This window comes from Rhizobium sp. 10PS4 (assembly GCF_032464805.1).
GTDB classification, from domain to species: Bacteria; Pseudomonadota; Alphaproteobacteria; order Rhizobiales; family Rhizobiaceae; genus Rhizobium; species Rhizobium laguerreae.
On record NZ_JAWDIW010000003.1, the window covers coordinates 284,070 to 341,740 of the forward strand.

Annotated in this window: 50 protein-coding genes and 1 pseudogene (2 of these 51 cut by a window edge); 31 read left to right on the forward strand and 20 right to left on the reverse strand. The window is 62.5% G+C overall.

All coding sequences use genetic code 11. The features are described 5' to 3' along the window. On the forward strand, window positions 1-514 hold the 3' portion of the coding sequence (locus RWJ89_RS07110) for a dihydrodipicolinate synthase family protein (RefSeq protein ID WP_131662436.1). 377 nt of this gene lie to the left of the window's left edge; only the last 514 of its 891 coding nucleotides appear in the window; the start codon falls outside the window, past its left edge; its stop codon occupies window positions 512-514. Window positions 515-527: 13 nt separating this feature from the next. On the opposite strand, the gene RWJ89_RS07115 is transcribed toward RWJ89_RS07110, so the two are convergent. The 10 genes from RWJ89_RS07115 to RWJ89_RS07160 form a co-directional block, all read right to left on the reverse strand. Continuing rightward, window positions 528-1,916, reverse strand: a complete 1,389-nt coding sequence (locus tag RWJ89_RS07115; RefSeq protein ID WP_316030758.1) for an amidohydrolase family protein — start codon at window positions 1,914-1,916, stop codon at window positions 528-530. Between the two features lie 5 nt (window positions 1,917-1,921). After that, the gene (locus RWJ89_RS07120) at window positions 1,922-2,845 is read right to left on the reverse strand and encodes a LysR family transcriptional regulator (protein WP_020052902.1); all 924 of its coding nucleotides are present in this window, start codon (window positions 2,843-2,845) and stop codon (window positions 1,922-1,924) included. 35 nt (window positions 2,846-2,880) lie between these two features. Beyond that, window positions 2,881-3,657, reverse strand: coding sequence for an enoyl-CoA hydratase-related protein (locus RWJ89_RS07125; protein WP_131662439.1), 777 nt, complete (start codon window positions 3,655-3,657; stop codon window positions 2,881-2,883). Then, window positions 3,654-4,811: a CaiB/BaiF CoA transferase family protein gene (locus RWJ89_RS07130; protein ID WP_020052900.1), complete on the reverse strand. Its 1,158-nt coding sequence runs from the start codon at window positions 4,809-4,811 to the stop codon at window positions 3,654-3,656. Before RWJ89_RS07130 ends, RWJ89_RS07125 begins: the two co-directional genes overlap by 4 nt. Beyond that, a complete protein-coding gene (locus tag RWJ89_RS07135) occupies window positions 4,808-6,166 on the reverse strand; it encodes an FAD-dependent oxidoreductase (RefSeq protein WP_032999633.1) in 1,359 nt (452 codons plus the stop codon). The genes RWJ89_RS07130 and RWJ89_RS07135 overlap by 4 nt, the downstream gene beginning before the upstream one ends. A 26-nt stretch (window positions 6,167-6,192) precedes the next feature. Further along, window positions 6,193-7,017 carry an ABC transporter permease gene (locus RWJ89_RS07140; RefSeq protein ID WP_131662440.1) on the reverse strand — a complete coding sequence of 275 codons (825 nt, stop codon included), beginning with the start codon at window positions 7,015-7,017 and terminating at the stop codon, window positions 6,193-6,195. Beyond that, window positions 7,014-7,826, reverse strand: coding sequence for an ABC transporter ATP-binding protein (locus RWJ89_RS07145; protein WP_221947084.1), 813 nt, complete (start codon window positions 7,824-7,826; stop codon window positions 7,014-7,016). The genes RWJ89_RS07140 and RWJ89_RS07145 overlap by 4 nt, the downstream gene beginning before the upstream one ends. Window positions 7,827-7,832: 6 nt before the next feature. Beyond that, window positions 7,833-8,867, reverse strand: a complete 1,035-nt coding sequence (locus RWJ89_RS07150) for an ABC transporter substrate-binding protein (RefSeq protein WP_316030759.1) — start codon at window positions 8,865-8,867, stop codon at window positions 7,833-7,835. 430 nt (window positions 8,868-9,297) lie between these two features. After that, window positions 9,298-10,590: an MFS transporter gene (locus tag RWJ89_RS07155; protein WP_316030760.1), complete on the reverse strand. Its 1,293-nt coding sequence runs from the start codon at window positions 10,588-10,590 to the stop codon at window positions 9,298-9,300. A 137-nt stretch (window positions 10,591-10,727) separates the two neighbouring features. After that, window positions 10,728-11,927, reverse strand: coding sequence for a multidrug effflux MFS transporter (locus RWJ89_RS07160; protein WP_221956013.1), 1,200 nt, complete (start codon window positions 11,925-11,927; stop codon window positions 10,728-10,730). A 271-nt stretch (window positions 11,928-12,198) separates the two neighbouring features. On the opposite strand from RWJ89_RS07160, the gene RWJ89_RS07165 reads away from it, so the two are divergent. Next, window positions 12,199-12,939, forward strand: a complete 741-nt coding sequence (locus RWJ89_RS07165) for a TetR/AcrR family transcriptional regulator (protein WP_168281984.1) — start codon at window positions 12,199-12,201, stop codon at window positions 12,937-12,939. 14 nt (window positions 12,940-12,953) lie between these two features. Here RWJ89_RS07165 and RWJ89_RS07170 read toward each other — a convergent pair whose 3' ends face one another. Continuing rightward, window positions 12,954-13,394 (reverse strand): response regulator, encoded by a 441-nt coding sequence (locus RWJ89_RS07170; protein WP_026265589.1) that lies wholly within the window; start codon window positions 13,392-13,394, stop codon window positions 12,954-12,956. Between the two features lie 229 nt (window positions 13,395-13,623). Further along, window positions 13,624-14,328, reverse strand: a complete 705-nt coding sequence (gene msrA, locus RWJ89_RS07175; RefSeq protein WP_131662446.1) for a peptide-methionine (S)-S-oxide reductase MsrA — start codon at window positions 14,326-14,328, stop codon at window positions 13,624-13,626. Between the two features lie 198 nt (window positions 14,329-14,526). Between msrA and RWJ89_RS07180 the strand changes: the two genes are divergently transcribed. From RWJ89_RS07180 to cueR, 5 genes are all read left to right on the forward strand, one after another. Continuing rightward, entirely contained in the window at window positions 14,527-19,992 is a 5,466-nt protein-coding gene (locus tag RWJ89_RS07180; RefSeq protein WP_316030761.1) for an alpha-2-macroglobulin family protein, read from the forward strand. Next, window positions 19,992-22,070 (forward strand): penicillin-binding protein 1C, encoded by a 2,079-nt coding sequence (pbpC, locus tag RWJ89_RS07185; protein ID WP_316030762.1) that lies wholly within the window; start codon window positions 19,992-19,994, stop codon window positions 22,068-22,070. The genes RWJ89_RS07180 and pbpC overlap by 1 nt, the downstream gene beginning before the upstream one ends. 103 nt (window positions 22,071-22,173) lie before the next feature. Beyond that, the gene (gene treY, locus RWJ89_RS07190) at window positions 22,174-24,783 is read left to right on the forward strand and encodes a malto-oligosyltrehalose synthase (RefSeq protein WP_316030763.1); all 2,610 of its coding nucleotides are present in this window, start codon (window positions 22,174-22,176) and stop codon (window positions 24,781-24,783) included. A 107-nt stretch (window positions 24,784-24,890) separates the two neighbouring features. Beyond that, a complete protein-coding gene (locus tag RWJ89_RS07195) occupies window positions 24,891-27,416 on the forward strand; it encodes a heavy metal translocating P-type ATPase (protein ID WP_316030764.1) in 2,526 nt (841 codons plus the stop codon). 9 nt (window positions 27,417-27,425) lie between these two features. Next, a complete protein-coding gene (cueR, locus tag RWJ89_RS07200; protein ID WP_168327423.1) occupies window positions 27,426-27,815 on the forward strand; it encodes a Cu(I)-responsive transcriptional regulator in 390 nt (129 codons plus the stop codon). A gap of 41 nt (window positions 27,816-27,856) precedes the next feature. Here the strand turns inward: cueR and RWJ89_RS07205 are convergent, their stop codons facing one another. After that, window positions 27,857-28,165, reverse strand: coding sequence for a hypothetical protein (locus RWJ89_RS07205; RefSeq protein WP_316030765.1), 309 nt, complete (start codon window positions 28,163-28,165; stop codon window positions 27,857-27,859). Between the two features lie 176 nt (window positions 28,166-28,341). Here RWJ89_RS07205 and RWJ89_RS07210 point away from each other — a divergent pair, with 176 nt between their 5' ends. The 3 genes from RWJ89_RS07210 to RWJ89_RS07220 are packed head-to-tail and all read left to right on the forward strand — an operon-like array spanning window position 28,342 to window position 30,366. Beyond that, window positions 28,342-28,881: a sigma-70 family RNA polymerase sigma factor gene (locus tag RWJ89_RS07210; RefSeq protein WP_020052884.1), complete on the forward strand. Its 540-nt coding sequence runs from the start codon at window positions 28,342-28,344 to the stop codon at window positions 28,879-28,881. Further along, window positions 28,868-29,635, forward strand: coding sequence for an anti-sigma factor family protein (locus tag RWJ89_RS07215; protein ID WP_221947090.1), 768 nt, complete (start codon window positions 28,868-28,870; stop codon window positions 29,633-29,635). Before RWJ89_RS07210 ends, RWJ89_RS07215 begins: the two co-directional genes overlap by 14 nt. A 20-nt stretch (window positions 29,636-29,655) precedes the next feature. Further along, window positions 29,656-30,366: a Bax inhibitor-1/YccA family protein gene (locus tag RWJ89_RS07220; RefSeq protein ID WP_065283950.1), complete on the forward strand. Its 711-nt coding sequence runs from the start codon at window positions 29,656-29,658 to the stop codon at window positions 30,364-30,366. Between the two features lie 119 nt (window positions 30,367-30,485). On the opposite strand, the gene RWJ89_RS07225 is transcribed toward RWJ89_RS07220, so the two are convergent. The 4 genes from RWJ89_RS07225 to repA form a co-directional block, all read right to left on the reverse strand. Then, window positions 30,486-31,619, reverse strand: coding sequence for an RHE_PE00001 family protein (locus RWJ89_RS07225; RefSeq protein WP_316030766.1), 1,134 nt, complete (start codon window positions 31,617-31,619; stop codon window positions 30,486-30,488). Between the two features lie 180 nt (window positions 31,620-31,799). Next, on the reverse strand, window positions 31,800-33,014 hold the full coding sequence (gene repC / locus RWJ89_RS07230; RefSeq protein WP_221947092.1) for a plasmid replication protein RepC: 1,215 nt from the start codon (window positions 33,012-33,014) through the stop codon (window positions 31,800-31,802). Between the two features lie 154 nt (window positions 33,015-33,168). Beyond that, window positions 33,169-34,164 carry a plasmid partitioning protein RepB gene (gene repB / locus RWJ89_RS07235; protein ID WP_131662454.1) on the reverse strand — a complete coding sequence of 332 codons (996 nt, stop codon included), beginning with the start codon at window positions 34,162-34,164 and terminating at the stop codon, window positions 33,169-33,171. Beyond that, entirely contained in the window at window positions 34,161-35,357 is a 1,197-nt protein-coding gene (gene repA, locus RWJ89_RS07240; protein ID WP_221947093.1) for a plasmid partitioning protein RepA, read from the reverse strand. Before repA ends, repB begins: the two co-directional genes overlap by 4 nt. Window positions 35,358-35,559: 202 nt before the next feature. Here repA and cobF point away from each other — a divergent pair, with 202 nt between their 5' ends. The 5 genes from cobF (at window position 35,560) to RWJ89_RS07265 (ending at window position 39,902) form a co-directional block, all read left to right on the forward strand. After that, window positions 35,560-36,324 (forward strand): precorrin-6A synthase (deacetylating), encoded by a 765-nt coding sequence (gene cobF / locus RWJ89_RS07245; RefSeq protein ID WP_316030767.1) that lies wholly within the window; start codon window positions 35,560-35,562, stop codon window positions 36,322-36,324. Between the two features lie 71 nt (window positions 36,325-36,395). Then, window positions 36,396-37,778 (forward strand): precorrin-3B synthase, encoded by a 1,383-nt coding sequence (gene cobG / locus RWJ89_RS07250; RefSeq protein WP_316030768.1) that lies wholly within the window; start codon window positions 36,396-36,398, stop codon window positions 37,776-37,778. A gap of 2 nt (window positions 37,779-37,780) precedes the next feature. After that, complete coding sequence (locus RWJ89_RS07255; protein WP_316030769.1) at window positions 37,781-38,413, forward strand: precorrin-8X methylmutase; 633 nt, start codon at window positions 37,781-37,783, stop codon at window positions 38,411-38,413. Next, on the forward strand, window positions 38,410-39,141 hold the full coding sequence (locus RWJ89_RS07260; protein WP_131661582.1) for a precorrin-2 C(20)-methyltransferase: 732 nt from the start codon (window positions 38,410-38,412) through the stop codon (window positions 39,139-39,141). The genes RWJ89_RS07255 and RWJ89_RS07260 overlap by 4 nt, the downstream gene beginning before the upstream one ends. Further along, window positions 39,138-39,902 (forward strand): precorrin-3B C(17)-methyltransferase, encoded by a 765-nt coding sequence (locus RWJ89_RS07265; RefSeq protein WP_316030770.1) that lies wholly within the window; start codon window positions 39,138-39,140, stop codon window positions 39,900-39,902. The genes RWJ89_RS07260 and RWJ89_RS07265 overlap by 4 nt, the downstream gene beginning before the upstream one ends. Here the strand turns inward: RWJ89_RS07265 and RWJ89_RS07270 are convergent. Beyond that, window positions 39,866-40,636, reverse strand: a complete 771-nt coding sequence (locus RWJ89_RS07270) for a cobalt-precorrin-6A reductase (protein ID WP_316030771.1) — start codon at window positions 40,634-40,636, stop codon at window positions 39,866-39,868. The genes RWJ89_RS07265 and RWJ89_RS07270 overlap by 37 nt on opposite strands. Between RWJ89_RS07270 and cbiE the strand changes: the two genes are divergently transcribed. Beyond that, window positions 40,635-41,867, forward strand: coding sequence for a precorrin-6y C5,15-methyltransferase (decarboxylating) subunit CbiE (cbiE, locus tag RWJ89_RS07275; protein WP_316030772.1), 1,233 nt, complete (start codon window positions 40,635-40,637; stop codon window positions 41,865-41,867). The genes RWJ89_RS07270 and cbiE overlap by 2 nt on opposite strands. Before the next feature lie 4 nt (window positions 41,868-41,871). Continuing rightward, window positions 41,872-42,630 carry a precorrin-4 C(11)-methyltransferase gene (gene cobM, locus RWJ89_RS07280; RefSeq protein ID WP_222043445.1) on the forward strand — a complete coding sequence of 253 codons (759 nt, stop codon included), beginning with the start codon at window positions 41,872-41,874 and terminating at the stop codon, window positions 42,628-42,630. A gap of 21 nt (window positions 42,631-42,651) precedes the next feature. Here cobM and RWJ89_RS07285 read toward each other — a convergent pair whose 3' ends face one another. Beyond that, entirely contained in the window at window positions 42,652-43,464 is an 813-nt protein-coding gene (locus tag RWJ89_RS07285; protein WP_222043443.1) for a TIM barrel protein, read from the reverse strand. A gap of 161 nt (window positions 43,465-43,625) precedes the next feature. Beyond that, entirely contained in the window at window positions 43,626-44,654 is a 1,029-nt protein-coding gene (locus RWJ89_RS07290) for a LacI family DNA-binding transcriptional regulator (RefSeq protein ID WP_131662465.1), read from the reverse strand. Window positions 44,655-44,786: 132 nt separating this feature from the next. On the opposite strand from RWJ89_RS07290, the gene RWJ89_RS07295 reads away from it, so the two are divergent. From RWJ89_RS07295 to RWJ89_RS07360, 14 genes and pseudogenes are all read left to right on the forward strand, one after another. Beyond that, window positions 44,787-45,875, forward strand: a complete 1,089-nt coding sequence (locus RWJ89_RS07295; RefSeq protein WP_316030773.1) for a fatty acid desaturase family protein — start codon at window positions 44,787-44,789, stop codon at window positions 45,873-45,875. A 21-nt stretch (window positions 45,876-45,896) separates the two neighbouring features. Next, window positions 45,897-46,211: a MocE family 2Fe-2S type ferredoxin gene (locus RWJ89_RS07300; RefSeq protein WP_168283496.1), complete on the forward strand. Its 315-nt coding sequence runs from the start codon at window positions 45,897-45,899 to the stop codon at window positions 46,209-46,211. An 11-nt stretch (window positions 46,212-46,222) separates the two neighbouring features. Continuing rightward, the gene (locus RWJ89_RS07305) at window positions 46,223-47,449 is read left to right on the forward strand and encodes an NAD(P)/FAD-dependent oxidoreductase (protein ID WP_316030774.1); all 1,227 of its coding nucleotides are present in this window, start codon (window positions 46,223-46,225) and stop codon (window positions 47,447-47,449) included. A gap of 26 nt (window positions 47,450-47,475) precedes the next feature. Continuing rightward, window positions 47,476-48,288: pseudogene (locus RWJ89_RS07310) on the forward strand (3-methyl-2-oxobutanoate hydroxymethyltransferase); the annotation flags it as partial. A 259-nt stretch (window positions 48,289-48,547) separates the two neighbouring features. Continuing rightward, window positions 48,548-49,444, forward strand: a complete 897-nt coding sequence (locus RWJ89_RS07315) for an NUDIX hydrolase (protein WP_312889200.1) — start codon at window positions 48,548-48,550, stop codon at window positions 49,442-49,444. A gap of 69 nt (window positions 49,445-49,513) precedes the next feature. After that, on the forward strand, window positions 49,514-50,485 hold the full coding sequence (gene nadA / locus RWJ89_RS07320) for a quinolinate synthase NadA (protein ID WP_316030775.1): 972 nt from the start codon (window positions 49,514-49,516) through the stop codon (window positions 50,483-50,485). Further along, complete coding sequence (locus tag RWJ89_RS07325; protein WP_168283493.1) at window positions 50,482-52,023, forward strand: L-aspartate oxidase; 1,542 nt, start codon at window positions 50,482-50,484, stop codon at window positions 52,021-52,023. The genes nadA and RWJ89_RS07325 overlap by 4 nt, the downstream gene beginning before the upstream one ends. Then, entirely contained in the window at window positions 52,001-52,924 is a 924-nt protein-coding gene (gene nadC / locus RWJ89_RS07330; RefSeq protein WP_316030776.1) for a carboxylating nicotinate-nucleotide diphosphorylase, read from the forward strand. Before RWJ89_RS07325 ends, nadC begins: the two co-directional genes overlap by 23 nt. Before the next feature lie 690 nt (window positions 52,925-53,614). After that, window positions 53,615-53,809: a hypothetical protein gene (locus RWJ89_RS07335; protein WP_165504388.1), complete on the forward strand. Its 195-nt coding sequence runs from the start codon at window positions 53,615-53,617 to the stop codon at window positions 53,807-53,809. A 17-nt stretch (window positions 53,810-53,826) separates the two neighbouring features. Then, window positions 53,827-54,816 carry an ABC transporter substrate-binding protein gene (locus RWJ89_RS07340; protein WP_131662472.1) on the forward strand — a complete coding sequence of 330 codons (990 nt, stop codon included), beginning with the start codon at window positions 53,827-53,829 and terminating at the stop codon, window positions 54,814-54,816. Window positions 54,817-54,821: 5 nt separating this feature from the next. Beyond that, window positions 54,822-55,595 carry an ABC transporter ATP-binding protein gene (locus tag RWJ89_RS07345; RefSeq protein ID WP_168283491.1) on the forward strand — a complete coding sequence of 258 codons (774 nt, stop codon included), beginning with the start codon at window positions 54,822-54,824 and terminating at the stop codon, window positions 55,593-55,595. A gap of 4 nt (window positions 55,596-55,599) precedes the next feature. Continuing rightward, window positions 55,600-56,394 carry an ABC transporter permease gene (locus tag RWJ89_RS07350; protein ID WP_020052856.1) on the forward strand — a complete coding sequence of 265 codons (795 nt, stop codon included), beginning with the start codon at window positions 55,600-55,602 and terminating at the stop codon, window positions 56,392-56,394. 86 nt (window positions 56,395-56,480) lie between these two features. Then, window positions 56,481-57,476 (forward strand): isopenicillin N synthase family dioxygenase, encoded by a 996-nt coding sequence (locus RWJ89_RS07355; RefSeq protein ID WP_168283490.1) that lies wholly within the window; start codon window positions 56,481-56,483, stop codon window positions 57,474-57,476. A gap of 2 nt (window positions 57,477-57,478) precedes the next feature. Next, on the forward strand, window positions 57,479-57,671 hold the 5' portion of the coding sequence (locus tag RWJ89_RS07360; RefSeq protein ID WP_168283489.1) for a LysR family transcriptional regulator. The gene runs 779 nt beyond the window's last position; 193 of the gene's 972 nt are visible here — the first part of the coding sequence; it begins with the start codon at window positions 57,479-57,481; the stop codon falls past the right edge of the window.

Below are 57,671 nucleotides of genomic sequence, written 5' to 3' on the forward strand. Positions count from 1 at the left end.
CATTCGAGAGACAGCCGAAACGCCTATCAGCCTGTACCTCTACAACTTCCCGCAGTTGACAGGCATCGAGTTCTCACTTGCCCTGGCAGCAAAACTCATCCAAATGTTTCCCGAGCGCATCCGCGGCGCAAAGGATAGTTCAGGCAATCTGGACTATGCCCGTAAGCTCGCACGAATTCCCGGCTTTGCCGTCTTCCCGAGCAACGAGGCAGTTCTTGCCGAGGCGGAAAAGCATAATTTCGCCGGCTGTATTTCGGCAACGGTCAATATCGACCCGCAATCCTCGGCACGGCTTTGGAAGAACCAGAGCGATCAGGCGACCCTCGATAGGGTCAGAAACCTCAGGCAGGCGATCGCCGCTCACCCGCTCATTCCGGCGGTCAAATGTCTCGTCGGCAAGCGGACGGGGCATGCGGTATGGGGCAATGTATTGCCACCGAACCTGAAAATCGCTGAAGCGGCAAGCCTGGACGCGCTGGACACGATCGCCGCCGAGTTGACGAGCGCAGGCTAGATACCCGACCTTCTCACCACCGCGAGTAGTAGCTGCGGATTGCAGCCGACAGACTTGCGGCAAGCTGCCGTTCGCGCCGGAGGCGGGGCAAATCGGCCCTTGCCTGCTCGCGCAGTTCCCGCCGCGCTCCATCAAAATCGACGGTGGTCAAGCGACCGCCCCTCATGATCTCGCGCCCGCCGACGAATAGCCCCTTGGCCTGGTCTGATGTCATGCGGGTCAACAGCATCTCGGCCTCATCGATATCGTCAAACAGGCTATCAGCCGTCAGGGCATCATAATCGATCACCACGAAATCCTGGCCGGCTGGTGCGTTGAGCACCTTGGCGCCAATGTGAATGGCGGCATCGAAAATCTGGTCGACGGTGAACCGGCGATTGAGCTCGCGTCCGCCATGCAGGAGGTGGATAAGTCGCATTTCGCGCCAGAGATCCTGATCGTCGTCGAAGCCTGACCCGTCGAGGCCAATGGCAAGAGCCGGCCCTTTCTCTGCCACGAGCGAAATCGGCGCAATGCCGGAGCGCAGACGCAGATTGGCCGAGGGATTGCTGACGAGCTGCACACCCCTTTCCGCCAGAAGCTCGCATTCCGCCGGCTGCAATTGCACGCCATGGGCAACCGCCAGCCGCGACGATAGGAAACCGATTTCATCGAGGAAGCGGACGACACCTTGCGGGAAGCGGCGATCCAGCCATTGCCGCTGCCGGGGGCTTTCCAGAAGATGCATGTGGATGCGCCGGCCGTTGACTGCAGATGCTTCGGCGATCGCCTCCAGCATGGCGTTGGAACACCATTGTGGACCGACCAGCCCGTATTGAACATCGACCATCGGATTCGAATTTACGGCCGCCACCGCGTCGACGGCGGCGATCTGTTCCGCGACCGGCGCATAGGCCGGGATGCTCGGCGACAGAGCCTGCCAGTCGTCCTCGCTCAGCAATGGCTTCAATTTCTCCGGCCCGCCGCCATAGGCCCAAGGGTCGAAATCGAGCAGCGGGCAGGACAATCCCAGGCGAATGCCGACATCCCCCGCGGCGCGGATGACGGCGGCAGCTTCATCGCCGAGCCGATTGATATTCAGCGAGTTGTGGCAATGCATCGTCGCGCCCACACCGGTTTGCGCCAGGCGCGCGAACGCCACCAACGCTTCCAGATAGGCATCGGTTCGCGGTCGCAGGCGCATGCCCGGTATCCAGACCTCGAGAGCATCGTCGACGGCGCCGAAATCGAGCGTGCGGATACCATATCCGTGGTCATGGGCGTTGACGGGCGACGGCATCACCAGATCGCCCGGGCCGAGCGCGGCGAGCACGCTTTGAGCGACCGGAAACCCTGCGGCGCCATCAAAACGCTCCGCAGGCTGATGGCCGGGGCGAAGCAGCAACCGGGCTGATGGGGTCATCTTCTCTACCTCTGGATCACAGTCTGGATTTTGTCGCTGAACTTCTTCAGCTCGACGCTCATCGACTCGATGACCACCTCGGTTGCGTGGGTAAGCTGGCGATGACGCGGCACGACGATGCCGACCTGCAGATCGTGCAATCGCGAAGCGGCAATCGGCAAAGCGACGACTTCTCCGGCCTCAAGCTCTTCCAGAAGGCCAAGCGGCGTGAAGAAGGCGACCCCCTCACCAGACAGGATCAGCGGCTTCAGCATCATCTGATTGTTGGTCGCCACCACCGTACGGCCGACACGGTTGAGCGCACCGAGCTCGACGGCGATCATTGAGCTCATGACCTCATTGTCGAGCTGCAGCAGCAGCTTGAACTGCGCGCATTCCTGCAGCGTGACGGATTTCTGCCGCGCCAGTGGATGATTACGCGATACCATCGCCATCAGCGGCATCGGAACGCCATAGACCAGCTTGATGTCATGCGGCCGGGCAAGATCGAAGGTGACGCCGATATCGGCGTCACCTTCGGCTAGGAAATGGAAAATGCTGGTGTAATTGTCATAGCGGATGCGAAAATCGACCGCCGGATGCCGCCGGTGGAAGCCCATGACGAATTCCGGCAGGAACTGGATGGCGAGACTATCGAGGGAGGCGATATGGACCCGGCCGGCGCATTTGCCCTGGAGGTCGCCGAGATCGGATTTCATGATCTCGTATTTCAGCAGCGTGTCCTTGGCATGCTTCAGCACGATCTCGCCAGCCGCCGTCAATCGCAGGCCGTCGGAGAAACGTTCAAACAGCGGTGCTCCAAGCTCGTCCTCCAGCTTCTTGATCTGCCGGCTGACGGCCGAGGTCGCCACATGCAGTTCGTCCGATGCCTTGCGGATCGACCCTGAACGCGCGACTTCAGCGAAATATTTCAAGATACTGGCGTGCATGAGGGCCCCTCGATATGCCGGAAGCTATACCATGCTCATCGTCCCCGCCAAACGGGCGCCCGTTTCTGCTGGAAGGCGGCAACGCCCTCCAGCGCATCCTCGCTTTGCAGCGCCTTGATAAGCGCCGGCGTCCGCAAGGCCTGCGCCTCCGCGGGGCTCAGATGGCCGGTCCGGTTCACCGTCTGCTTGATCGCGCGCAGCGACAGCGGCGCGCAGGCAACGATATCGGCAACCCAGCGATCGACTGCCGCATCCAGCTCAGCCGCAGGAACCACCTCGTTGACAACCCCGAACCCCGCCATCTCGGCGGCGCTGAACTGCCGGCCGGTCAGCATGACGGCCATCGCCCGGTTGAAGGCGATCTTTCGTTGCAAAAGCACCATGCCGCCATCCAGCGGCATGCGCCCGACGCGGGCTTCGGGCAGGCCGAAGCGCGCCGTTTCCGCGGCAATGACGATGTCGCAACCGAGCACCATCTCGAAGCCGCCACCGAGTGCAAAGCCATTGACGCGGGCGACGACGGGCACATCGAGAGACCGGCGAAACGCCAGCCCGCCGAAGCCGTTGACCCGGCTCGCCGCCCAATAATCGAGGCTGGAGCTACCGCTCCCGCCCTTCAGATCGGCGCCGGCGCAAAAGGCTCTTTCCCCGGCTCCGGTCAGGACAACGCAGCTGATGTCGTCCCGCGCTTCGATCTCGCGCCAGATCGTCTCCAGCTCCTGCTCCGTCGCGGCATCCACCGCATTCATGCGGTCGGGACGGTTCAGGGTGACGCGGGCGACACGATCTCCGACGGAAAACCCGACACTCATGCCGCATTTCCTTGCAACCTGCCGAGAGAGCCGAGGATCTCGTCATTGTGCTGGCCGAGTTGCGGTGGCGAAATGCGCACCGCGACCTCAGCCGCCGACATGTCGATCGGTGAGCCGATGAGGCGGATCGGGCCGGCTGCCGTCTCGCCGGCCTCCAGTATCATCTTATTGATGATCGTCTGCTCGTCCTTCAGCGCTTCCGGCAGGGAGCGGACAGGCGCGCAGAGGATGTCGACATCCTCCAGGCGCTGCAGCCAATGCGCCATGGTGTTTTTCGCGAAATTGTCGCGGAAGATCGTTTGCAGCTCCGGCCGCCGCGCCATCTGCGCGTCGAAATCCTTGTAATGCGGGTACTGCGACAGATCCTCGATCTCAAGCGCGTTGCAGATATCCTGAAGCGGGTTCTGCTTGAACGCGCCGACCATGACGATAGCACCGTCAGTGGTCTCGAACACGCCGGTCAGCGGGAAGGCGCCCCAGTTGAGGTCTCTGTCTCGCATCAGATGCGTCGTCCCCTCCTGCATCTGCATGGCGAGCATGGAATTATACAGGCTGACGGCGACTTGCTGGCCTTCGCCGGTCTTGTCGCGCTGCAGGAGCGCCAGGAGAATGCCCTGAACTAGGTGCATACCGGCGGAATAGTCCGCAAGCGGCGTGGCATAAATCGAAGTCGGGTGGCTGCTGTCCGACTTGCGGCGCATGACGCCCGATACCGCCTGCGCCAGCACGTCCTGTCCACCCTTGTGCTGGTAAGGGCCGGTCAGGCCGAAGCCCGTGCCGACAGCATAAATCAGCTTCTTGTTGATCTTCTTCAGGTCCTCGAAGCCGAAGCCCATGCGCTCCATGACGCCAGGACGGAAGTTGTTGACGACGACATCGGCCGTCTCGAGCAATGTGAGCACGGTTTCGCGCGCCTCGGGCTGCTTCAGGTCGAGTGCAAGGCTCTTCTTGTTGCGGTTCAACGAGCAGAAGACCGGGTTGTTCAGGCCATCCGGATCGGAGCCGAGCGACCAACGGGAGAGATCGCCGATACGGACCTTTTCGATCTTGATGACTTCGGCGCCATAATCGGCCAGCACCTGGGTGCAGGAGGGGCCGAGCATGACTTGCGTGAAATCGATGACGCGAATGCCGTCGAGGGGGAGAATGGTCATTCCGCGGCCTCCAGATAGGTAGCGTTTTCGGATGGAGCGTCGCCGGGATCGGCCCCCTGCGCCCGCATCTGCTTCTGAATTGCCTTGATGTCGGCCTTGCGCACGGTCGTACCGGCATTGAGCGCAACGACGGCTGCAACACCCGCAGCTTCGCCCATGGCCATGCAGGGCGGAATTTCGCGGCTGGATTTCTGCGCTTGCGGCGTTGCCGAATAATGGCGGCCAGCGACGATCAACTGGTCGATCTCCTTCGGCAGCATTGCCCGATACGGCGTGTAATAATCACGGCCACGGCAGACCGTATCGGCGAAATGTCTCCTGGTCATCACATCGTCTTTGGTTACGACATAGTCGCCTTCCAGGAGCCGGGTCTGGCGGACGCCGGTCTGCGGGGCGAAATCGACGACATAGGCATTTTCAAAGCCCGGCATTTTTTCACGCGCGAAATCCAGCAAACGGGCGATGCGAGCGCGGCCTTCCAGCTCCGCCTGGGTCAGATCCTCCACCTTGAGGCCACTCAGTTTCGGCATATGCGGGCAGTTGAGCCAGACAACGCCAGGCAGCGGCGTCTTCAACCACCAGAAGGACCAGCACCCGCCGATCAGGCGCTTGGCCTCATGATCGAGCAACTTGAAGGCCTCCGGATCCTCACGCTCGAACCGCTCGGCTGCATCGGTATCGACGCCGCCCCAGCGGGAAACCGTCGTCAGGATAAAGTTGGATTCGACATGCGAAGCGCCGGCGCTGGCGGCAACATCGAGATCACCCGTCGTATCGATGACGACATCACCAAGGATTGCCTCCATGCCCGCCTTGGTCTGGCAGATCACGCCCCTGATCGTCTTGCCTTCAACGATCGCGGAGGAGAACCAGCTATGGGTTCTGAGCTTGACGCCAGCAAGAGCCAGAATGTCGTAGGAGGCACGCTTGAAGGCGTCGGGGTCGAAGGCTGCGGAAAAGCAGATCGGATGCGGCATGGACGGCGTGTGAAAGTCGAACAGTCCCCAGCGCGCCCAGCGCTGCCAGGCTTCCGGCGTATCGCGGAATTCGATCAGGCGGTCGCGGTCCGTCGGCGTGACGCACAGACCCCAGAGCTTCATGCGCTCGATCATTTCCATGCAGATGCCGCGCACGGTAATCTCGAGCTCGTTGATCATATCGTCGAGCACCAGCACCATGCCGCCGGCGGCGAGGCCGCCGACATAAGGATAGCGCTCCAACAAGGTCACGCTCGCGCCGTTGCGGGCCGCCGACACTGCCGCCGAGATCCCGGCTGGGCCGCCACCGACCACGACGACGTCGGAGCGATCGACCACTTTGATGTCGCGCGCAGGCTGATGGATTGTCTCAATCATTGTCGTTTTCTCCTGGTTGCGCGTGCTCAATGCGATCCGGCCGGCTTCCAGCGCACGACCTTTGCCTCGACGACCGAGACCAGGGCGAAGAGGACCACCGCCAGAAGGGCCGCAATCACAACGGTCGCGTAGAGAAGTGGCGAGCGGAAATTATAGGTGGCCTCGATGATCAGGGCGCCGAGACCGAAACTCGAACCGATCCATTCTGCGACGATCGCCCCCATGACGCTGCTGGTTGCGGCGATCTTCAAGGCGGCGAACAGGAAAGGCAGCGAGCTCGGAAACCGCACTTTCCAGAGGATCTCCGAATTGGTGGCGGACAGAACGCGCATCAGGTCGAGCATGGCGGGACTTGCCGCCCGCAACCCCTGGACCATGTTGACCAACGTCGGAAAGAAGCAGATCAGACCGGCAATGATGATCTTTGGCGCCAGTCCGTTGCCGAAAATCAACACGAGGATCGGCGCAAGCGCGATGATCGGGATCGCCTTGATGAAGACGGCGATCGGGTAAAATGCCTTTTCCGCCGTCGTGCTATGCACGAACCAGACCGCCAGCAGGATGGCGACGAGGTTACCGAACAGGAAGCCGAGGGCGGCTTCGAGCAGCGTCGGCAGGAAATTCCGCCACAGCGTTGCGGCATTGTCGCGAAAGGCGAGCACGACGTCGGCCGGGCTCGGCGCCATGAAGGTCGGGATCTTGAAGATCCAGATCACCACTTGCCAGAGCACGACGAGGCCGAGTCCAGCCAGGATCGCGGGCAGATTTCTCGACAGGGTGCCAACGGTGGCGTCGAGGATCGCAATCTTGCGCGGCGTGGAACGCGCTTCGGAAGAGACCACGTTGCTCATAGGCATTCCTCCAGCAGAGCGCGCAGATGCGCCGTCACCTGAATGAATTCCACCGTGTCTCTCATGGCGAGCGAACGCGGATAGGGAAGGTCGACCTTCATGAACTCCTTCACACGGCCCGGATGCGCCTGAAGCATCAGCACATGCTGGCCAAGGAAGGCCGCTTCGGGGATGGAGTGAGTGACAAACAGGATCGTCGTGCCCGTCTCCTGCCAGAGCCGCAGCAATTCCTCGTTGAGCTTGTCGCGGGTGATCTCGTCGAGTGCGCCGAAGGGCTCGTCCATCAGCAGGATGCGCGGGCGTGTGACCAACGCCCGGGCGATGGCGACCCGCTGGCGCATGCCGCCGGAGAGCTCATGCGGCAAGGCGTTTTCACGCCCCTTGAGACCGACCATCGCCAGCAGCTCCACCGGGTCGGCAAAGGAACCTGCTGCATGCTTGCCGACCTCGATCGGCAGGCGGACATTGTCGATGACGCTGCGCCAGGGCAACAGCGTGGCATCCTGGAAAACGAAGGCGAAATCGCGGCCCTCTCGTGCCTCGCGCGGCGAGCGCCCGAGCACCGAGATCGAACCGCCGTTGATATGCACGAGATCGGCGATACAGCGCAGCAGGGTCGATTTTCCGCAACCCGAAGGGCCGAGCATCGTCACGAACGCCCCCTCGGGAATATTCACCGACACGTTGGAAAGAGCGGTGATCTCGTTGTCCTTATCGCCAAAGCGGATGTCCAGATTAGCGATGGAGACTGCGAGCGGCGATCCGGCTGGCAGCGGATCTGGCAGTTTAACGGTGGCGGCGGCAGTCATGGCCGTTCACCCGACCTGCTTGCGGATATCGGCTGTCGCATCGAGTATGGCGAAGCTCGCGACGTCATCGACGGTCGGAACCGTCCCGGTGAACTGCTTGAGGTCGCCATAGGCCTTGATCTGGGCTGCCCAGTTTTCCCTGTTCATCGCACCCCAGCCGAATTGCTTGGTGGTGTCGCCGAAGGAGAATTTCGCAATCGGACCGACGGCTTTGAGTTCGCTCGCCTTATCGAGATTGGGATAGGTCTCGACCAGCATGTCGACCGCCTCTTCCGGATGGTCGCGGACATAGCCCCAGCCCGTTGCGGCTGCCGTGGTGAAGCGCACCAGCACGTTGGCATGTTTGTCGAGCTGTTCGTCGGTGGTGTAGTAGACATTGGCATAGAGCTGCAGCCCAGCATCCCAGAGCATCATGTCGACGCGGTCGTCACCCAGGACCGAAAGGGCATTGGTGTTGGTGATCCAGCCGGTGACGGCGTCGGCCTGACCGGTCAAAAGCTGGTTCATGTCCGACCCCATATTGACCATCGTCACCTGATCCTCGGCGATGCCGTTCTTGGCGAGCAAGGCGCGAAGCAGGATAAAAGCCGTCGGCTGCGTGGCGATCGTCTTGCCGACCATGTCCTTCGGCTCGCGGATCGGCGCTTTCTTCAGCGAAAAATAGGTGAAGGGATGTTTCTGATAGCCGGCCAGGAAAGCTTTGACGGGGATGCCGGCGGAGCGCGCCAGCATCACCGACGGGCTGGAAGAGATTTGGCCAAGCGTCGATTGCCCCGCCGCGACACCGGCGACGCCATCGACATTCGGGCCGCCGGGAACGATCTCCAGCTCGACGCCCTGCTCCTTGAAGAAACCCTTCTTCTGCGCAACGACTTCACCGATCACGCCGTTCGAGACCAGCCAGCCCAGCTGCATTTTCACCTGGGCGACGTCTTGGGCAAGGCCCGCACGCACGCCGATCAGGGTCTGTGCTGCGGCTAAACCGCCCACCGTTGCGACATTGGACATGAAGCGACGGCGGTTCATCATGAAATGAGACATAATAGTTCCCCTATTTGTTCCCCCGGTCCGACTTTTATCGTCGTGTACCGAAGCTCATTTGCCGAGTGCCCGGGGAGGATGGGGAATTTTGGCGTTCTAATAAAGAACAATTATTCGCTAATTGAATTGCCAAAAAGGCAACACCACCGGATAGAACCTGCGGGGACGCTGCCCCATCGAAGCTGAGAACGCCGTCCGGACTGGAGGTATCGGACGTCACGGTTGTACTGGGTTGTGCCAATGAATCCGATAATTGAACGACAAGCTATTGATGTTGCATCAAGACATTTGTTTCGCGGGCGGCGATGCGCAACCACGGGATCAAATGTTGGTGGACTGCTTGCGCTTTCCAGGACGAAATCATTGAATAGTTCACTGACGAATCCGGGCAGCTGAGCGAGAGAGTATCCCATGAAGGAACATTGTCGGTCTAAACCCGGCTTGGAGCCGCCGGATGCCCCCTCTGTGACAGCTGACGCGTGACGACGAAGACCAGCAGGGCGCCGACCGCAAGACAGGCCGAGAGAAAGAACATCGGCGCGATCGTGCTACCGCTCTCATCCTTGATCCAGGGCACGACGTTCTGGGCGACGAAGCCGCCAAGATTTCCGACCGAATTGATGGCGGCAAGGCCCGCCGCAGCCCCCGCGCCCTTGAGGAAACGGGAGGGCAGGCTCCAGAACACCGGCTGGGGCGCGAAGATCCCGGCAGCGGCGACGCAGAGGAAGGCGAATTGCAAAGTGTGGTTCGGGATCAGCGCCGAGAGCAGCAGGCAGGCGGCACCGATGAAAGCCGGAATGACGATATAGGGCGTCTTCGATTGCGCCTTGTCGGCCATGGCGGGAACGGCATAGAGCGCGATCGCGACCAGCACCCAGGGAATGATATTGAGGAAGCCGTTCACCGTGTTGCTGACGCCGAAAGCCTTGACGATGGTCGGCAGCCAATAGCTGAGGCCATAGGCCGAAAGCGGAAAGGCGATATAGCAGAGCGCCATCAGCAGGACACGCGGGTCGATGAGCGCCTTGAAGCCGTTTCCGGCATTCTCGCCCATGCCGGCATTTTCGGAAGTGAGTCTTCGTTCGAGCCACTGCTTCTCCTCGCCGCTCAGGAAGCTTGCATTTTCAGGCCGGCCGGGAAGATAGAAGAAGGTGACGATGCCAGCGATCACGGCCGGAACGCCCGTCGCCAGAAAGACCCACTCCCAGCCGGCAAAGCCGTAGAGACCGTCGAGATCGAGCAACACGCCGCCGAGCGGCGCACCGACGGCATTGGCGACGGCGCTGAAGATCATGAACAGCCCGACCATCCTGCCGCGATAGGTCGAGGGAAACCACAGCGTCAGCAAATAGAGGACGCCGGGAAAGAAGCCGGCTTCGCAGACACCGAGCAGAAAGCGCAGGATATAGAACATCGTCGCGTTCTGCGTGAAGGCGAGCGCGACGGTGACGATGCCCCAGGAGACCAGGATTCGTGCGAACCAGAGACGGGCGCCGAGCCTGTCGAGGAAAAGGTTGCTCGGCACCTCGAAGAGAAAGTAGCCAATGAAGAAGAGCGATGCGCCGAGACCATAGGCATATTCGCTCATTCCGAGAGCATCGACCATCTGCAGCTTGGCGAAGCTGACGTTCTGCCGGTCGATATAGGCGATGAGATAAAGGATGCCGAGAAACGGCATCAGCTTCCAGGTGATTTTCGAGATCAGCCGCTTCTCGTCGACCATAAGTATTCTCCGGTATGACCATGCTTCGGGATCGGATAAATAGCGCGGCCGGCAGATATTCAATTGTGCGCGGCATTTTCTCGCAGCCGCAACCCTGACGATGTGACCGTATCCGAAGCCGGGTACGGTCACTTTGATCATTCAGCGGCGGCGACGGCGGCGCGGCGGCCGATCGTTGCCTGGGTCAGCACGAAGGCCGAGAAGGCGCAGAGCGCGATGCCGGCGGCCATCGGAACGGCTGTGCCGTCGAAGAAGACGCTCGATATGACCATGGCGACGGCGGCGATCACGAAATGCAACGTGCCCATCAGCGACGAGGCGGTGCCGGCGATCTCGCCGTGATCCTCGAGCGCAAGCACCGCGCTCGTCGGGATGACGAGGCCGAGGAAGCCGTAGCCGATGAACAGGAAGGTCGCCAAGACAGGCAGCTGGTTGAAGCCCGTGGCCATCACCACCGCCATGACGACCATGGCAAGGGCAAAAGCGCTGACCGCAATCCGCATGACGCGCACGAGGCCGAAACGCTCGCCGAGCCAGCCCGTCGCCTGCGATACCGCGAAGAAGGACACGGCATTGATCGAGAAGGCGAAACTGTATTGCGTCGGCGTCAGCCCGTAATGCTGGATCAGCACGAAGGGCGAGTTGGCGAGATAGACCAGGAAGCTCGAAATGCCGAGGCCGCCGATGAAGGTCAGCGTCAGGAAGTTGCGGTCGGCAAGCAGCAGGCGGTAGGCCGCCATGGCGCTCTTCAGACCGCTGCCGCTGCGTTCGGCCGGTGAACGGGTTTCGTCAAGCTGGGTGGCGAGCAGGACGAGGCCGATGAAGGCTGCGATCGTCACGGCCCAGAATACGCCGCGCCAGCCGTAGAACTCGATGACGGCGCTGCCCGTCAGCGGCGCCAGGATCGGCGAGATCGAAAAGACAAGCATCAACAGCGACATCAGGCGGGCGGCCTGCACGCCGGTATGCATGTCGCGGACGATGGCGCGCGGAATGACCATGCCGGCGGCACCGCCGATACCCTGAACGAAACGGAAGCCGATCAGCGTTTCGATATCGGTCGCCAGCGCGCAGCCGATCGAGGCGACGGAAAAGAGGCCGATGCCGAGATAGAGCGGCAGCTTGCGGCCCCACATATCCGACAGCGGACCATAGACCAGCTGGGCGAGCGCAAAGGAGATGAAGAACGCGAGAAGGGTGAGCTGGGTGACGTTGTTATCGGCATGCAGGTCCTGTCCGATGGACGGCAGCGCAGGCAGATACATGTCGATGGCAAAGGGCCCGATGGCCGACAGAAGGCCGAGAATGAGGGCAATGCGAAAGAAGGGAGCCGTCATAATGGTGATCTTTCATGAAAGCGCAGCGGAAATACCGTATCGTCGCTCCGCGGCATTGCTCTGAGAGCGCCGTGCGTCCTTTCGGACGCAAAAGGACGCTCCAACACTTTAAATCTACGCATCGTGCTTTCCGAAAATCGGTTCCGATTCTCGGGCCGATGCGCGGGTTCAATGATGATCGTTCGCGCGAAGACGAAGTTGGGAGCTCATATCTCAGCGGCGAAACCAGGAGTGTCAACAAATTTGGACACGGATGTAAAGTTAGACGCCATTGTCTAAAACGTCAAGACGTCTTATCTTCGCTCTCATGAAAGATCGCATGACACCGGCAGTCCGGATGACGGGGCATACGCAGCGTGGACAATGCGCCAAGCGCATGTCGATCCTTGATGCCGCGGCCGACGTATTCTGCCGCGAGGGTTTTGCCGGCGCCAGCATCGACGAGATCGCCGCCGTCGCCTGTGTCTCGCGCCAGACGATCTACAATCACTATCGCGAGAAGGAAACGCTGTTCGTCGCCGTCGTCGAGGACGTCATGAACCGCGCCAATGCCATGCTCTTCTCCGTGCTGTCCACCTTTCCGGCTAACGCCGACAATCTGGAAGACGAACTGACGGCGTTTGCCGTGCGCCTCAACAAGAACTGCATCTGCAACCACGACGGAAAATTCCTGCGCAAGCTGGTGCAGACCGAGGGCGAGCGATATCCGCACCTCTTCGAAAGCTGGCGCCAGCAGGGGCCGGGCAAGCTGACCACGGCACTTTCCGCACTTTTCGCCAGGCTTGCTCACAAGGGCACGCTCGTCATCGACGATTTCGACGTCGCCGCGAGACAGTTCGTGGCGCTCGGCAATGCCGATCTGCAGATGATGATCCTTCTCGGCGGCACGCCCACCGACGAAGAACTGGAAAAGGCGGCGCGCAACGCCGTCCACACCTTTCTCAAGGCCTATGGCAGGCCGGACGCAGAAAAGGCTGGCCATCCGCGGCAGCTCGCAGCCATATCCGGCTGATCAGGCCCTTACGATCAGGCAAAGACCGTCATTTGTGAGGGTACGACCGCGAACATGCCGACACGGCGCGCGGCAAGATATTTCACCAGCTGTTCGACAACCGAAGGCATGACCGGCTTCTGAACCACACCGACCGCGCCCTTCACGCCGTCAGCCACCACTTCGGGATTGCCGGTCATGAAGACGACGGCAATGCCATGCTCCTGCGCCAGCCGCCGGCCGATCTCAGGCCCGGTCGGTCCGTCGGCGAGATTGACGTCGACAAAAGCAATGTCGGCAAGCGGCGCCAGCCGCAGCGCCTGTTCGCGATCATTCGCAAGGCCGGCAACCTGCATGCCCATGCCTTCCACCGTCGCCTCGAGATCGAGCGCGATCAGGAATTCATCTTCGACGATCAACACTCTCTGTTTCATGAGATCATCTCGTTGCCAGCGCCGCACGACATTGGTGGCCATGATACGTCCCCTTGGTTACGCATAACTCGAAAGAGGTATCCGCTCCGGCAGTCTATCCGACGCGAAACTCATGGCAGTAACGGGCAAGTCGACGATATGTTCCGCGGTGGAACGCCGAATTTTATATTTAAGATATTGTTAACGTTGATAAATCCTTAATTGCATAAAGCTGATACGAAAAAAGGCGACACCATCGCCGTCCCGCTAAAACCAGCACCGACAGGGTTAATCAGCCCTTGACCTTCATCACCAGGACCGGTTTGCCGCGGTAGTCGGCGGGAAACAGCGACTTCAGGTTCTCGATTTTCGGCAGGTCGTTGTAGACGATATAGGGATAGGTCGGATTGAGCGTCAGGAAATCCTGGTGATAGGCTTCGGCCGGATAGAAGCCCGTGGTTTCAGACACTTTGGTGACGATCGGCTGCGGGAAGACATGCGTGTTGTCGAGCTGGCTGATATAATTCTCGGCGACCTTGCGCTGCTCTGGATCGGTAACGAACAGCGCCGAACGGTACTGCGTTCCCCGATCCGGACCCTGAAAATTCAGCTGGGTCGGGTTGTGCGCCACCGAGAAGAAGATCTGCAGCAATTTGCCGTAGGTGACCTGTTTCGGGTCGAATTTCACCTGGACGGCTTCGGCATGGCCCGTCGAGCCGGTGCTGACGGTTTCGTATTGCGCCGTTTTAGCGTCGCCGCCCGCATAACCGGAGACGGCGCTCTCGACACCCTTCACATGCTGGAAGACGCCCTGGACACCCCAGAAACAGCCGCCGGCGAAAATGGCAGTCTCAGTGCCTGAGCCGGCCGCCTCGTCGACGGCTGGTGGCGGGATGACGACGGCGTCCTCGGCCGCGCCTGCGCCACTCGCACCGAGCGAGAAAACAACGGCGGCAAAGAGCGCGGCAAGGCTCCTGCGGTGGAACGACGTGGACATCACGTTACCTCCTGTGATCGCCCAAATCCTTGCTCATCCTTGCAAAACTCGCAAATCACAAGCCGGTCACTCACGCCGATGTGACCGCCAGACGAAAGCGCCTGTGTGAAGATGAAACAGCGCTCAACTTGAGTTGACAATCTCGTGAGGAGTGAGGACAGTGCCCGCCGGTCAGAGCCAGCATTCCGGGGGGAACCTATGTCCGTGCGCTCGTTCTTTGCTTTCGCCACAATCGCATTTTCCATGATCGCCGTCAGTTTTCCCGCAGCCGCTGCGGATACCAAGCGCGACATCCAGACGATCAAGGACGCCGATTTCTTCGGCTTTGATCTTCGCACCGAACAGAACGTCTCGCTCGATCAGTGCAAGACCTCCTGCATCGGCGACAGGAGCTGCAAGGCCTTCACCTACAATCCCAAGGTGAAATGGTGCTTCCTCAAATCCGATTTCAAGACGATGAACGCCTTCCCCGGCGCTATCGCCGGCAAGATCGTCGAAACGGCCGGCCAGCAGGAGCGGGATATAGGTGCTGCGCCGCGCCTGACCTTCCTGAGCAACGATCTCATCCAGCAGGCCCATGACTTCAAGGACAACCTCGCGCTCGCCGACGACCAGCAGGGCCAGGGCGTCGACAGCCTGACGGCCAATGCCCGCCTCGACCTTACCGCCAACAACCTCGCCGACGCGCTGAAGTCCTTCCATGGCGCGCTGTCGATCACACCTGACGACGCCGATCTCTGGCTTGAAACCGCCCGCGCCGCCGCATCGCTCGGCAGCGCCGAGAGCAACACGAGCGGCCAGGCCGTGCTCGACGCGCTGAACGGCTACGAGCTGACTCGCACCAAGCCCAAGCGCGCCGAGGCGCTCGCCGTCCTCGCCGACGCCCTGGACCGAAACGCCAATTACCGTCCGGCGCTCGACGCCTACAAGGCGAGCCTGGCGCTGGTTGCCTCCGAAGATGTGCAGACCGCCTACCTGCAGCTGAAATCGACGCAGGGCTTCCGCATCACCGAACACACGGTCGATGCCGACAGCGCCACGCCGCGGGCCTGCGTCACCTTCTCGGAAGCGCTCGTCAAGACCACCGACTACACGCCCTTCGTGACGCTGAACGGCGAAGCGCCGAAGGCGCTGGAAACCAAGAACAAGCAGATCTGCGTCGAGGGGCTGACGCATGGCCAGACCTACAAGATCGGCTTCCGTACCGGCCTGCCATCCGCCGTCGACGAGGTGCTGGAAGCACCTGTCAGCATCGACGTCTATATCAAGGACCGCAGCCAGATGGTGCGCTTCACCGGCGACAGCTTCGTGCTGCCGTCGACGGCGCGCCGCGGCATTCCGATCGTTTCGGTCAACATGACCTCGGCAAACCTCAAACTCTACCGCCTCGGCGATCGCGCCATCGCGCCGCTGCTGACCAATTCGCAATTCCTGTCCCAGCTCGACGGCTACAGCGCCCAGAACATTCAGGACCAGAGCGGCGAACTCGTCTGGCAGGGCTCGATCGACATCGCCAACGAACTCAACAAGGACATCGTCACCAGTTTTCCGGTCAACGAGGCGCTGCCCGAGCGCAAGCCCGGCATTTACGTGATGACCGCAACGGCGGCGAACGGCCCCGCGCAGGAGTGGAATTCGCAGGCGACGCAATGGTTCCTGGTCTCCGATATCGGCGTCACCACCTATGCCGGCACGGACGGGCTCAACGTCTTCACCCGCTCGCTCGCTTCGGCCAAGCCGATCGCAGGCGTCGAGCTGCAGCTGCTCGCCAAGAACAATGAAGTGCTCGGCACCGCGACGACCGACGAAAACGGCCGCGCCACCTTCACCGCCGGCCTGATCCGCGGCACGGCGGCGCTGACGCCGGCCGTCATTGCCGCCAGGAACGGGACCTCGGACTACGTCTTCCTCGACATGACGCGCGCCGGCTTCGACCTTTCCGACCGCGGCGTGACGGGTCGCGCGGCACCCGGCGCGATCGACGTGCTGACGTTTACCGAACGCGGCATCTACCGCGCCGGCGAGACGGTGCATGCGCAGTCGCTCGCCCGCGACACCGATGGCAACGCCATCGAGAACCTGCCGCTCACCTTCATCTTCAGCCGCCCCGACGGTGTCGAGGACCGGCGGATCGTCAGCCAGACCAGCAATCTCGGCGGCTATACCGTCGATTTCCCGACCCAGGAAAACGCCATGCGCGGCACCTGGACGATGAACATCTATACCGATCCCAAGGGCAGCGCGATCGCCACCAAGAGTTTCCTCGTCGACGATTTCGTGCCCGATCGCACCGACATGGAGATCAAGACCGAGGCCAAGGAAGTCGGTCCGGACACGCCGGCGACGATCACCGTCTCGGGCAAGTATCTCTATGGCGCCCCGGCCGCCGGCCTGACGCTTGAAGGCGACGTCGTCGTCAAGCCGACGCGCGAGAGTGCGGCCTATAAGGGCTTCTTCTTCGGGCTTGCCGACGAAGAGGCGAGCGAGGATTCGCGCCAGCCGATCGACGGCCTGCCGGAACTCGACGAGAATGGCGAAGCCTCGACGGATCTCACCATCAGCGAACTGCCGGCAACGACGCAACTGCTGAACGCCACCGTCTATATGCGCATGCAGGAGGCGGGCGGGCGCGCCATCGAGCGGTCCCTGACCATTCCGGTGAAGAACGAGCGCGCGTCGATCGGCATCAAGCCGGAATTTTCCGACGACCTGCCGGAGAACGCGATCGCCAATTTCACGGTGATCGGCGTCAATGCCGACGGGCAGAAGCAGGAGGCGAAGGGCCTGCGCTGGAAATTCTACAGCCTCAACCGACAATACCAGTGGTATCGCGAGGGAACGGCCTGGAAATACGAGCCGGTCTATACCGCCGAGCAGGTCTCCAACGGCAGCGTCGATGCGACGATGGACGGCGGCAAGATCTCCGTGCCGGTGGGCTGGGGCCGCTATCGCCTCGAAGTGGAAAGCCCCGATGCCGACGGTCCGACCTCCAGTGTCGAATTCGACGCCGGCTGGTTCGTGAGCTCGACCTCGACCGAAACACCCGACGGGCTGGAAATCGCCCTCGACAAGGACAGCTACAAGATCGGCGACACCGCCAAGCTGAAAGTCACCTCGCGCCATGGCGGCGAGCTGATGGTGACGGCGGGAACCGAAAAGCTGGTTGCCGTACAGAACGCCACGATCGGCGAGACCGGCGGCGAGATCGACATCCCCGTCACGGCTGATTGGGGTGCCGGTGCCTATGTGACCGCCACGCTCTTCCGTCCCGGCGACGCCCAGGACAGCCACATGCCGATGCGCTCGATCGGCATCAAATGGCTGAAAGTCGACCCCGAACAGCGCGCGCTCCAGGTAACGCTCGACACACCCGAAAAGATGTTGCCGCGCGGGCCACTAAACATTGGCCTGCAGGTGGCGGGTGCCGGCGCCAACGAGGATGCCTATGTGACGGTTGCCGCGGTCGATGTCGGCATTCTCAACCTGACGCGCTACGAACCGCCGAACCCGGAGGACTGGTATTTCGGCCAGCGCCAGCTCGGCCTTGAAATCCGCGACCTCTATGGCCGCCTGATCGACGGCTCGTTGGGTGCGACCGGCAAGCTCCGGACCGGCGGCGATGGCGGTGCCATCGCGCTGCAGGCAAGCCCGCCGACGCAGAAGCTCGTCGCCTTCTTCTCCGGGCCGGTGAAGCTCGACGCCGAAGGCAAGGCCAATGTCTCCTTCGACATCCCGCAGTTCAACGGCACGGCGCGGGTCATGGCGGTCGCCTGGTCGAAATCAGGCGTTGGCCACGGCGTCAAGGATGTCATCATCCGCGATCCCGTCGTGGTGACCGCAAGCCTGCCGAAGTTCCTCTCGCCTGGCGACAAGGCCAATCTGCGCCTCGACATCGCCAACACCGATGCACCGGCCGGCGACTATAAACTGCAGCTGACCGGCAATGACGCGGTCGGCATCGAGCAGGCATCCGCCTCGCAGACGATCCGCCTCGAGGCCGGCGCGAAATCCGAGCTGACGCTTTCGCTCATCGGCAAACAGCCGGGCGCCGGCAGCGTCTCGATCAACCTCTCCGACGCCTCCGGCCTTTCGCTCGACCAGACGGTCGACGTGCCGGTGCGCCCGGCCTCCTTGCCGATCACCGAACGGCGGGTGCTGGCGCTGAAGCCAGGGGCAAAGCTCACCGTCGACAAGAACCTGCTTGCCGACAGCGTGCTGCCCGGCGCTTCGATCAGCGTCAACGTCACCCGTTCGGCCGCCTTCGACATCCCGGCACTCCTGATGACGCTCGACCGCTATCCCCTCGGCTGCGCCGAGCAGACCACCAGTCGGGCGCTGCCGCTCCTCTACCTCGTCGAGGTGGCGAAGCAGGCCGGCATGGCAAACGATGATGATGTGAAGAAGCGCGTGCAGGATGCGATCTACCGAGTGCTCTCCTATCAGGCCTCGGCCGGCAGCTTCGGCCTCTGGGGACCGGATTCGGGCGATGTCTGGCTCGATTCCTACGTCACCGATTTCCTGACGCGGGCCCGCGAAATGAAATATGACGTGCCGGAAAGGGCTTTCGTGCAGGCGCTCGAAAACCTTCAGAACACGCTGTCCTACACCACCGACATCAAGGGCCAGGGCGACCAGATCGCCTATGCCGTCTACGTCCTTGCCCGCAACAAGAAGGCGGCGATCAGCGATCTGCGCTATTATGCCGATACGATGATCAACGACTTCCCGACACCGCTCGCCAAGGCGCATATCGCCGCCGCACTGGCGCTCTACGGCGACGCGCAGCGTTCGAAGACCATTTTCCTCGACGCGCTGCAGATGTCGGAGCAATCGATGGTGTCGCGCGTGAACCTGTCGCGCACCGATTACGGCACGATCCTGCGCGACGGCGCCGCGATCCTGGCGCTTGCCGCCGAAAGCCGGCCGGTGCCGCCCGTCATCCCGGAACTCGCCAAGGCGGTCGGCAAGGAATGGCAGCGCAGCAAATACAAGAGCACGCAGGAAGAGACCTGGATGCTGCTTGCTGCGCGCGCCATCCAGGGCGGTGACGATGGCCTCAAGGTCGATGTCAATGGCGCCGCACACACCGGTGCCTATATGGCACGCATGACCGGCGATGCCCTGGCTGACCATCCGCTGACGCTGACCAACCAGACCAACGACACGGTTTCGGCTGTGGTCACCACCGTTGCCGCCCCGACAGTGCCGCTGCCGGCCGGCGGCGACGGCTTCATCATCGAGCGGACCTATTACACGCTCGACGGCGAGCAGGCGAATGTGAGCGAGGCGAAGCAGAACGAACGCTACGTCGTCGTCATCCATGTGCGCGAAACCAATGACTGGCCGTCGCGCATCGTCATCACCGACCTCCTGCCGGCCGGTTTCGAGATCGACAATCCTAACCTCGTCGACAGCGCCCAGATGGCGAATTTCGACTGGATCGGCGAGATCTCCGCTGCCCATACCGAATTCCGCTACGACCGCTTCGTCGCCGCCTTCAACCGTGCAGCCGGCGACAACCGCGAATTCAACGTCGCCTATGTCGTGCGCGCCGTCACCCCCGGCACCTACGACCATCCGGCCGCAAACGTCGAGGATATGTACCGGCCGGAGCTTTCGGCCCGCACGGCGACAGGCAAGATGGAGGTCGTGACGGCGCAATAATGAGACGGCGGTACAAGTTTGCGATCGGATCCGTGGCCGGCATCCTTCTTGCCGGCACGGCTCTCTTTGCGCTCGATGCCACCGACAAGGCCTACCCGCCGCCACTGGACAGGGCGAATGCCGTCTCCGCCGAAGTGCTGGATGCCGACGGGCAATTGTTACGTGCGTTTGCGACGTCGGAAGGCCGATGGCGGCTGAAGACGACCGTCCTCGAGGTCGATCCGCAATTCCTCCGCATGCTGATCGCCTATGAGGATCAGCGTTTCCATGACCATGGCGGCGTCGACCCCTGGGCGCTCGGGCGTGCCGCCATGCAATTGGTCAGCAACGGCCGCATCGTTTCCGGCGCCTCGACGCTATCGATGCAGGTAGCGCGGCTGATCGAGCCGCGCGAAGGGCGCTCGCTTTCGGCAAAGCTCTTGCAATTGGTGCGCGCCGTGCAGATCGAGCGGCGGCTGCCGAAGGAAGAGATCCTCGACCTTTATCTGACGCATGCGCCCTATGGCGGCAATCTGGAAGGCGTGCGCGCCGCAAGCCTTGCCTATTTCGGCAAGGAACCGCGCCGCCTGACGGTCGCCGAGGCGGCGCTGCTCGTCGCCCTGCCGCAATTGCCGGAACGGCGCCGGCCGGATCGCAATCTCAAGGCAGCCGAGGCCGCACGCAAGCGTGTGCTCGACCGCGTCGCGGTCGCCGAGGCCGTCGGCGACGGCGAAGCCGAGCGCGCTGAAGGCGTTGCGGTCCCGCCACGGCGCATGCAGTTGCCCGCCCTTGCCGCCCATGTCGCCGAAGCAGCACTTCGCAAGGAGCCGACGGTCCTCAGGCATCAGACGACGCTGAAGAAACAGGTGCAGCAGGGGCTGGAGGCGGTTGCGCGGGCAGCGGCCATGAAGCTCGGGCCGAAGCTTTCGCTTGCCATGGTGATGGCGGACGCGCAAACCGGCGCCATCGTCGGCGAGGTCGGATCGGCCGATTATTTCGACGCCAGCCGCTCCGGCTGGATCGACATGACGCGCGTCAACCGCTCACCGGGCTCGACGCTGAAGCCCTTCATCTACGGGCTCGCCTTCGAGCAGGGGCTGGTGTCCCAGGAGACAATGATCGAAGACCGGCCCGCCGATTTCTTCGGCTACCGGCCGCGCAATTTCGACATGAGCTATCAGGGCGATGTCACCGTGCGCGAGGCGCTGCAGCTTTCGCTGAACGTGCCGGCCATCAAGCTGCTCGATGCCGTCGGGCCGTCACGGCTGATGGTACGCTTCCGCCGCGCCGAGGTGCGCCCGGTCCTGCCGCCGAATGAAACGCCGGGGCTTGCGATCGGTCTTGGCGGCGTCGGCATCACCCTGAAGGATCTGGTGCAGCTCTATACGGCGCTGGCCAATCGTGGTCAGCCGGTTAGGCTCGGCGACGGCGTCACCGGTGCACCGGCAGAGTTCGACGGCGAACCGCTGCTGGAACCGGTCGCGGTCTGGAACGTCGCCGATATTCTCTCCGGCGTCATTCCGCCCGCCGGCGCGCCGCAGCGCGGCATCGCCTACAAGACCGGCACGAGCTACGGCTATCGCGATGCCTGGTCGGTCGGCTATGATGGCCGCTATGTGCTCGGCGTCTGGGTTGGACGGCCCGACAACAGCGCTGTGCCGGGGTTGACCGGCTATGGCACCGCCGCGCCCATCCTGTTCGAAGGTTTCGCCAAATCCGGCATCGCGACGACGCCGCTGCCCCGCCCGCCTGCAGGCGCCGTGCGCATCGCCCAGTCCGAGCTGCCGATCAGTCAGCGGCGTTTTGCACTCAATGCCAGCGGCCTGCTCGCCTCAGGCCGCGAGGCCGCACCGCAGATCATCTATCCGCCCGAAGGCGCGCATGTCGATCTCGGCGCTGGGCAAGGCAAGCTGTCACCGCTGATGCTGAAGCTTCAGGGCGGCCGCGCGCCCTTCCGCTGGCTTGCCAACGGCAAGCCGCTGCCCGACCTCTCCCGCCGGCGCATCCAGCAATGGCTGCCCGATGGCGGCGGCTACTCGAAACTGACCGTCATCGACTCGGTCGGACGCGCCGCAAGCGTCGGCGTTTTCATCGACTAAAGCACCGTTCCTTGCGCGTCTGAAAGGACCCGCTACGCGGTAAGGGAACAAAAGCCGCGCTGCAACCGTTGGGGACAATCTCCTTCCAACGTCAGACGGCCCCATGACACTTCCGACAGCGACCTACCGGATACAATTCCGCAACGGCATGACCTTCGATCGCGCCTGCGACCTCGTCCCCTACCTGAAGACGCTCGGCATCAGCCACCTCTACGCCTCTCCGATCTTCACCGCCGTCAGCGGCTCGACCCACGGCTATGACGTGACAGACGCCAACGAGATCGACCCGGCGCTCGGCGGCCGGGCAGGATTCGAACGGCTGGCGGAAAGCCTTGCCTCCGCAGGCATGGGGTTGATCCTCGACATCGTTCCGAACCACATGGCGGCCTCGCCGGAAAACGGCTGGTGGCGCGACGTGCTGACATTTGGCCGGCAAAGCGCCTATTTCAGTCATTTCGACATCGACTGGAGCGAGCCGCTGACCCTGCCGCAGCTCGGCCAGGATTTCGAGGGAGCACTGGCCGACGGCGAACTGCGCATTACGCTCGACGAAACTCACGGCAATTTCGCCTTCGGTTATTTCGAAACGCTGTTGCCGCTGAACCCCGGGAGTTACGGAGCGATCGCAAATCGGCTCGACGATCCGGTTGCCACCAGAATGGCGGAAGCAGCGGCCGTGACCTCCGGCGAGGATTTCAATCGCGCGATGCGCGATATCCTCTTCGAAGGCGGCGATCGGGCAGTTCTCCGGCAAAAACTCAATGACGTCTCCTCCGACCACGATTTCATGAGAAACCTGCATGAGGGGCAGCATTGGCGGCTGGCCCATTGGAAGGAGGCGGCACGACATCTGAGCTATCGCCGTTTTTTTGAGGTGACTGGACTGGTCGGCATCCGCGTCGAAGATCCCCCCGTGTTCGAGGACATGCACCGACTGGTGATCAAGCTGGTGCGCCACGGCAAGGTGCAGGGCTTGCGCATCGACCATGTCGACGGGCTCGCCGAACCCAGGGCCTATCTCGACAGGCTGCGGGAGGCGTCCGGACCGGACACCTTTATCGTCGTGGAAAAGATCCTTGGCGCCGGTGAGGTCCTGCCGGAGAGCTGGCCGGTTGCCGGCACCACGGGATATGAATTCATCGCCGCACTGAGCGAGCTGTTCATCGACGGCGGCGGTCTGCGCATATTGGACGATGCCTATCGCAGCATCGCCGGCGAAACGGGCAATCTCGAGGAGGGCCGGCGGATTGCCAAGCGACTGATGGTCGAACGCAATTTCGCCGGCGAGACCGACAGGCTGGTGTCGATCGCGGCAGGCATCTTTCCCGAGGTGAAAAGAGACGAGATCGCTACGGCCCTCAGCGAACTGCTGATCGCCTTTCCCGTCTACCGCACCTATGGCGACGGCGGCCCGCTTTCCTGGCAGGATTCAGCGGTGCTTGCGGCGACCGCCTCGCAAGCCATGGCGCAGCTCGACGACCGGCGAGCATGCGACCATGTGCTGAAGCTTCTCGAAGGCAAGGTCGAAGGTGACGCGGCCCACGACTTCCGTATCCGCTTCCAGCAATTGAGCGGGCCGGTGATGGCGAAGGCGACGGAGGACACGTTGTTTTACCGCTATAACAGGCTGCTTGCCGCAAACGAAGTCGGCGGCGAACCGGGCAAGGCGCCAGGCGGCCCGGAAGAATTCCACCGCCGCATGGCTGAGCGGGCGCGGCTGCAGCCGCATGGGCTTTCGGCAAGCGCCACCCACGACACCAAACGCGGCGAGGATGCGCGGGCAAGGCTTTATGCCCTGAGCGAAGGCGCCGATGTTTTTGCCCAGGCGGTCGAGCGGTGGCGCGAAATGAACCGGCCGTGGTTGAAGGATCTGCCGGATGGCGCAGCGCCGGAGCCGAATGTCGAATGGATGCTCTATCAGGCTCTGGCCGGCATCTGGCCGGAGGATTTCGACAGAGCACAGACAGAAGAACTCCGCGAACGCTTCACCGATTACGCGGTCAAGTCGGTGCGCGAGGCGAAACTGCGCAGCGGCTGGACGGAACAGGATGCCGCCTACGAGGAAGCGGTCGCCACCTATGCCGCGGCACTGGTCTCGCCTGACAATGACGTCTTCCTCGAGGATTTCGAAACGGTGCTGCAGCCCTTCATCGCGGCGGGTTACCTCAACAGCCTGTCGCAGACCCTGCTCAAGCTGACGGCTCCCGGCATTCCCGATATCTACCAGGGTGCGGAGGGCTTCGATTTCAGCCTCGTCGATCCCGACAACCGCCGGCCGGTCGATCATCAGCGGCTGACGGCCTGGCTTGATGAAGCCGGGCCGATCGCCAAGCTGCAGGCCGCAGCGTTGAAGCAGCGCCTCGTCGGGATCGGCCTGCAGTTGCGCCAGCGGCACGCAGACCTCTTTGCTGGAGGCGACTATCTGCCGCTGAAGGTGACGGGCAACCGGCGCGACCATGTGCTTGCTTTTGCCCGGGTGCATAAGGGTGATTTCGCCATCATCGCGGCGCCGCGGCTGATGTTCGGCTGGCTCGATCCAGGCGTGCTCTTCGCCGGTCCGGAATTCTGGGAGGATACGGCGATTGCCGTCCCCTCCCCGCTTCACGGGCTGAAGGCGGATCTGGTGACCGGAAAGACGATCGAGCCCGGTGGCAGCATTTCGGTCGCCACACTGCTCGGGAGCCAGCCGGTCGGGCTGATCACCCCGATCTGAAGATCAGCCGCCGCAAAAATCGAGTCCATGAAAATAGTGCTTGACCTTCCAGTCGCTGGAAGGTTGATAAACCTATCCAAGTGCCCCTCCGGGCACCGGAGATAGTCATGGATATCAAGCACGAACACGATCACCATCACAGTCACGCCAATGGCGACGATCATTGCCATTGCGGCCATGAACAGGAGAAGGCTGTAAGCGCCATGATCCGTGATCCTGTCTGCGGCATGACCGTCGATCCGCAGGCCGGCAAACCCTCGCTATACCATGACGGCCGCACTTATCATTTCTGCTCCGAGGGCTGCCGGACGAAATTTGCGGCTGCGCCGCAGGATTACCTGAGCGCGAAGGACCCCGTCTGCGGCATGACCGTCGATCGCTCGACGGCGAAACACTTTCTGAAAGTCGACGGCGAGAAATTCTATTTCTGCTCGGCCGCCTGCCAAGCGAAGTTCGAAGCCGACCCAGAAGCCTATCGCAACGGCAACCGCCCAGCGGCACAGCCGGCACCCAAGGGTACGCTTTATACCTGCCCGATGCATCCTGAAGTCGTCAGCGATCGTCCCGGCGACTGCCCGAAATGCGGCATGGCGTTAGAGCCGATGGGCATTCCGCCTGCTGACGAAGGCCCGAACCCGGAACTCGTCGATTTCGTCAGGCGGCTCTGGATCAGCGCCATTCTCGCCATACCGCTGCTGGCGCTCAGCATGGGACCGATGTTCGGCCTGCCGCTCCGGGACGCGATCGGCGAGCCGCAGGCGACATTCATCGAATTGCTGCTGGCAACGCCGGTGGTGCTCTGGGCGGCCCTGCCCTTTTTCCGCCGCGCATGGGCGTCCCTCGTCAACCGCAGCCCGAACATGTGGACACTGATCGGTCTCGGCGTCGGCACCGCCTATCTCTACAGCGTCGTCGCCACGCTTGTACCCGGCATCTTCCCGATGAGCTTCCATGGCCATGGCGCGGCCGTGCCTGTCTATTTCGAGGCGGCGGCCGTCATCGTCGCACTCGTCTTCGTCGGCCAGGTGCTGGAATTGAAAGCGCGCGAACGCACCGGCTCGGCAATTCGCGCTTTGCTCGACCTTGCGCCGAAGACGGCACGGCGCATCGATGCCGAGGGCGGCGAGAGTGACGTGCCGGTGGACGATATCCAGCCTGGTGACCGGTTGCGCGTGCGCCCCGGCGAGCGGGTGCCGGTGGACGGATCCGTCCTCGAAGGCCAGTCGACCGTCGATGAATCGATGATCACTGGTGAGCCCCTGCCGCTGGAGAAGTCGAAGGGTGACCCGCTGACCGGCGGCACGATCAACAAGAACGGCACCTTCGTGATGGCCGCCGAGAAGGTCGGCGCCGACACGGTGCTGTCGCGCATCGTCGACATGGTCGCCAAGGCGCAACGCTCGCGGGCGCCGATCCAGGGTGCGGTCGACCGGGTGTCGGCCGTCTTCGTGCCGGCGGTGGTTGCCGCCGCCCTGCTTGCCTTCCTCGTCTGGGCCGCGATCGGGCCGGAGCCGCGCATGGCGAATGCGCTGCTTGCCGCCGTCGCCGTTCTCATCATCGCCTGCCCCTGCGCGCTTGGCCTTGCGACGCCGATGTCGATCATGATCGCGACCGGGCGCGGCGCGCAGGAAGGCGTGCTGATCAAGGACGCCGAAGCGCTGGAGCGTTTTTCCAAGGTCGACACGCTGATCGTCGACAAGACCGGCACGCTGACCGAAGGCAAGCCGAAGCTTACCGATATCGTCGCCTTCGGCGGGATCGGGGAAAACAGGCTGTTGTCGCTGGCGGCAAGCCTGGAGCGCGGCTCCGAACATCCGCTGGCCGAAGCAATCGTTTCCGGCGCCGAGGAGCGCGGTGTCCTCTTCGTGGAAGTCACCGGCTTCGAGGCAAAGACCGGTAAGGGCGTTCAGGGTCTTGCGGGCGGTACAACAGTGGCGCTCGGCAATGCGGCGATGCTCGCCGATCTCGGCATTGATCCGGCCGCACTTGCCGAGAAGACCGAAGCCCTGCGCGGCGACGGCAAGACGGTGATGTTCGTGGTGTTCGACGGAGCGCTTGCCGGCCTTGTCGCCGTTGCAGACAGGCTCAAGCCGACGACAGCAGCCGCCATTAAGGCGCTGCACGACAGCGGTCTGAAGATCATCATGGCGACGGGCGACAACGAGCGCACGGCACGCGCGGTGGCAAAAAGCCTCGGCATCGACGAGGTGCGCGCCGATGTGCTTCCCGAAGGCAAGAAGGCGCTGATCGACGAATTGCGAGCCAAGGGCGCCATCATCGCCATGGCCGGTGACGGCGTCAACGACGCGCCGGCGCTTGCCGCCGCCGATGTCGGCATTGCCATGGGTACCGGCGCTGACGTCGCGATGGAAAGCGCCGGCATCACATTGGTAAAGGGCGATTTGAACGGCATCGTCAGGGCGCGGCGGCTGGCGGAGGCGACGATGCGAAACATCCGCCAGAATCTCGGCTTCGCCTTCGGCTATAATGCGCTCGGCGTGCCGGTTGCGGCCGGCATGCTCTATCCGATCTTCGGGTTGCTGCTCTCGCCGATGATCGCGGCGGCGGCAATGAGCCTGTCGTCCGTCTCGGTGATATCAAATGCGCTGAGACTGCGCTTTGCAAAACTATAGGAGACGGCGATGAATATCGGCGAAGCATCGGACCGGTCCGGCCTGCCTTCGAAGACTATCCGCTACTACGAGGATATCGGTCTCATCCGCCCCGAAAGGGGCGGAAACGGCTATCGCGACTATGCCGCAACCGACATCCACAAACTGCGCTTCCTGCAGCGATCGCGCGGGCTCGGCTTTTCCGTCGAGGAATGCCGGCAATTGCTGGCGCTCTACGAGGACAAGGACCGGGCGAGCGCCGACGTCAAGGATATTGCTGAGACCAAGCTTGCCGAGATCGACCGCAAGATCCGCGAACTGACGGAACTGCGTCGCACGCTGGAACAGCTCGTGCATGCCTGTCACGGCAACGACAGGCCGGACTGTCCGATCCTCGAAGAGCTTTCGGACGGCAGCTGATCATTTCAGGAGAGCAGGCGCAGCGTTTCAGATGATCTGCATCAGGAAAGCTGGGGCATGTTCTGGTTGGCCGCCTGTGAGGATTGAGGTTGCTCGTCAGGCCCCTCGTCTTCGCTGTCGTCCAGTACGCCGTCATCCAGCCGATGCTTGATCGCGAGCGCATAGATCACGTCGAGAATATTGCGGTCCCTGAGATGAGGATCAGTCAGGGCGAGAAGCGAGGCCCGGACGATCTTCCTGCTGTTGGCCTTCGGACAACGCGCCTTGACGAAATCGTAGAGCGCCTGATCGGTCAGCCCTTCCATGGCGCCGTCTACGAGAGCTTCGTAGACTCGCTTCTTTTCCTTCATTCTTGATTTTCCCCCTCAAATCAGCGGCGTTATGATCTGTCATGTAATTGTCATAAACAATCGCGGATTTAAGGCGCCCGAGGGATATTTTGAGATGATCCGGCGACGGTTTCGGCCCTGCATGATTTTTTACGCCCGCTGGGAATAAAATCCGGCGCATTTCCGTATACTCAATCATGGAACGCAAAGACCGCCCCTTCGATGTCATCGGACAGCTCGCAGCGCTGAGGCGCTACGCTCGCTCGCTGGTGCGCAATTCGGACGAGGCGGAGGATCTGGTGCATGATGCGCTGGTGCGCGCCTTCGAAAAACGGAAAAGCTTCCGCAGCGGCGGCAACCTGCGCACCTGGCTGCTCTCTATCCTGCACAATGCCCATATCGATCGTCTTCGTCAGAACCGGTCGCTGACGCGCCGTCACGACGAGGCGGCTGTCGAAGCCGAGCAGTCGCTGCCGGCCGGCCAGGAGCATGCCGTGCGCCTGCAGCAGGTTCGCGACGCCTTCTTCGATCTGCCGGAGGAACAGCGCGAGGCGCTGCATCTCGTCGCGATCGAAGACCTTTCCTACCAGGAAGCCGCCCAAGCGCTTGGCATTCCTGTGGGCACGCTGATGTCGCGCATCTCCCGCGCCCGCGCTCAACTGCGCGAATTCGAGGAGAAGACGCCGCGAGTTTCTCATCTGAGAATAATCGGAGGGAACGGCAATGAAAGCAGTTGATCCGATCATCGATGCCGATCTCGACGCCTATGTGGATGGCGAGCTCGATGTCGCCCGCCGCATCCAGGTAGAATCCTATCTCTCCGAGAACCCGGCGATTGCCGCCAAGGTCATGGCCGACCTCAGCATGAAGGGCGAACTGCGTCTGGCGCTTGCCGGCGAAAGTGCCTTCGGCCGGCCCGAGACCCGCGATGCCGCCCGCCGGCTGGAACGTGGCCTCTCCTATGGCCGCATCTTCCATTCCATGCAGCGCATTGCCGCTGTCGGCATTCTGATCGCCGCCGGCTGGGTGGCGCACAATTCCTTCGGTGCCTTCTCGGCGACCGAGGTGGTGGCATCCGTTCCGGCACCCGCCTATGTCGAGGATGCCGTCCGCGCCTATCAGACCGCGGCACTGCGCCAATCGATGCCTCCCCAGACGCCGGCCACCTATAGCGCCGACGATATTCGCGCTGCCACCGCGATCGTGATGCCTGAGCTGCCTAGGGATTGGAAGGTCGCCGACGTGCAGATCTTCCCGTCCGAATTCGGCCCCAGCGTCGAGATGGCGATCGAGCAATCAGATGGAAAGAAACTGTCGCTTTTCGCCGTCCGTCCGGGCGCCTTCGAGGTCAAGCCGGTCAGTCATCTCACGCTGGAAAAAGCAGAAGCCGCCTATTGGCAGATCGGCGAGGTCGCCTATGCGCTGATCGCCGACGATAGCGGTCTCAATCTCGACCAGGCGGCCGAACGGCTCGCCCGCTCGCTCTATTAATTCAAACCGAGGAGATCAGCATGAACCCGATCAATTCCCGCTACGGCGCCGTCGCCGGCTCCCAAGCCCTCTTCGACGAGGGCCTGCGCCAGCACATGCTGCGCGTATACAACTATATGGCTCTCGGCCTCGTCATCACGGGCCTGGTGGCCTTTGTCGTCGGCTCGACGCCGGCACTCTACGTCCCGATCTTCGGCTCGCCGCTGAAGTGGGTGGTGATGCTCGCGCCGCTCGCCTTCGTCTTCTTCTTCTCGTTCAAGATCCAGACGATGTCGGCCGGCACCGCTCAGATCACCTTCTGGGCCTTCTGCGCCGTGATGGGCCTGTCGCTCGCTTCCGTCTTCCTGGTCTTCACCGGGGCGAGCATCGCGCGGACCTTCTTCATCACCGCCACGATGTTCGGCGCCACCAGCCTCTACGGCTATGCGACGAAGCGTGACCTCTCGCGCATGGGCTCATTCCTGATGATGGGCCTCTTCGGTGTCATCATCGCCGCTGTCGTCAACATCTTCCTGGGTTCGAGCGCGCTGCAATTTGCGATCTCGGTGATCGGCATAGTCGTCTTCGTCGGCCTCACCGCCTACGACACGCAGAACATCAAGGAACAGTATTCGGAAAACTACGATCAGGAATCGAACCAGAAGCTCGCCGTCTTCGGTGCGCTCTCGCTCTACCTGAACTTCGTCAACATCTTCCAGCTTCTGCTCAACTTCACCGGCGAGCGGGAATAGGACTGCGCTTCTGGGGGCAATGGAAGCGCAAGAGCGCCTGGTCTGCAGTCTGTGACAGGATGGCGGACTGGGTGCTCACTTAAAGGAAACGGCCGGGCCAACGCCCGGCCGTTTCGGTTTCAGATGATGCCCCAGGCGCGATAGCGGCCGCGGCCGGTGATTTCACGAATGCCGATCTCGTTGACGAGGTTCAGCGCGCCGCGCGGCGTGATGCGCAGATGACGGGCGATCATCGCCGCCGAGACCATTGGCCGCGACAGGATGAAATCGGCAAGCTCCGGCAGGCTGCTGTTGGAACGGCGGCCGCGGAAGCGCAGCTCCATTTGCGTGCGTGCTAACGACAGGCGGTCGATTTCCTTGAGGCCGGCCACGGCACCCAGATGCATCGCCTCAAGAAAGGCTTGCAGCCTCGTGATGCGATCGCATGCCCGACGACGCTCATGGCGCACCAGCTTCAGCCCACCGTAAAAAGAAAAGAGATGCGAGGCGACCTTGCCGCGGGCGCGTAGATGGCTTGCGACCAGAAGACCGCCGAGCCAATGCTGACGCCGCAACGGCTCGATCCTTTCCCAGGCTTCGAAGAGGATGATAGCGCCGAGCACCGGCGGCAAGCTATCGGCCAATGGCTGGACGCTTCGCCACTCCGCAAGCCGCTGTTCCTCGTCCCACTCGTCGTCACCGAGCAAGCCGAGAGGATCTTCGTTGCGCCTTGCCGGGGTAAGGGCAGCCGTCTCACTTGCCGGCGTTTTCCCGGTATGGATATCGAGCAGCTTTTGCGAGCGGGCAAGAAGCGCATCGATCTCCGCCATCTCCGCAGTGAGCGGCCCGTCCTCATCCTCGCCCTCCTCGTCGGTCTCGACCGGAACCGAGGGGCTCTTTGCGTCCGGCACTTTCCCCTCCCCTTCCCCGCCGGTCGCAGTCAGCGTCGCAAGGCCCGAGACTCCGAGTGCCCAGGACGGTTCGCCGGTCCAGATGCGCCGACGTGCCCGCAGCACGGAATGGGCGATCGTCAGTTCGTGGGTGGGAGCGCGGCTATCCATATGCGCATCATGCAAAACGAGATCCTCGACATGCACCAGTTCGCCCGCCACCCAGAGCGCGCCGGCGGCGTCGAAGAAATGGCTGCGTTCGGCAAATCCCTGGCCGACCGGCGAGCGCAACACTCGCTCGTCCAGCCGCGCCACCGCATCCTCCGCCGCGGCAAGGGCTGGAAGCAGGGTTTGAAGCATCGTGCCTTCGATATCGTAGCGCATTGTTAAGCTTTACGGTTTTTCACAAATGGAAGCAAAACAGGTGTTTCCTTCCGCCATGTATGACATGGTTAACAGCGTATTTCAACAAAACTGCGGAAATGGAAGCCGTTAAGATGGCTGATCGACCGGCCGCATATGCTTCTAGCCGTCGCAGCTGGCGCGAAACTTTTTCATAGCCGTTCATCCGGTTTTCCTCGCCGTCGGACCATTTGCCCGCATCAGCGCCATCAGCATCGGTCCGAGCGAGAATTCGCCGCGCTCCGCCCGCCGCGTCAGGTCACGCAGGTAGCCGCCGGCCGAGTTGATATGTCCGCCCCTTTCCAGAATGCAGGCGATCACCGTGGCGGCGTTTTCCGGCCCCATGACATCGCAGGCCAGCTGATAGGCGCTGGGGCTGACGCCAAGAGTGGAGCGGACGATGACGGCCGCGGCCATCAGATCGCGCCAGCTGCCAATGCCGCCACCCGGGCCGTAAGCGATGATCTCAGGGCAGGCCTGCAGCACCATGGCGAGCGGGAAGGATTTCGGCGGCTCGCGCCAAGGCCGCGGCTCTTCCTCCAGCTTTGCGCCCTGCTTCGTTTCGAAGCTTGGTTCAAGTTCAGATATAGGATGTGGGTTTGAATTATGTATGTGCCGACCGTTTTGGTTATCATTGGCGTCTGTTTTTTCTGCTTTCGACTTCGATTCCAGCGTTTTGACGATCAATTCCCGGAACGCTTCGAGATCGCCCAGCAGGCTTTCCATCTCCGCGGCCGACGGGCGGCGCGGCAGGCTTGCGGAAAGCAAATTGAAATGCTTCTGCATCTCGATCCATTCGCCGGCAATTTCCTCTTCCAGCGCGATCTCGATGAGCTTGGTGATGTCACGCCGGCAAAGTGTCAGGCGCTCCCTCAGGCGCTTCCATGCGAGCTTGGCGGCCATCACCTGAGCCGCCTGCGCCTCGATCTCGTGGGCGCGCACAAGCAGTGGCGCCAGGCTGAAGCCAAAGGCCTCTCCAAGCCCGCCCTCGCCGTTGCGGCGGGCAAAACGTTTCCCGTTCGGGCTATCCCTTCGGATGATCAGGCCGGCTTCCACCAGCATCGCCAGGTTCCGCCGCAACGTCGTGCCAGCCATGCCGTGCGCGCGAAGCGACAGCTGCTCGTTCGACGGAAAGACGACGAAACCGTTGGCCTCGGCAATCTCATTCTTCGGGTAGAAGGTCAACAGCGCGTTGAGAACAGCCAGGGCACGGTCCGATACGCCGACCATGTCCTTTGCTTCGCAGAGCGCACGAAATATCTTCCACTTGTCGACCGATGCGTCCGGATCGACCTTGCTGGCGCTTTCCTGGCTTGCCAGCATGCCAAGCGTCATTGATCGCCGCCCAAAGGGCGTCGATACATATTGAGGCTCCATGTCCCTCACCTTTTTTCAAGGCAAAAGAAACCCACCACCCAAAAGGATGCCGAAGACGCTTGACAGTGATTCGAGGAAGTGCGATTCTCAGATTGTCCAGATATGAGAAAGGCTTCCGCGACGGCAACGTTCGGAGGCTTTTTTCTTTTGCGGCCTACTCTCCTGCTTGCAATCTGCCGGCCCGATAGGCTTCGTAAAGCTCATCGAGACGGCGTGAAATGTAAGCGCCGAAATCCGGCGCATCGCCGGTCTTCAACGCGATCGTGAAGGAATTGCCGGCGCTCTTGATTCGGCCGGCAATCTTGCCGCCGCTCTTCGGCTTCCAGTCATATTCCGCGGTTTCCGGCTTTGCCTCTTTCTTGGCCAGCTCGGCAACCAAAAGCTCGAAACGGCGGTCGCTCTCTTCCGCCATGAAACTTCCCGAGGCAATGAGTTTAGCAAGCCGGGCGGCCGTCATCCCATTCCAGTCCTGCGCAAGCGCCATCCAACGGCGCCGCCCGATGCCGGGTGCGGCTCCGACCGAGCTGACGATCTCGGCGGGAATGGCTTTTGCGACGGATATCAGCTTCGATAGCTCCGTCTTATCCGTCGACAGCGCTTTCATGATGACCGGACGCTCAAAACCCTTGAGCTCGAGATTGAGGGCAAAGACCGCGCGCTCGATATAAGAAAGGTTCCGACGCGCCGAATTCTCGATGCCCTGCGCGATGACGACGTCGGTATCGTCAAGCTTACGGACGATCGCCTGCACCTTGAGCCCAAGCAGCTTGACAGCCTGCAGACGGCGATGGCCGTAGGCAATCTGGTAGCGGTCCTCATCATTGGGATGGCGGCGAACGAGGATCGGCACTTCCTGGCCGTTCTCAGCAATCGACTGCACCAGCTCATCTTCCATATCGAGCGGCTGGTCGGCAAGGCGGTCGCGGACGAAGGAGGAATCGATCAGATCAGGATCGAGCTCGACGATGCGTTCACCGGAGAGCAAGGCCTCCTGCATCGCCCTGCTCTCTTCCTCCATGCGGCCAAGGGTCAGCGCCATCGTCCGAACCGGCCCGGCCGATCCGCGCGAAGATGGTTCCTCGTAGTTGGCCGCGGCCAACTCCTGCGCTGTATCGTCGAAAAGACCTTTCAGGCGATCGCGTCTGCTCATGCTCGACCCCAGGCTTTGTGAATACCGGCGAGAACCTCACTATTGGCGGCATTGACCGATTCCAGCGCCCGGTCATAGGTCGAGCGGCGCACCTGCCCCTTCTCGATCTCATAGAGCGTCTGCTTGGTCAGGCCGACATCGGCGATCGCCGTCGATTTGAGAATGGTCGCCGTCAACACGTCGTCACTGAAGAGGCTGCGCAGCAGCGCGACGATCTGCGACTGCGGCGCATCGAAGGGTTCGTGACGCGTGACGACATATTTGATGAAGTCGTGCTGCAGGTCGCCGCCGGCCTTGCGCACGACGGAAAGCAGATCCGACGTCATCAGCAGGAACTGCGACATGGACGCGACGTCGACCATCTGCGGATGAATGGTGATGAGCAGCGATGTTGCGGCACAGACGGCACCGAGCGTGAGGTAACCGAGCTGCGGCGGGCAGTCGATCACCACGATGTCGTAATCGGCCTCGACCTCGGCAATGGCGACGCCAACGCGGCGGAAGAACAGCTCGCCGGCCCGCTGCCGGTCGTTCAGTGCCCGCGGCGTCTCATGCTCGAACTCCATCAGTTCGAGATTGCCCGGCACCAGATCCAGCCCGTCGAAATAGGTCTTGCGGACGATCTCCCTCAGCGGCTTGCGGTCCGCATCGTAACGAATGGCGCCATAAAGCGTATCGCCTTCGGAAAGATCGAATTCGGGCTGAACGCCGAGCATGGAGGAGAGTGAGGCCTGCGGATCGAGATCGATCGCAAGCACCCGGTAACCCGCCAGCGCCAGATACTGCGCCAGATAGAGCGTCGTCGTTGTTTTGGCCGAGCCACCTTTGAAATTGGTGACGGCAACTGTCTGCAGCTTCTCGCCTGGACGGCGCCACGGCTGATAGGAAAGCGCGTCCTTTGGCTTGAGCTTGGCCATATACTGGCGCAATTCGTTGATCTGGCCGAGCGTATAGGAGCGTCGGCCATTCTGGGCAAGATCCGGCTGCGGTCCCTTGCCATCCAATGAAAGCTGGCGAAGATAGCCGTCGGAAACGCCGATCATCTGGGCCGCCTCGCCGGAGGAGAATGTTCGCAGCGTCTTTTGCGAGAGCGGCGGAAACAGCTTGTCACGGAGGAGCTTCAGCTGCCGCGAAAGCTGGTTCGCATGCCGCTCGATCCGTACATCTGTCGTCGATACGCTAATGTTGTCCAAAACACCCAATCCTTTTCGATGCGCTTTTCTGTCAACTTAGCGTCAAAAAGCGTATCGAAAGTGACACGATTCGGGATTTGCAGCAACAACAGGGCCTAGATACCAACAACGAAGCCGGTTGGCCGCGGCCAACTCCCGTTCGGCCCTTGCGACGTCCAAGCTTTTTCGGCAAGACCACCAGGACTCAACGGGGAGCATCCGCTTGAAGCACATCCATATCATCGGCATCGGCACGGGCAATCCGGAGCACCTCACCATACAGGCGATCAATGCGATGAACGCAGCCGACGTGGTTTTCCTGCCGGTCAAGGGCGCCGGCAAGGAAGAACTCGCCGAGATCCGGCGGGAAATCTGTGAACGCTATATCACGCGGCCGGCTGGCCGGATTTCAGAGTTCGCCGTGCCGCAACGGCAGACGGCAGGGAAAACCTATGTGCAGAGCGTCGACGCCTGGCACGGCGAGATCGCCCGCATCTATGAAGCGCTAATCTCCGGTCTCCCGGAGGAGGGCCGCGGCGCCTTTCTCGTCTGGGGAGATCCCAGTCTTTACGACAGCACGATCCGCATCGTCGAACGCGTGCGACAGGAAAGCAGCCTGGATTTCGATTACGGCGTCATTCCCGGCATCACCAGCATTCAGGCCCTGGCGGCCAGCCACAGAATCACGGTCAACCTCGTCGGCAAACCGATCGAGATCACCACAGGGCGCCGGCTGGCGCAGGACGGGCTTCTGACCGACAGCTCCATCGTCATGCTCGACGGCGAACAGGCTTTCGCGAAGATCGACGATCCCGACGCTGAGATCTTCTGGGGCGCCTATCTCGGTACCAAGGACGAGATCGTCAGATCAGGACGACTTGGCGATATCGCGACCGACATTCTGAGGCTCAGGGCCGAGGCCAGGCAACGGCACGGCTGGATCATGGACATCTATCTCCTGCGCAAGGGACGGGATTTCGAGGAATAGCGGTTTGAAGCCTTTTCATCAGCTTTGCCGGGCCGGCCGCGATCATGTAAGAAGTGATCAGAGGATCGAGAATGAACATTCAGGCCGCAAAGGCGAGTGACAGGACGGGCGAGGCGGATCTGCACAGTCGCCCGGCGGCAGAGATGCGTAGGCGCGGCGCCTGCCCCGCCCTTGCCGCGCCCATGCCGACCGGCGACGGTTTGCTGGTACGGCTGCGGCCTGCCGGCGGCGCGTTGACACTGTCGCAGTTCGCAAGTCTTGCCCGCTCCGCTGCAGCCCATGGAAACGGCATTCTGGAAATCACCGCGCGCGGCAATTTGCAGATCCGCGGGCTGCGCGCTGCGACGGTCGGACCTCTCGCTGCCGATATCGATGCCGCCGAGATTATCGTGCCGAACGGGCCGGCGATCGAGACATCGCCGCTGCACGGCATCGATCCGGAAGAGGTAAGCGATCCGGCGGCAATGGAAGTGGCCTTGCGCAGCACGCTCCGCGATCAGCTTGCCTCGCCGCGGCTCGCGCCAAAACTCTCGCTTATCATCGACGGTGGTGGAACCTTCGGCTTATCGGCACTGTCCGCCGATATCCGTATCGTCGCGCAATCCCCCGCAGATTGGCTTGTCGCGATCAATGGCGACGGTGAAACCGCAACGCCGGTCGCGATCGGTCCCGCGGAGGCTGCGATCTCGGCCGTTGGCGAAATTCTGAGCTTGTTGGCGGCCCTCGGGCAGGGCAGGCGGGCAAGGGATATCGATCCGGCGCTTCTGCGGGCGCGTTTTCCCGCAATGAATGGCATTCGATCCATTCCGTCCCGCGCGGCAGGGATGCCGCTTGCCGGTTTGCACAGGCTTGAGGACCGCAAAACTATACTCGGCGTCCGGCCGGAATTCGGGCAGATGAGAGCCTTCGATCTGGTCGCTTTGCTCGATCTGGCAGCGGACCGCGGCGTAACAGCCATCCGGCTTGCGCCCGGTCGCGGTTTCTTCCTCATCGGGCTTCCAGCAGATACAGTGCCGGCTATGCAGATCGACGCAGCCAGACATGGCTTCGCCGCACAACCTGGCGAGAACAGTGAGCATATTGCCGCCTGCGCCGGCGCCGGCGGCTGCGGCTCGGCCCTCTACGAGACAAGAACTCTGGCGCGTCGCATCATTGCCACCGCACCTGCCCTTTTCGACGGTTCGCTGACGCTGCATCTGTCCGGCTGCGCCAAGGGCTGCGCTCATGCGCGGCCGGCGCTGACCCTGACGGGCTCGGCGGAGGGTTATGGCCTCATCCTCAATGGGCTTGCCGCGGATCTGCCGGACGAACGGATCGCTGGCGGTCGGATCGATTTCGCTATAGAGAGGCTCGCCCGGGCCCTCGAAGATAACAAAGGCGCTGGCGAATCGACCGCCGCCTGCCTTAAACGGCTTGGCGCAACCGGCGTTTCGAAAGCGCTGCGACAGGAATAGGAATGCCAGACTACGATTATATCCGCAGCGGCGATGCGATCTACGAGCGTTCCTTTGCGATCATCCGTGCCGAAGCCGATCTTTCGCGCTTCACCGAAGATCAAACCGAAATCGCCGTGCGCATGATCCATGCCTGCGGCCTGGTCGAGGCGGCCGAGCATTTCCTGTTCTCCGCCGATTTCGTCAGCGCGGCGCGCGACGCGCTGAAGAATGGGGCGCCGATCTTCTGCGACGCGGAGATGGTATCCCAAGGCGTCACCCGGGCGCGGCTGCCGGCGCTGAACGAGGTGATCTGCACGCTGCGCGATCCCGCCACACCGGAGCTTGCGCGTGAGACCGGCAATACGCGTTCCGCTGCCGCCATGCATCTCTGGCTCGACCGGCTCGGCGGCAGCGTTGTCGCGATCGGCAATGCGCCGACCGCCCTCTTCCATCTGCTCGAACTCCTGCGCGATGGCGCCCCGAAACCCGCGGCGATCCTCGGCATGCCCGTGGGCTTCGTCGGCGCGGCGGAATCGAAGGATGCATTGGCGGGAAACTCCTACGGCGTACCATTTGCCATCGTCCGCGGCCGGCTCGGCGGCAGCGCCATGACGGCAGCCGCCATCAATGCATTGGCGAGGCCGGGCCTATGACGACAAGCGGCCGTCTCATCGGCGTCGGCACGGGTCCGGGCGATCCGGAGCTCCTTACCCTCAAAGCCGTGCGCGCCATCGAAGGCGCTGATGTGATCGCCTATTTCGCCAAGCAGGGCAGGGGCGGCAACGGCAAGGCGATCGTCGAGCCGCTGCTGAAAACCGGGGTGACGCTGCTGCCGCTCTATTATCCCGTGACGACCGAAATCGACAAGAACGACGAACGCTATCAGAGGCTCATCACCCAATTCTACGATCTGTCTGCCAAAGCTGTTGCCGGGCATCTCGATGCCGGGCTGAGCGTCGCCGTTCTCAGCGAAGGTGATCCGCTCTTCTACGGCTCCTATATGCACCTGCATGTCAGGCTTTCCCAACGCTACCCGACGGAAGTGATCCCGGGCATCAGCGCCATGTCGGGCTGCTGGTCGCTGGCGGGCATGCCGATCGTCCAGGGCGACGACGTGCTTACCGTTCTGCCCGGTACGATGGCCGAGACCGAGCTGACGCGGCGACTTGCCGATACGCAAGCCGCCGTCATCATGAAGGTGGGCCGTAATCTGCCGAAGATCCGCCGGGCGCTGGCGGCCGCCGGCCGGCTTGCGGAAGCCGTCTATGTCGAACGCGGCACCATGGCGAATGCGGCGATGGAAAAGCTTGCCGACAGGACCGACGGCGATGCGCCGTATTTTTCGCTCGTGCTGGTGCCGGGCTGGGAGGGCAGCCGATGAGCGGCAGGCTTTACGTGATCGGCACCGGTCCCGGCAACCCCGAGCAGATGACGCCGGAGGCGCTGGCCGCCGTCGATGCGGCGACGGATTTCTTCGGCTACGGACCATATCTCGACAGGCTGGAGCTCCGCCACGTTCAACTGCGGCATGCCTCGGACAATCGCGAGGAGCTCGACAGGGCAGGGGCAGCGCTCGCCATGGCGGCGGATGGCGCCAAGGTCTGCGTCGTCTCCGGCGGCGACCCCGGCGTCTTCGCCATGGCGGCCGCGGTCTGCGAAGCAATCGAGAACGGGCCGGCCGCCTGGCGCGCGGTCGATCTCATCATCCTGCCCGGCATCACGGCGATGCTGGCAGTGGCGGCAAGAGCAGGCGCTCCACTTGGCCATGATTTCTGCGCCATATCGCTGTCTGACAATCTAAAGCCTTGGAATATTATAGAAAACCGTCTTGCATTGGCGGCAAAGGCAGGTTTTGTCATCGCGCTTTATAATCCGATCAGCCGGGCGCGGCCCTGGCAGCTCGGCGAAGCCTTTAAGCTGTTGCGCGACCATCTGCCTGCAGCAACACCGGTTATTTTCGGGCGGGCGGCCGGGCGGCCGGACGAACGCATCGCAGTGCAGCAGCTGGCGCAGGCGGATGCGTCGATCGCCGATATGGCGACCTGCATCATCATCGGCTCGGCCGAGACACGCATCGTCACGCGGCCAGGCAGACCGGACCTCGTCTATACGCCGCGCTTCATGGCGGGGGGAAACAGGTGATCGATCGCCGCCAGCGCCGCCTCGACAGTGTCGACAGCCTTGACCGTGGAGGCCGGCGCGCGCGTTACCATCATCACCTCGATACCGAGCAGGCGGGCTGCCTCGATCTTTGCATAGGTGGCGGCACCGCCACTGTTCTTGGCGACGATGGCGTCGATGTCGTGCTGCCTCAGCAGATCGCATTCACCGTCCAGCGTGAACGGACCCCGATCGAGGACATAGTCGACATTATCAAGCACAAGCGGTGGTTCGACGGGATCCACGCTGCGAACGAGGTAGTGATGTTGCGGTGCGGCTTCCGCATGATGGGCACCCTGCCGGCCCGTCGCCAGGAAGACATGGCGAGGGGAGGGGCCGAGCGCTTCGATGGCAGCCGGAATGCTCCGCACGTCCCGCCAGCGATCGCCGGCCACGCGTTGCCATTCGGGACGGCGCAGAGCGATCGCGGCAATGCCGGTGGTTTCGGCCGCAAAAGCGGCGTTGGCCGAAATGCGCTCGGCGAAGGGGTGCGTGGCGTCGATCAACAGGTCATATCCGCCGGCCTTGAGGAAATCGGCAAGTGCGGCAGCGCCGCCGAAACCACCGATACGAACCGGAACAGGCTGCGCGGCCGGTTTTTCGGTGCGGCCGGCAAGCGACAACAAAACATCGCAATCATCACGCGCCGCCAGCGCCTCGGCCAGCAGCCGCGCCTCGCTGGTGCCGCCAAGGATCAGGATGCGGGGTCTTCCCATGTCTGATGTCTCTCCTGCGTCCAGCCAGCGCTGGCTGACTATTATCGGCATCGGCGAGGATGGTCCAGAAGGGCTGGGCGAGGAGGCGAGGAGGCTGATTGCGACCGCGCCTGCCGTCTTCGGCGGCGCGCGGCATCATGCACTCGCTGCCTCGCTGATCGCAGGCGAAAGGTTTTCCTGGCAGAGCCCCTTCGAGCGCTCGATCGAGGCCGTCGTGAAAAGGCGCGGCACGCCTGTTGTCGTGCTCGCCTCCGGCGACCCGTTTCTCTATGGCGTCGGCGCAACGCTCTCCCGCCATGTGGCGGCCGAAGAGATGCGCACTATCCCCGCACCCTCGGCCTTCAGCCTTGCCGCGTCTCGCCTTGGCTGGCCGCTGCAGGACGTCGCGACGATCTCGCTGCATGGCAGGCCGATCGATCTGATCCGGCCGCATCTGCACGCCGGGCGGCGCATCATCGCGCTGACCTCGGACGAGAAGGGGCCTGGCGATCTGGCTGCCCTGCTGACTCCTGCTGGCTTCGGTCAGTCGCGACTTACAGTACTCGAGGCGCTGGGCGGCGTTCGGGAGCGGCAGAGAAGTGCTACGGCGGCGGATTTCGACCTTCTGGACATCGATCCTCTGAATGTCTGCGCCGTCGATATCGCGGCAGGGGAGGGGGCTCGCATCCTGCCTTTTGCCGCAGGGCTCGAAGACGAGCTGTTCGAGCATGACGGACAGATCACCAAGCGTGAAATCCGGGCGATGACGCTTTCGGCGCTCGCGCCGCGTCACGGCGAACTGCTCTGGGATATCGGCGCGGGTTCGGGCTCGATCGGCATCGAATGGATGCTGGCCGACCCCAGCCTGAAGGCAATCGCCGTCGAGCAGTCGCCGGAACGGGCCGCACGTATCGCCCGCAACGCATCCGCCTTCGGCGTGCCGCATCTCGCCGTCATTGAAGGTATGGCGCCCGATGCGCTGAAGGGCCTCTCGGCGCCGGATGTGATCTTCCTCGGCGGTGGCGGTAGCGAGCCGGGTGTTGTCGATACTGCGATTGCCGCGCTGAAGCGGGGAGGGCGGCTCGTTGCCAACGCCGTGACGCTGGAGATGGAGGCGGTGCTGCTCGCCGAACATGCCAAACGCGGCGGCTTCCTCACGCGGATCGAAATATCGCGCGCCCAGCCCGTCGGCGGCATGACCGGCTGGCGGCCGGCCATGCCGGTGACGCAATGGCGCTGGACGAAAGGATGACGAAATGACGGTGCATTTCATCGGCGCGGGGCCAGGTGCTGCGGATCTGATCACAGTGCGTGGCCGCGATCTCATCGCCCGATGCCCGGTCTGCCTTTATGCCGGCTCGATCGTCTCGCCTGAACTGCTGCAATATTGTCCGCCGAGCGCACGTATCGTCGATACGGCGCCGATGTCGCTCGACGAAATCGAGGCGGAATATCTTCGCGCTGCTGCGGCCGGCCAGGATGTCGCCCGGCTGCATTCCGGCGATCTCTCGGTCTGGAGTGCGGTCGCCGAACAGGTGCGCCGGCTTCAAAAACATGGCATCGACTATACGATGACGCCTGGTGTCCCGGCCTTTGCCGCCGCAGCCTCGGCGCTTGGGCGCGAACTGACGATCCCGGCCGTGGCGCAGAGCCTGGTGCTGACCCGCGTTTCCGGCCGCGCGTCACCAATGCCGAACGACGAAACACTGGCGAAGTTCGGCGCGACGGGCGCCACGCTGGCGATCCATCTGGCAATCCACGCGCTGAAGCAAGTGGTCGAAGAGTTGACGCCGCTTTACGGCGTCGACTGCCCTGTCGCCATCGTCGTCAAGGCCTCCTGGCCGGACGAGCGCATCCTGCGCGGCACGCTCGTCGATATTGAGGCAAAGGTTGCGGCCGAACCGATCGAACGCACAGCGATCATCTTCGTCGGCCCATCGCTCGCAGTGGAAGATTTCCGCGAAAGCTCGCTCTACGATCCGGCCTATCAGCGCCGGTTCAGAGGTAGAGAGTAGAGTCAAGCGACCGCGCGGCTTTTAGACCCGCGCGCTGAGATACTCCATGCTGGCGCGAAGCGCGCCGGCCGGATCCTTCAGCGCATGCACCTCCGCCGCAAAGGGCTCGAAGGAGAACGAGCCGGTATAACCCGCCTGCAACAGAGTCCTGACCTGACCGGCATTGTCGAGCAGGTCGTCGGCATTAACCAGAACGCGGTGGGAATCGCGCATATCGGCAACGGAAACAGCCGGGTCGTCGACGCCGGAGATGTGCACAAGGCCGGTCAGTTGCGGAAAGGTGAGGGCTTCGCCGGCAAGATGATGGTGGAAGGTATCGTGGATCAGCCTGAAGGTCGACTGCGCGCCCAGCTCCTCGATCGCGTCGGCCGCCTCGGTCTTCGAGCGCAGCGAGCAGATCTCGAAACCGAGCGGCTCGACGAGACCGAGAATGCCGGCTTCCTCCAGCATCGGTTTCAGCGCGGCCAGAGACTGGCGTAGATTGGTCTGCCGTTCGCCATCGGCGCAGCCGGTGCCGTCGTTCTTCGGAACGAGGACGAGCGCCTTGGCGCCCGACGCGCTGGCATAATCGATCAGCTCCTGCGCTTCGGCGGCTCTTGTCGCGTTCCACTCATTGAAGCGCTGCAGGGCGTTGATCGAGATGATCGTCACCCCATGGCGGGCGGCCGCTTGCCTGATCACCTCGGGTTTGGTGCCGTCAAGGATGGCATTGCCGGAAAGGTCGTTGCGGATCTCGACGGCATCGATGCCGAGCGATCTGGCCAGTGCGAAAAAATCGTCGATGGCAAGCGACGGTGCGGCCATATGGTTAAGCGCAAAGCGGATCGAAGTCATGACTGCTATCTCCTCCTCATCTCCGCGTCGGGGCGGAGCGGTCCTCGTGAATGGGTCCGCGAATCTCTATCGGAATTCGCGTCGCAATCCATCCGCCATCGCCGGTGCTCGCTCTCATTGCTGAGAGAATTTCGAGCGAAATGATGTAATTCCATCATTCCTTAGATGTTCTCCGAAATATGAATTTCGAAAGGCAGGAAGAGCTGCCCGGGAACAGCCGTTTCGCCGTTTTCGATGGCGCCCGTCATCAGCCCCATCAATTCCTTGCAGAGGGCGGGCAGGGGGGTGCCGATCGCCATGGCGACGATATCGTCGGCAAGACCGGCTTTGCTGTCGGGCGTCAGCTCGTTGACCACCAGGACGATTTTGCCGCCGACGCCTTCTTCGCGGAACGCCGAAATCGCCCCTTCCATGCCGCCGCCGCAGACATAGAGGCCGACGAGATCGGGATGTTTCTGCAGAAGTGTCAACGTCGCCTCATGGGTGATCTCGGGCGTGTCCAGATTGATCAGCGTGTCAACGACATCGAACTCAGGCGCATTCTCGCGAAAATAGGAGCGGAAGCCGATTTCCCGCAGCTCATGTCCGTGGAATCGATGGCTGCCGACGAAACAGGCGATCTTGCCAGGCCCGCGTGCCGTGCGCGCAATCGTCCAGGCGGCGGTGCGCCCGACCTTGCGGTTGTTGACGCCGACATAGGCATTGCGCACGCCCGAGGCGAAATCGGAGAGCAGCGAGAAGACCGGGATCCCTTTTTCCTTCAGTTCTTCGATGGCGGTCGTGACCGCAGGATAATCGGGGGCAACGAGAGCAACGGCCTGGTTGCGGGCACCGAGAGCCTTCAGCTTCTCGACGATCGCTGCCGGTGTCGAGGCCGAGGGAAAGTCGATCTGCGTCTGGATCCGCGCGCTGGTGACCGCGCGCGCTGCGGTTTCGATCTCACGCACGAAGCTCTGATAGAAGGGTTGCATCGGCTTCTGCAGCAGGAAGGCAAGCCTATATTGCGGCAGATCCTCAAAGACGCGCTGTTTGATCAGGCCGACAGCGTGATAGCCGATCGACTGTGCTGCATCATAGACCCGTCGCGCCGTTTCCTCGCGCACGCGGTGGCGAGCGTTGAGAACGCGGTCGACGGTGGCAACGCTGACGCCGGAGGCGCGGGCGAGATCGGAGATAGTGGGACGGCGCATCGGCGTTCCTGATGGATTCGATCATGAATGCAAGCCATTCATGATGGCTTTTGATAGATTATATCAAGCCTGCATTGAGCGCCTTCTAAAGTCAACCTATTCTCCCAGGCAAAGGGCAACGGGAGGCGGATCATGGCGACCCAGACGAAGAAACGTGACTACGACCTTCTTGGCGAAAGCGGCCGCACCGCCGTCGAGACTGGGCTGGCGGCAGCCGAATGGTATCACACCGACGTTGCGCGCAAGGAGATGAAGGCGCTGATGCAGCGCTCCGATGCGCCGGCGATCCGTGACACGATCATCTGGCTCGGCAGCATGGTGGTCCTTGCCGGGCTCGGCATCTATTTCTGGGGCTCCTTGATCGCGCTGCCCTTGTTCCTCGCCTATGGCGTGCTCTACGGCTCGGCCTCCGACAGTCGTTGGCACGAATGCGGCCATGGCACCGCCTTCAAGACGCGCTGGATGAACGATGTCGTCTACCAGATCGCCTGCTTCATGATCATGCGCAATCCGGTGACCTGGCGCTGGAGCCATGCGCGCCACCACACCGATACGGTGATCGTCGGCCGCGATCCCGAGATCGCTGTCATGCGGCCGCCTGATCTGTTGCGGCTGGTGCTTAATTTCTTCGGCATCCTCGACGTCTGGTATGCGGTCGTCGACATGCTGCGCAATGCTCTCGGCGGCGTCAGCGCGGCGGAAAAGACTTTCATCCCGGAGATGGAGCAGCCGAAGGCGATCCGCATCGCCCGCATCTGGTTGGCAATCTATCTGGCCACGATCGCAGCCGCGATCGCCATGGGTTCGATCCTGCCGCTGATGCTGATCGGCCTGCCGCGCCTCTACGGCGCCTGGCACCATGTGCTGACCGGACTGCTGCAGCATGGCGGCCTTGCCGATAATGTGACCGACCACCGGCTGAACAGCCGCACGGTCTATATGAATCCGATCAGCCGGTTCATCTACTGGAACATGAACTACCACGTCGAACATCACATGTTTCCAATGGTGCCATATCACGCGCTGCCCAGGCTGCACGCAATGATCAAGCACGACCTGCCGGCGCCGAACCCGTCGATCTGGTCCGGCTATCGCGAGATGATCCCGGCCTTCCTGCGCCAGCTGCGCAACGAGGATTATTTCCTGAAGCGCGACCTGCCGGCCACCGCGCGGCCCTATCGCGAGGAATTCCACAACGAGCTGGCCCCGGCCGCGCAATAACGACAATCGAGGGAGGACAAGATGAGCGGAAATTGGATTCAGGTCTGCGACAAGGACGAGATCGACGAAGAGGATGTCATCCGCTTCGATCACGACGGGCGCACATTCGCGGTCTATCGCAGCCCCGACGACGAGTTTTTCGCGACCGACGGGCTCTGCACGCATGAACATATCCATCTCGCCGATGGGCTTGTCATGGATGAGATCATCGAATGTCCAAAGCACAACGGCCGCTTCAACTACAAGACGGGCGAAGCCAGGGGTGCGCCGGTCTGCGTCAATCTCAAGACCTATCCTGTCAAGATCGAAGACGGCGCCGTCTTCATCTCGCTCTGAGGGAGGCCGGCATGGCTCATTACGTCATCCTGGGCGCCGGCGAATGCGGTGCGCGCGCAGCCTTCGCCTTGCGGGAAAATGGCTTTGCCGGCGAGATAACGCTTGTTGGCGCCGAGCCGCTTCCGCCTTATGAACGGCCGCCGCTTTCGAAGGTCGGTCCGGCTGATACGAGCGATCCGAAATTCATCGCGACGGCGGAAAAATATGCCGAAAGCGGCATCCGGCTGCTGACCGGCCTCGAGGCAAGGGATCTCGACGCCGCATTCAGGATCGTCACGCTTTCGGACGGTACCGTGCTTTCCTACGACAAGCTTCTGCTTGCAACGGGTGCGGCCGCGCGGCCGTTCCCCGGCGCGCCGCAGGGCAGCCCGCATATTCGCTCGCTGCGGACGCATCACGATGCGGCGGCACTGCGTGAAGCAATGAAGCCGGGACGGCATATCGCCATCATCGGCGGCGGGTTCATCGGACTGGAACTTGCGGCCACGGCGCGGCTGCTTGGCGCCGAGGTCACCGTCATCGAGGGGCTGGAACGCGTGCTGAAGCGTGGCGTGCCGGAAGAGATCGCCCATCTGCTCACCGAGCGCCATCGCGCCGAGGGCGTCGATATCCGCTGCGGCGTCTCCATCCAGGCGCTGACCGAGGAAAGCGGCAAAGTCCTGATCCTATTGTGGACCGGCGAGGTGATCGAAGCCGATCTCGTCCTCGTCGGCATCGGCGCCCGGCCGAATATCGAGATCGCCGAAAGGGCAGGCCTCGCGATCGACAATGGCATTGCCGTCAACACCTATCTCCAGACCTCCGCACCTGATGTCTTTGCGGCTGGCGATTGCTGCTCCTTCCCGCTGCCGATCTATGGCGGCCGGCGGGTGCGGCTGGAGTCCTGGCGCAACGCCCAGGAGCAGGGCACATTGGCCGCGGCCAACATGCTCGGCCTCAACAAAGCCGTTTCGGCGGTGCCGTGGTTCTGGTCGGATCAATACGACATGACGCTGCAGATATCAGGCCTTGCCGAAGGGGCTATCACGCATCAGCGCCGCGATCTCGGCCCGAGTGCCTTCATTCTCTTCCATCTCGACGCCGATGGTCGACTGATCGCCGCCAGCGGCATCGGGCCGGGCAATGCGGTGGCACGCGACATCAGGCTCGCCGAAATGCTGATCGCGGCGCGCGCCCATCCGAACCCGGCAGCACTGGCAGCCAGCGACATCAAGCTGAAATCCCTGCTGGCCGCCTGAGCTCTCCGATATTTTCAAAGGAATTGATGATGAAGAAACATAGACGCGCGACCGTCGCCGATCTGCTTGCGGAAAAGGGCAAGCGCCAGCTCACCATGCTGCGCGTCACCTCGCTGGAGGAGGCGGATGCCGCCGAAAAGGCGAGGATCGACATCGTCTCCGTGCCGCCCTCGCTGCTCGGGCCGGTCTTTCGCGAGATCGCCCCCACTCTCTTTGCCATTCCGGGGCTCGAATATGGCGATCATGTTTCGGCCGAGGACTATCTGCGAGCGGCCTTCGCGGCGCTGAAGGCAGGGGGTGATGCGGTCTATTGCGCCGCAAGCTTGCAGACGATCCGGCGCATGCGGGACGAGGGTATCCCGGTCTGCGGCCATCTCGGGCTGATCCCTTCAAAAGCGACCTGGACCGGCGGCTTCCGCGCCGTCGGCAAGACGGCGGCAAGTGCGGCCGAAATCTGGCGGCAGACCAAGGCGCTGGAAGAGGCCGGTGCCTTCGCCGCCGAAATCGAAGTCGTGCCGGGAGATGTCGCTGCCGCGATCAGCAGCAACACCGCGATGCTGATGATCTCGATGGGAGCGGGCAGCGGCTGCGACGCTCAATACCTCTTCGCCGACGACGTGCTCGGCGTCAATCGCGACCACACTCCGCGCCATGCCAAGGTCTATCGCGACTTCGCCGCCGAACACGACCGGCTGCAGCGCGAGCGCATCGCCGCCTTCACCGAATTCGCCGAGGATGTCAGGACCGGCGCCTATCCGGAAAAGCGCCATCTCGTCGGTATCGACGACGCCGAACTGGAGATCTTCCTGCAACGGCTGAAAAGCGAGACGGGCAAAGCTGAGGGCCGCTACTCGACGCTTCCCCCTTCTCCCCAGCGGGGAGAAGATGCCCGCCAGGGCAGATGAGGGGGCGAGCGACGATAGGAGCGAGGCACTGAGCGTAAGCGAAGGGCAATCAACGCCGTGCCGTGTAGCCCCCATCCGCCTGCCGGCACCTTCTCCCCGCTGGGGAGAAGGGGGAACCCACCATTGGCTTCCGTGCCGGCCTGTGTCAGGAATTATCCGTTCGATTCATTCGGAACGGAGTATTCGGTCCCCTGTGACGATCGGCTTTGCGCATGCGGAATTGATTGCGGTGCTCGTCGCGGTGACGGGGGACGAACCGCGCGTCATGACCATCCGCTCCGGCAATGCGCTGCCGTCAGGCCCTTTCGAAATGGGGCATCGAACCCTGCAATCAGGCCTGCGCGAATGGGTGCAGGAGCAGACGGAACATCCCGTCGGTTATCTCGAACAGCTCTATACCTTCGCCGACCGTGACCGGAACAACGACATCCCAGGCGGGCGGACGATCTCAATCAGCTATCTCGGCCTCGTCAACGAGCAGTCAGGCGCCGGCCGGCCGGGATGGCACGGCTGGTACGAATATTTCCCCTGGGAAGACCATCGACAGGGCCGGCCGGTCGTGCTTGACGAGATCATGGCGCGCCTGAGGAGCTGGGCCGATGCCGATCCGGCCCGGCGCGACCATCGCCACCGCCGGGCGGATTTCACCTTCGGCCTCGACGGCGGCGGCTGGAACGAGGATCTGGCGTTGCAGCGCTATGAACTGCTCTACGAGGCGGGGCTCGTCTCGGAAGCCGGATGCGGGGTGGAGGCCAATCTCGGCCGTGCGATGTTTGCCGATCACCGCCGTATTCTCGCAACCGGGATCGCCCGGCTGCGCGCCAAGATCAAATACCGCCCCGTGGTGTTCGAACTGATGCCGGAGAGCTTCACGCTGCTGAGGCTGCAGCGCACCATCGAAGCCTTGGCGGGGCTGACGCTGCACAAGCAGAACTTCCGTCGTCTCATCGAACAGCAGGATCTCGTCGAGGAAACCGGCGGAACCGAAAGCGAAACCGGCGGCCGGCCGGCCAAGCTCTTCCGCTTTCGCCACACCGTTCTCGAAGAACGCGCGCTCGCAGGAACGAAATTACCGCTCTCCCGCAATTGACATATGCTCACCGTGAGCATATCTCTTCGCCTATGATATGCTCAAATGGAGCATAATTAGGAGCCGGTCATGAATTATCCTGTTTCCGCATCCTCGCTCTACGAGCGCGTCAGCCGCGTCATTCCCAAAGCCGAATGGATGACGTTCGAAAACGACGTCGACGCGATCCTTGAGCTCAAGCGCCGCCGCAACGCCGTCATTCTCGCTCACAACTATCAAACACCGGAGATCTTCCACGGCGTGGCCGATATTGTCGGCGACAGCCTGGCGCTCGCCCGCAAGGCGATCGAGGTCGATGCCGATGTCATCGTGCTTGCCGGCGTGCATTTCATGGCCGAGACCGCCAAGCTGCTGAACCCCGAGAAAACCGTGCTGATCCCCGATCTCGGCGCCGGCTGTTCGCTGGCGGATTCGATCACGCCCGAGGATATCGCGCTGCTGCGCCAGGCTCATCCCGGCGTGCCGATCGTCACCTATGTCAACACCTCGGCCGCAGTGAAGGCTGCCTCCGACATCTGCTGCACCTCGGGCAATGCCAAGCAAGTGGTGGAATCGCTCGGCGTGCCGAAGGTGCTGATGATCCCGGACGAATATCTGGCGCGCAACGTTGCCCGCGAGACAAATGTCGAGATCATCGCCTGGCATGGCCATTGCGAGGTGCACGAACTCTTCACTGCCGAGGACGTGCGCCAGCTGCGCGAAAACCATCCCGGCGTAACCGTGCTCGCCCATCCCGAATGCCCGCCAGAGGTGGTGGCCGAAGCCGATTTCGCCGGCTCCACCGCTGTCATGTCGGATTATGTCGGCAGGCAGAAGCCGGCGCGCGTCGTGCTGCTCACCGAATGCTCGATGAGCGACAATGTCGCCGTGCACCATCCCGATGTCGAGTTCATTCGCCCCTGCAATCTCTGCCCGCATATGAAGCGCATCACGCTGGCCAATATCCGCACGGCCCTCGAGGAAAACCGTCACGAGGTGACCGTCGATCCGGCGATTGCGGTGGCCGCACGCCGTGCCGTCGAGAGGATGCTGGCGATATGACCGAGATTCTCGAGCAGCTATCAGGACGCACGGTGATCGTCGGCAGCGGGCTTGCGGGGTTGATGACCGCGCTGACACTGGCGCCAGAACCTTCCGTCATCGTCACCCGCGCGGCCCTTGGCGCGGAGACGTCGAGCGCCTGGGCGCAGGGCGGCATCGCCGCCAGCGTCGGTGCCGACGATAGCGCGACGCTACATCTTGCCGATACGCTTGCGGCCGGCGACGGGCTCTGCGATCCCGCGGTTGCCGCCGGCATCATTGCCGAGGCGCCAGCGGCGATCGTGGCGCTGGAGCAAGCCGGCGTACGCTTCGACAGGAATGCCGCAGGAGACCTCTCGCTCGGGCTCGAGGCGGCCCATAATCGCCGCCGCATCGTCCACGCCGAAGGTGATGGCTCGGGTGCTGCGATCATCGCCGCGCTGATCGAGGCGGTGATGAAAACGCCAGCTATATCAGTGCTCGAAGGCTTCGACGTCCGGCGGATTCTGATGGACGGCGAGCAGGTCGCCGGCCTGCTCTGCGCGACCGCGAATGGCGCCGCCATTCTGCCGACATCGAAGGTGGTGCTTGCCACCGGCGGCATCGGCGGGCTTTACGACGCGACCACCAATCCGATAGGCAATTTCGGCCAGGGGATCGCGCTCGCAGCAAGGGCCGGTGCCGCGCTCACCGATATGGAATTCGTCCAGTTCCATCCGACGGCACTCGATTCACGCCGTAGGCCGCTGGCGCTTATCAGCGAAGCGGTGCGCGGGGAGGGGGCTTTGCTCGTCAACGAACGAGGCGAACGGTTCATGGCCCGCATATCAGGCGCCGAACTTGCACCGCGCGACGTGGTGGCGCGTGCGATCAGCGCCGAAATCGCCAGCGGCGGCAGGGTCTTCCTCGATGCCCGCGCTGCTCTCGGCAACCGCTTTGCCGTTCGCTTTCCTGTCATCTCGACCCTTTGCGGCGAGGTCGGCATAGATCCGGCGAAAGACCTCATTCCTGTTCGCCCGGCCGTTCACTATCACATGGGCGGCGTGGCCACAGATGCAAATGGCCGCAGCTCGGTTCCCGGCCTCTGGGTTGCCGGTGAGGCGGCCTCGACCGGCCTGCACGGTGCCAACCGGCTTGCCAGCAATTCGCTGTTGGAAGCGGCTGTCATGGGCATGCGGGCGGCGCGCGACATATCAGGCCTGCCCGCAGGTTCTGCCGGCGCGATCTTCACCGAGAGACTCCCGGCACCGGCCGATGCATCGCTCGTCCGGCCAATCGTCTCGCGCCATCTCGGCGTGTTGCGCAATGCCGGCGCCATTCATGGCGCGATCGCCGCACTGCTGCCGCTTGCCGAAGGCAACGGCCCTGCCGCCGATCCGGCTATCGTCGCGCTGCTGATCGCCGTCTTTGCCAGCCTGCGGATGGAATCGCGCGGCGCCCATGCCCGCACCGATTTTCCGCTGAAGCTCGCCAACGCCAATCGGCGCCAGATGTGCCTTTCCGACGTTCTGGAGATCGCCCGCGCGACGCCGCCCTATGCCCTTGCAAGGAGTGCTTGAGATGAACCTTGTTCCCCTTCCGCGCCTGATCGTCGAGCCGCTGGTGCGGGCCGCGCTTCTCGAAGATCTGGGTCTTGCCGGCGACATCACCTCGGCATCGGTCATCCCCCGGGATCACCGTTCGACGGTGGTGATGGCTGCGCGTCAGCGGGGCGTGATCGCCGGTCTCGATGCCGCCGAACTCGCTTTCGCTCTCGTCGATCCGGAGATCGTCATGCGCCGTCATCTTCAGGACGGCGATGCGGTAAAGCCCGGCGACGTGATCGCCACCATCGAAGGCCCGTCGCGTGGCCTGCTGAGCGCCGAGCGCACCGCGCTGAATTTCCTCGGCCATCTCTCCGGCATTGCGACTGTGACGGCTGAGATTGCCGCCGCCATCCGCGACACGAGAGCCTCCGTCGCCTGTACGCGCAAGACGACGCCGGGCCTCAGGGCGCTGGAAAAATATGCAGTGCGGGCCGGTGGCGGTATGAACCACCGTTTCGCGCTTTATGACGCCGTGCTGATCAAGGATAATCACGTCGCCATCGCCGGTGGGGTCGCTGAAGCGATCCGTCGGGCGCGGGCAGGCGTCGGCCACATGGTGAAGATCGAGGTCGAGGTGGACACCCTCGATCAGCTGCGTGAAGCGATGGAGACCGGCGTCGACGCTATTCTGCTCGACAATATGACACCGGATCAGCTGCGCGAAGCCGTCGCGATCGTCGCCGGCCGGGCCATCACCGAGGCATCCGGCCGTGTCACGCCGATAACGGCCGCCGCAATCGCCGCTTCCGGTGTCGACCTCATTTCCGTCGGCTGGCTGACGCACAGCGCGCCGGTGCTGGATATCGGGCTCGATTTCGTCGAGGCCACAACCGCTACGAAAGTAAGCCCGAAACGGATTGCACAGGTTCTGTGATCCCTCAGGCCTGCTTCGGCTGGACTTCCTTGTCGCTGTCGAATTCCAGCAGTTCGATCATCACGCCGAGATCGGGCACCGTGTCGTAATAGGCATAACGCCCATGGCCTGACGATGCCGTCGTTAGAGATACGCGGGTCCCTCAGCCGTTGAAACAGCTGAATCGTAAACGTTACGGCCCCGAAGTCCCCTTCTCGACTGCGGCTGAAACGCCAATTCATGGTCATTTGGGCGATCTCGTGCGCTTCGGCATATGCTCGAGTTCAACTTCAGACATACTGACGGCCCAAGGCAATGGGTGATCGCCTGCATACGAAGGAGGCATTGGAAACCGTCCAGATGCGGGTCGCTCACAAGAAAAAATGCGCCGGAAAACACAGATGCAAGCTGGAGGTGCGACAAGAAAATTACGAGCTAAGCGCTCTAAATATTAGAACGCTTATTTCTTCAGCCGCCGCCCACTCGACCGCAGAGGAATTTATCCTTTGATTTCACTCACATAACTGACGAGCCTGCCCACTTCAACCTCAATGCCGTCAATTTCGCCTATTTTTTCAGCGCAAGAATTGAAGCGTTTAAAATCTTGCAGAACGCCGGATATTCATGAGACAAAAGACCTGCGAGTAGAAGCGGTCTGAGCCTCGGTTCTGGACATTGCTCGACGGGTAAATCTGTCGAGGAGATGTTCTAGTGCAGGGAAAAGCCAGTGATCTCGCCCCGAAATCCGCAGAGATCGACGCTGGATCTGATCACCTTCGCGCGCATCGTTGCTTTGCATGCCTGAGCAGCAAGCGTCCTGAAAACGCGATTGCCAGGCTCGTCGCGGATGGCTTCGATCCGGAGCGCATCGCCAATCACTATCCGTCCTTAAAAACCGAACACTAATTGCGAAAGGTCGACCCATGTCCCGCACCAAGCTTGCCTTCTATGCACTTGCCGCAACCCTTTCTGCCGGTGCCGCCTCCGCCGCTGACAAGGTGATCTTTCAGCTCGATTGGCTGCCGGGTGGCGACAAGGCGCCGATCTACGTCTGCATCCAGGAAGGTTTCTGCTCGGACGCCGGCCTTGAGGTGGAGATCGCCTCCGGTCGCGGCTCGACCGACGCCATCTCGCGCCTTGCCGCCGCGTCCTCCGACATCGGTGTTTCCGATATCGGCGCCCTGATGGCCGCCCGCGCCAATGAAGGCGTGAAGGTGACCGCCGTCATGTCGTTGTTTAACAAGGGGCCGCATGCCTTCTACGTCGCCAAGGGCGGTTCGATCGCAAGCATCGCTGACGTCAAGGGCAAGACGATCGCGACGTCGCCCTTCACATCGTCGAATGTCTACCTGCCGCTGGTGCTGAAGGATGCCGGCATCGACATGGCGGATATCAAGATTATCAAGGCAGATCCCGGCGCACTCGGCCCGATGCTGATGACCGGCAATGCCGATGGCATCATCGCCTGGATGACCGACCTGACGCGCTACAGCAACCAGGGCAAGGAAGCTGGCAAGGCGATCGTTGCCCTGCCATGGTCGGCAGCAGGGCTCGAGCTTTATTCCGCATCTATCATCGCCAGCGACGATTTCCTCGCCAAGCGTCCGCAGGTCGCCGCCCGCTTTATCTCCGCTTACAAGAAATCCGTCGAGTTCGCCAAGGAGAATCCGGAGAAGGCTGCCGCTGCTGTCACCGCCATCGTACCGGAACTCGGCTCGGAAGATGTCCAGGGTTCCCTCAAGGACACGCTGCCGTTGATCTTCAACGAGGTGACGGAGAAGGACGGCCTCGGTGCCTTCGAAACCGCCCGCCTTGCCGAAACCTGGCGCCGTGTCTCTGAAGCGCAGGACATCGATCCGGCCAAGCTCGATCCGGAAACCACGGTCAACCGCACCTTCGCCGTAGCGGAGTAACCGCCATGGCGATGCCCGCTATCCGCTTCGACAGGCTGGGACAGGTTTTCGAAACCCGGTCCGGGCGCACGGAAGCCCTGCGCGACGTCAGTTTCGATGTGGCCCGGCATGAGTTTGTCTCGATCCTTGGCCCTTCGGGTTGCGGGAAATCGACCCTACTGCGCATGATCGCCGGCCTGTTGAAGCCGACGTCCGGCTCGGTAGACGTCTTCGGTCTGCCGGTGACGGCACCGCGTGACGACATCGGGATCGTCTTCCAGAAGCCGACGCTGCTTCCTTGGGCGACTGTCGAAGACAATGTCGTGTTTCCCGCCCGCCACAAGACCGGCCGGGTAACGGCAGTGGAGCGCGGGCGGGCGGGTGAATTGCTCAGCATGGTCGGGCTTGCCGGCTTCGAGAAACGCCTGCCGGACGAACTGTCCGGCGGCATGCAGCAGCGTGTCGGCATCGCCCGCGCGCTGCTCATGGACCCGGATATCCTGCTGATGGACGAACCTTTCTCGGCGCTGGATGCCCTGACGCGCGAGGTGATGGGCTTCGATCTGCTGCGCATCTTCTCCGAACGTCCGAAGACCGTGGTCTTCATCACCCACTCCGTCAGCGAGGCGGCGCTTCTGTCCGACCGCGTTTTGGTGATGACCGGACGGCCGGGCTCGATCCTGACGGAAGTCACCGTTCCCGTCGGCCGGCCACGCGGCCCTGAAACTGCAAAGGACAAGGCGATCCATGACCTCTCCGATTACCTCCGCGATCTCCTCCTCACCCGTCACGCGGCGTGAGGCCATGCAGAGCCGTACGCCGGTCGCGCTGCTTAAGCAGGTGCTGGCGTTGCCGGGCATCACGACCGCCGCGGCCCTGATCGGCACGGTGCTGCTATGGGAAGCGGCGGCGCGGCTCCTGTCGATCCCGACCTATCTACTGCCGCCACCAAGCGCGATCCTCGGCTCGTTCTCCTCTATCGGCTTCGAGCGCTGGATGGGTCACATCGCCGCGACGTTGCGGGTGGCGCTGATCGGTTATGCGATGTCCATCGTTATCGCCATTCCACTCGCGGTGCTCATGATGCGCTCGCCATTCCTGTCTCGAACGCTCTATCCGCTGCTCGTCGTAGTGCAGTCGACGCCAGTGGTGGCGATTGCGCCGATCATCATCGTCGTGCTCGGGGCCGGCGATGCGCCACGCATCGTTATCACCTGTCTCATCACCTTCTTTCCGCTCGTCGTCTCCACCGCAACGGGCCTTGCGGCAACCCCGCCGGAGCTGATCGAGCTGTCGCGAAGCCTGCGCGCCTCGGGCTTCCGCGAGATCACCCAGATACGCCTGCCGTTTGCGGTGCCCTACATCTTCTCGGCGCTGAAAATCTCGATCACGCTTGCCGTCATCGGCGCCGTGGTTGCGGAGTTCTGCGCATCCGAAGCCGGCGTCGGCTATTTCATCCAGCTGTCGACCTCCCTGTTCAAGCTGCCACAGGCCTGGGCCGGCTTGCTTGTGCTCGCCGCCATGTCGCTCTTGCTGTTTCAGGCCGTGGTCCTGACGCAGAAGCTCCTCTTTCCCTGGAGCCTGCCGAAAAACGGCTGAACCCATCCGGAGTAGAAGCAGTCGGGCCCTGCCCGGACATTGCTCCTCAACCGCCGGCTCGCCGGCATTCACGTAAGGAGAATGGTATGAATACCCAGACAGACACCCTCGCGGAACTCGCTAAGGAAGCGACCATCGGCGGCATGGGCACGACCGTTGACCGGGAAATCCCCGTCATCGACCTTTCTGACTTCGACAACCGCAAGCACGAGATCGCCGATGCACTCTGGCAGGCCTCGGTCGATATCGGTTTCTTCCAGGTCTACAATCACGGCATCGCCCAGGACGATATCGACGCGGCCTTCGACACGGCCTGGACATTCTTCGAACTGCCGGCGGAGGTTAAGGCGAAAACCCCGATGCCGAAGGGCATCAATGCCGGCTGGGAATTCAAGGCGCAGGTCCGCCCCTCCACCGGTACGCCGGATAACAAGGAGAGCTTCCAGCTCACCCGGCCGGACATGATCCGCCTCAACCTGTGGCCGAGCGAAGACGATCTTCCGGGCTTCCGGGAAAAGATGCTCCGCTTCGAGCGACAGAACTGGGAACTCGGCATGCGCATCCTCTCCTGCTTCGCGCTGAAGATGGGCTTTGCCGAGGATTTCTTCACCAAGGCGCATGACCCGTCTTCGGACCAGTATCAATCGACGCTGCGCCTCATCCACTACATGTCGATGGTAGGCGCCAAGCCGGAAGACTTCACGTCGTGGCGTGCCGGCGCGCATTCGGACTTCGATTGCTTGACCATCCTTCACCAGAAGGAGGGCGAAGGCGGGCTCCAGGTGTGCCCGGGCAAGGATGCAGCCCTGAAGGAATGGACGGATGTTCCGCCGCGCAAGGGCTACATCACCTGCAACATCGGCGACATGCTGATGCGCTGGTCGGACGACCAGCTGCAGTCGACGCTGCACCGGGTGCGCATGCCGCGCGAGAATGAGTACATGGGCCGCCGACTGTCCCTGCCCTTCTTCTGCCAAGCAAACCGCGATGCCGTCATGCAGGGTCCGCTCGGCAAATACGAGGCGATCACCGCCGGCGAATACCTGACCCGGCGCATCAACGCCAATTTCGCCAAGAAGTGACGTTGAAGATGGTCCGTTGCGGTGACATCGTGGAACAGTCAATCCGACTCCCGTCAGGCAACGGACCCATCATGCTTCATGGACGCGCGCTGCGTTATATCGACGAGGTGGCCCGACAGGGCTCCATCCGCAAGGCGGCAAAGACATTGCATGTCGCCGCCTCTGCGGTAAACCGCTATATCCTGGAGCTTGAGG

Excerpts from the sequence above, each read along its gene's own strand:
- RWJ89_RS07115 (WP_316030758.1), bottom strand. The coding sequence starts at position 1,916 with ATGACCCCATCAGCCCGGTTGCTGCTTCGCCCCGGCCATCAGCCTGCG.
- RWJ89_RS07120 (WP_020052902.1), bottom strand. The coding sequence starts at position 2,845 with ATGCACGCCAGTATCTTGAAATATTTCGCTGAAGTCGCGCGTTCAGGG.
- RWJ89_RS07125 (WP_131662439.1), bottom strand. The coding sequence starts at position 3,657 with ATGAGTGTCGGGTTTTCCGTCGGAGATCGTGTCGCCCGCGTCACCCTG.
- RWJ89_RS07130 (WP_020052900.1), bottom strand. The coding sequence starts at position 4,811 with ATGACCATTCTCCCCCTCGACGGCATTCGCGTCATCGATTTCACGCAA.
- RWJ89_RS07135 (WP_032999633.1), bottom strand. The coding sequence starts at position 6,166 with ATGATTGAGACAATCCATCAGCCTGCGCGCGACATCAAAGTGGTCGAT.
- RWJ89_RS07140 (WP_131662440.1), bottom strand. The coding sequence starts at position 7,017 with ATGAGCAACGTGGTCTCTTCCGAAGCGCGTTCCACGCCGCGCAAGATT.
- RWJ89_RS07145 (WP_221947084.1), bottom strand. The coding sequence starts at position 7,826 with ATGACTGCCGCCGCCACCGTTAAACTGCCAGATCCGCTGCCAGCCGGA.
- RWJ89_RS07150 (WP_316030759.1), bottom strand. The coding sequence starts at position 8,867 with ATGTCTCATTTCATGATGAACCGCCGTCGCTTCATGTCCAATGTCGCA.
- RWJ89_RS07155 (WP_316030760.1), bottom strand. The coding sequence starts at position 10,590 with ATGGTCGACGAGAAGCGGCTGATCTCGAAAATCACCTGGAAGCTGATG.
- RWJ89_RS07160 (WP_221956013.1), bottom strand. The coding sequence starts at position 11,927 with ATGACGGCTCCCTTCTTTCGCATTGCCCTCATTCTCGGCCTTCTGTCG.
- RWJ89_RS07170 (WP_026265589.1), bottom strand. The coding sequence starts at position 13,394 with ATGGCCACCAATGTCGTGCGGCGCTGGCAACGAGATGATCTCATGAAA.
- msrA (WP_131662446.1), bottom strand. The coding sequence starts at position 14,328 with ATGTCCACGTCGTTCCACCGCAGGAGCCTTGCCGCGCTCTTTGCCGCC.
- RWJ89_RS07180 (WP_316030761.1), top strand. The coding sequence starts at position 14,527 with ATGTCCGTGCGCTCGTTCTTTGCTTTCGCCACAATCGCATTTTCCATG.
- pbpC (WP_316030762.1), top strand. The coding sequence starts at position 19,992 with ATGAGACGGCGGTACAAGTTTGCGATCGGATCCGTGGCCGGCATCCTT.
- treY (WP_316030763.1), top strand. The coding sequence starts at position 22,174 with ATGACACTTCCGACAGCGACCTACCGGATACAATTCCGCAACGGCATG.
- RWJ89_RS07195 (WP_316030764.1), top strand. The coding sequence starts at position 24,891 with ATGGATATCAAGCACGAACACGATCACCATCACAGTCACGCCAATGGC.
- cueR (WP_168327423.1), top strand. The coding sequence starts at position 27,426 with ATGAATATCGGCGAAGCATCGGACCGGTCCGGCCTGCCTTCGAAGACT.
- RWJ89_RS07205 (WP_316030765.1), bottom strand. The coding sequence starts at position 28,165 with ATGAAGGAAAAGAAGCGAGTCTACGAAGCTCTCGTAGACGGCGCCATG.
- RWJ89_RS07210 (WP_020052884.1), top strand. The coding sequence starts at position 28,342 with ATGGAACGCAAAGACCGCCCCTTCGATGTCATCGGACAGCTCGCAGCG.
- RWJ89_RS07215 (WP_221947090.1), top strand. The coding sequence starts at position 28,868 with ATGAAAGCAGTTGATCCGATCATCGATGCCGATCTCGACGCCTATGTG.
- RWJ89_RS07220 (WP_065283950.1), top strand. The coding sequence starts at position 29,656 with ATGAACCCGATCAATTCCCGCTACGGCGCCGTCGCCGGCTCCCAAGCC.
- RWJ89_RS07225 (WP_316030766.1), bottom strand. The coding sequence starts at position 31,619 with ATGCGCTACGATATCGAAGGCACGATGCTTCAAACCCTGCTTCCAGCC.
- repC (WP_221947092.1), bottom strand. The coding sequence starts at position 33,014 with ATGGAGCCTCAATATGTATCGACGCCCTTTGGGCGGCGATCAATGACG.
- repB (WP_131662454.1), bottom strand. The coding sequence starts at position 34,164 with ATGAGCAGACGCGATCGCCTGAAAGGTCTTTTCGACGATACAGCGCAG.
- cobG (WP_316030768.1), top strand. The coding sequence starts at position 36,396 with ATGAACATTCAGGCCGCAAAGGCGAGTGACAGGACGGGCGAGGCGGAT.
- RWJ89_RS07255 (WP_316030769.1), top strand. The coding sequence starts at position 37,781 with ATGCCAGACTACGATTATATCCGCAGCGGCGATGCGATCTACGAGCGT.
- RWJ89_RS07260 (WP_131661582.1), top strand. The coding sequence starts at position 38,410 with ATGACGACAAGCGGCCGTCTCATCGGCGTCGGCACGGGTCCGGGCGAT.
- RWJ89_RS07265 (WP_316030770.1), top strand. The coding sequence starts at position 39,138 with ATGAGCGGCAGGCTTTACGTGATCGGCACCGGTCCCGGCAACCCCGAG.
- cbiE (WP_316030772.1), top strand. The coding sequence starts at position 40,635 with ATGTCTGATGTCTCTCCTGCGTCCAGCCAGCGCTGGCTGACTATTATC.
- RWJ89_RS07270 (WP_316030771.1), bottom strand. The coding sequence starts at position 40,636 with ATGGGAAGACCCCGCATCCTGATCCTTGGCGGCACCAGCGAGGCGCGG.
- cobM (WP_222043445.1), top strand. The coding sequence starts at position 41,872 with ATGACGGTGCATTTCATCGGCGCGGGGCCAGGTGCTGCGGATCTGATC.
- RWJ89_RS07285 (WP_222043443.1), bottom strand. The coding sequence starts at position 43,464 with ATGACTTCGATCCGCTTTGCGCTTAACCATATGGCCGCACCGTCGCTT.
- RWJ89_RS07290 (WP_131662465.1), bottom strand. The coding sequence starts at position 44,654 with ATGCGCCGTCCCACTATCTCCGATCTCGCCCGCGCCTCCGGCGTCAGC.
- RWJ89_RS07295 (WP_316030773.1), top strand. The coding sequence starts at position 44,787 with ATGGCGACCCAGACGAAGAAACGTGACTACGACCTTCTTGGCGAAAGC.
- RWJ89_RS07300 (WP_168283496.1), top strand. The coding sequence starts at position 45,897 with ATGAGCGGAAATTGGATTCAGGTCTGCGACAAGGACGAGATCGACGAA.
- RWJ89_RS07305 (WP_316030774.1), top strand. The coding sequence starts at position 46,223 with ATGGCTCATTACGTCATCCTGGGCGCCGGCGAATGCGGTGCGCGCGCA.
- nadA (WP_316030775.1), top strand. The coding sequence starts at position 49,514 with ATGAATTATCCTGTTTCCGCATCCTCGCTCTACGAGCGCGTCAGCCGC.
- RWJ89_RS07325 (WP_168283493.1), top strand. The coding sequence starts at position 50,482 with ATGACCGAGATTCTCGAGCAGCTATCAGGACGCACGGTGATCGTCGGC.
- nadC (WP_316030776.1), top strand. The coding sequence starts at position 52,001 with ATGCCCTTGCAAGGAGTGCTTGAGATGAACCTTGTTCCCCTTCCGCGC.
- RWJ89_RS07340 (WP_131662472.1), top strand. The coding sequence starts at position 53,827 with ATGTCCCGCACCAAGCTTGCCTTCTATGCACTTGCCGCAACCCTTTCT.
- RWJ89_RS07345 (WP_168283491.1), top strand. The coding sequence starts at position 54,822 with ATGGCGATGCCCGCTATCCGCTTCGACAGGCTGGGACAGGTTTTCGAA.
- RWJ89_RS07350 (WP_020052856.1), top strand. The coding sequence starts at position 55,600 with ATGCAGAGCCGTACGCCGGTCGCGCTGCTTAAGCAGGTGCTGGCGTTG.
- RWJ89_RS07355 (WP_168283490.1), top strand. The coding sequence starts at position 56,481 with ATGAATACCCAGACAGACACCCTCGCGGAACTCGCTAAGGAAGCGACC.